Annotated in this window: 40 protein-coding genes and 1 pseudogene (1 of these 41 only partly in view); 17 read left to right on the top strand and 24 right to left on the bottom strand. The window is 64.1% G+C overall.

Annotated elements, in window-relative coordinates; genetic code table 11:
* The 4 genes from H145_RS0107415 to H145_RS0107400 all read left to right on the top strand — a co-directional run.
* Positions 1-1,482, top strand: partial view of a S9 family peptidase gene (locus tag H145_RS0107415; RefSeq protein WP_033426018.1) — the 3' portion only. It extends 579 nt beyond the left edge of the window; 1,482 of the gene's 2,061 nt are visible here — the last part of the coding sequence; the start codon falls outside the window, past its left edge; its stop codon occupies positions 1,480-1,482.
* A gap of 75 nt (positions 1,483-1,557) precedes the next feature.
* Complete coding sequence (locus H145_RS0107410) at positions 1,558-1,800, top strand: DUF433 domain-containing protein (protein WP_019947511.1); 243 nt, start codon at positions 1,558-1,560, stop codon at positions 1,798-1,800.
* Between the two features lie 11 nt (positions 1,801-1,811).
* Positions 1,812-2,156, top strand: a complete 345-nt coding sequence (locus H145_RS0107405; RefSeq protein ID WP_019947510.1) for a DUF5615 family PIN-like protein — start codon at positions 1,812-1,814, stop codon at positions 2,154-2,156.
* A gap of 30 nt (positions 2,157-2,186) precedes the next feature.
* Entirely contained in the window at positions 2,187-3,683 is a 1,497-nt protein-coding gene (locus tag H145_RS0107400) for a M28 family peptidase (protein ID WP_019947509.1), read from the top strand.
* A 26-nt stretch (positions 3,684-3,709) separates the two neighbouring features.
* Here the strand turns inward: H145_RS0107400 and H145_RS0107395 are convergent, their stop codons facing one another.
* The gene (locus H145_RS0107395) at positions 3,710-5,869 is read right to left on the bottom strand and encodes an FUSC family protein (protein ID WP_019947508.1); all 2,160 of its coding nucleotides are present in this window, start codon (positions 5,867-5,869) and stop codon (positions 3,710-3,712) included.
* A gap of 161 nt (positions 5,870-6,030) precedes the next feature.
* On the opposite strand from H145_RS0107395, the gene H145_RS22645 reads away from it, so the two are divergent.
* Together H145_RS22645 and H145_RS0107385 are read left to right on the top strand one after the other, a co-directional pair.
* Positions 6,031-8,658, top strand: coding sequence for a PAS domain-containing protein (locus H145_RS22645; protein WP_019947507.1), 2,628 nt, complete (start codon positions 6,031-6,033; stop codon positions 8,656-8,658).
* A gap of 73 nt (positions 8,659-8,731) precedes the next feature.
* A complete protein-coding gene (locus tag H145_RS0107385) occupies positions 8,732-9,139 on the top strand; it encodes a response regulator (protein ID WP_019947506.1) in 408 nt (135 codons plus the stop codon).
* Positions 9,140-9,159: 20 nt separating this feature from the next.
* On the opposite strand, the gene H145_RS0107380 is transcribed toward H145_RS0107385, so the two are convergent.
* Positions 9,160-11,130, bottom strand: coding sequence for a MutS-related protein (locus H145_RS0107380; RefSeq protein ID WP_157541332.1), 1,971 nt, complete (start codon positions 11,128-11,130; stop codon positions 9,160-9,162).
* Between the two features lie 138 nt (positions 11,131-11,268).
* Between H145_RS0107380 and H145_RS0107375 the strand changes: the two genes are divergently transcribed.
* Positions 11,269-12,066, top strand: coding sequence for an energy transducer TonB (locus H145_RS0107375; protein WP_019947504.1), 798 nt, complete (start codon positions 11,269-11,271; stop codon positions 12,064-12,066).
* A gap of 103 nt (positions 12,067-12,169) precedes the next feature.
* Complete coding sequence (locus tag H145_RS22640) at positions 12,170-13,729, top strand: DNA integrity scanning protein DisA nucleotide-binding domain protein (protein WP_169513170.1); 1,560 nt, start codon at positions 12,170-12,172, stop codon at positions 13,727-13,729.
* A gap of 115 nt (positions 13,730-13,844) precedes the next feature.
* Here the strand turns inward: H145_RS22640 and H145_RS0107365 are convergent, their stop codons facing one another.
* The 16 genes from H145_RS0107365 to secA form a co-directional block, all read right to left on the bottom strand.
* Positions 13,845-14,357 (bottom strand): PaaI family thioesterase, encoded by a 513-nt coding sequence (locus H145_RS0107365; protein ID WP_019947502.1) that lies wholly within the window; start codon positions 14,355-14,357, stop codon positions 13,845-13,847.
* Between the two features lie 177 nt (positions 14,358-14,534).
* The gene (locus tag H145_RS0107360) at positions 14,535-15,080 is read right to left on the bottom strand and encodes a PPC domain-containing DNA-binding protein (protein ID WP_019947501.1); all 546 of its coding nucleotides are present in this window, start codon (positions 15,078-15,080) and stop codon (positions 14,535-14,537) included.
* Between the two features lie 164 nt (positions 15,081-15,244).
* On the bottom strand, positions 15,245-17,218 hold the full coding sequence (locus H145_RS0107355; protein WP_019947500.1) for a DUF3857 domain-containing protein: 1,974 nt from the start codon (positions 17,216-17,218) through the stop codon (positions 15,245-15,247).
* A 44-nt stretch (positions 17,219-17,262) separates the two neighbouring features.
* Positions 17,263-19,224, bottom strand: a complete 1,962-nt coding sequence (locus tag H145_RS0107350) for a DUF3857 domain-containing protein (RefSeq protein WP_019947499.1) — start codon at positions 19,222-19,224, stop codon at positions 17,263-17,265.
* On the bottom strand, positions 19,211-22,540 hold the full coding sequence (locus H145_RS0107345) for a toxin-antitoxin system YwqK family antitoxin (protein WP_157541328.1): 3,330 nt from the start codon (positions 22,538-22,540) through the stop codon (positions 19,211-19,213). Before H145_RS0107345 ends, H145_RS0107350 begins: the two co-directional genes overlap by 14 nt.
* Positions 22,541-22,731: 191 nt before the next feature.
* Positions 22,732-24,018 carry a DUF4097 family beta strand repeat-containing protein gene (locus tag H145_RS0107340; RefSeq protein ID WP_157541326.1) on the bottom strand — a complete coding sequence of 429 codons (1,287 nt, stop codon included), beginning with the start codon at positions 24,016-24,018 and terminating at the stop codon, positions 22,732-22,734.
* 3 nt (positions 24,019-24,021) lie between these two features.
* On the bottom strand, positions 24,022-24,789 hold the full coding sequence (locus H145_RS0107335; RefSeq protein WP_019947496.1) for a hypothetical protein: 768 nt from the start codon (positions 24,787-24,789) through the stop codon (positions 24,022-24,024).
* Between the two features lie 173 nt (positions 24,790-24,962).
* Complete coding sequence (locus tag H145_RS0107330) at positions 24,963-25,523, bottom strand: RNA polymerase sigma factor (RefSeq protein ID WP_019947495.1); 561 nt, start codon at positions 25,521-25,523, stop codon at positions 24,963-24,965.
* A 405-nt stretch (positions 25,524-25,928) separates the two neighbouring features.
* Complete coding sequence (amaB, locus tag H145_RS0107325) at positions 25,929-27,527, bottom strand: L-piperidine-6-carboxylate dehydrogenase (RefSeq protein WP_019947494.1); 1,599 nt, start codon at positions 27,525-27,527, stop codon at positions 25,929-25,931.
* Between the two features lie 215 nt (positions 27,528-27,742).
* On the bottom strand, positions 27,743-29,254 hold the full coding sequence (locus H145_RS0107320) for a Do family serine endopeptidase (protein ID WP_026351324.1): 1,512 nt from the start codon (positions 29,252-29,254) through the stop codon (positions 27,743-27,745).
* A gap of 265 nt (positions 29,255-29,519) precedes the next feature.
* Positions 29,520-29,954, bottom strand: a complete 435-nt coding sequence (locus H145_RS0107315) for an Hsp20/alpha crystallin family protein (protein WP_019947492.1) — start codon at positions 29,952-29,954, stop codon at positions 29,520-29,522.
* 198 nt (positions 29,955-30,152) lie between these two features.
* Positions 30,153-30,983, bottom strand: a complete 831-nt coding sequence (locus H145_RS0107310; protein ID WP_019947491.1) for a hypothetical protein — start codon at positions 30,981-30,983, stop codon at positions 30,153-30,155.
* A 92-nt stretch (positions 30,984-31,075) separates the two neighbouring features.
* Positions 31,076-32,272, bottom strand: a complete 1,197-nt coding sequence (locus H145_RS0107305; protein ID WP_019947490.1) for a M20 metallopeptidase family protein — start codon at positions 32,270-32,272, stop codon at positions 31,076-31,078.
* Positions 32,273-32,442: 170 nt separating this feature from the next.
* The gene (locus H145_RS20360; RefSeq protein ID WP_157541324.1) at positions 32,443-32,988 is read right to left on the bottom strand and encodes a sporulation protein; all 546 of its coding nucleotides are present in this window, start codon (positions 32,986-32,988) and stop codon (positions 32,443-32,445) included.
* On the bottom strand, positions 32,954-33,661 hold the full coding sequence (gene deoC / locus H145_RS0107295) for a deoxyribose-phosphate aldolase (RefSeq protein ID WP_019947488.1): 708 nt from the start codon (positions 33,659-33,661) through the stop codon (positions 32,954-32,956). The genes H145_RS20360 and deoC overlap by 35 nt, the downstream gene beginning before the upstream one ends.
* 191 nt (positions 33,662-33,852) lie before the next feature.
* Entirely contained in the window at positions 33,853-37,257 is a 3,405-nt protein-coding gene (gene secA / locus H145_RS0107290) for a preprotein translocase subunit SecA (RefSeq protein ID WP_019947487.1), read from the bottom strand.
* Between the two features lie 347 nt (positions 37,258-37,604).
* Between secA and H145_RS0107285 the strand changes: the two genes are divergently transcribed.
* The 7 genes from H145_RS0107285 (at position 37,605) to H145_RS0107255 (ending at position 49,985) form a co-directional block, all read left to right on the top strand.
* Positions 37,605-38,180 (top strand): RNA polymerase sigma-70 factor, encoded by a 576-nt coding sequence (locus H145_RS0107285; RefSeq protein ID WP_019947486.1) that lies wholly within the window; start codon positions 37,605-37,607, stop codon positions 38,178-38,180.
* Between the two features lie 332 nt (positions 38,181-38,512).
* Positions 38,513-39,790, top strand: a complete 1,278-nt coding sequence (locus tag H145_RS20355; protein WP_019947485.1) for a FecR family protein — start codon at positions 38,513-38,515, stop codon at positions 39,788-39,790.
* 158 nt (positions 39,791-39,948) lie between these two features.
* A complete protein-coding gene (locus H145_RS0107275; RefSeq protein ID WP_019947484.1) occupies positions 39,949-43,581 on the top strand; it encodes a SusC/RagA family TonB-linked outer membrane protein in 3,633 nt (1,210 codons plus the stop codon).
* Positions 43,582-43,593: 12 nt separating this feature from the next.
* A complete protein-coding gene (locus H145_RS0107270) occupies positions 43,594-44,919 on the top strand; it encodes a RagB/SusD family nutrient uptake outer membrane protein (protein WP_083937708.1) in 1,326 nt (441 codons plus the stop codon).
* 143 nt (positions 44,920-45,062) lie between these two features.
* Positions 45,063-46,253, top strand: a complete 1,191-nt coding sequence (locus H145_RS22635) for a TlpA disulfide reductase family protein (protein ID WP_019947482.1) — start codon at positions 45,063-45,065, stop codon at positions 46,251-46,253.
* A 243-nt stretch (positions 46,254-46,496) separates the two neighbouring features.
* Positions 46,497-48,755 carry a protein-disulfide reductase DsbD family protein gene (locus tag H145_RS0107260; protein ID WP_019947481.1) on the top strand — a complete coding sequence of 753 codons (2,259 nt, stop codon included), beginning with the start codon at positions 46,497-46,499 and terminating at the stop codon, positions 48,753-48,755.
* 144 nt (positions 48,756-48,899) lie between these two features.
* Complete coding sequence (locus tag H145_RS0107255; protein WP_019947480.1) at positions 48,900-49,985, top strand: PLP-dependent cysteine synthase family protein; 1,086 nt, start codon at positions 48,900-48,902, stop codon at positions 49,983-49,985.
* 186 nt (positions 49,986-50,171) lie between these two features.
* Here the strand turns inward: H145_RS0107255 and glf are convergent, their stop codons facing one another.
* From glf to dapF, 6 genes and pseudogenes are all read right to left on the bottom strand, one after another.
* Positions 50,172-51,350: a UDP-galactopyranose mutase gene (gene glf / locus H145_RS0107250; protein WP_019947479.1), complete on the bottom strand. Its 1,179-nt coding sequence runs from the start codon at positions 51,348-51,350 to the stop codon at positions 50,172-50,174.
* A gap of 175 nt (positions 51,351-51,525) precedes the next feature.
* Positions 51,526-52,671 (bottom strand): glycosyltransferase family 1 protein, encoded by a 1,146-nt coding sequence (locus H145_RS0107245; protein WP_019947478.1) that lies wholly within the window; start codon positions 52,669-52,671, stop codon positions 51,526-51,528.
* Between the two features lie 264 nt (positions 52,672-52,935).
* Positions 52,936-53,451: a GNAT family N-acetyltransferase gene (locus H145_RS0107240; RefSeq protein ID WP_019947477.1), complete on the bottom strand. Its 516-nt coding sequence runs from the start codon at positions 53,449-53,451 to the stop codon at positions 52,936-52,938.
* Positions 53,452-53,482: 31 nt separating this feature from the next.
* Entirely contained in the window at positions 53,483-53,698 is a 216-nt protein-coding gene (locus tag H145_RS25105; RefSeq protein ID WP_407927215.1) for a TOBE domain-containing protein, read from the bottom strand.
* A gap of 321 nt (positions 53,699-54,019) precedes the next feature.
* Positions 54,020-54,490: pseudogene (locus H145_RS25100) on the bottom strand (ATP-binding cassette domain-containing protein); the annotation flags it as partial.
* 128 nt (positions 54,491-54,618) lie between these two features.
* The gene (gene dapF / locus H145_RS0107230; RefSeq protein ID WP_019947475.1) at positions 54,619-55,413 is read right to left on the bottom strand and encodes a diaminopimelate epimerase; all 795 of its coding nucleotides are present in this window, start codon (positions 55,411-55,413) and stop codon (positions 54,619-54,621) included.
* A 164-nt stretch (positions 55,414-55,577) separates the two neighbouring features.
* On the opposite strand from dapF, the gene H145_RS0107225 reads away from it, so the two are divergent.
* Positions 55,578-56,462, top strand: a complete 885-nt coding sequence (locus H145_RS0107225; RefSeq protein ID WP_019947474.1) for a class I SAM-dependent methyltransferase — start codon at positions 55,578-55,580, stop codon at positions 56,460-56,462.
* Positions 56,463-56,612: 150 nt separating this feature from the next.
* A complete protein-coding gene (locus H145_RS0107220; protein ID WP_019947473.1) occupies positions 56,613-57,548 on the top strand; it encodes a Ppx/GppA phosphatase family protein in 936 nt (311 codons plus the stop codon).
* Positions 57,549-57,671: the final 123 nt, after the last annotated feature.

Raw genomic sequence — 57,671 nt, 5'->3', positions numbered from 1 at the left:
GCCGACGGTAAACCCGTGGGCAATGGCGGTAAGGACGTGCTGGCCGGCGAGAAATTCGACGCGCCGTTGCAGCCCTTCGGCGGCTCTGAGCAGCTGGCGTTTTCGCCCGATGGCTACTCCCTGGCCTACACCTCGCGCAAGCTCACGGGCAAGGCCGAGGCCGAAAGCACCAATTCCGACATCTACCTCTACGACATCCGCATGGGCCAGACCCGGAACCTGAGCGAGGGCCTGGGCGGCTACGACACCGAGCCGGTTTTCTCGCCCGATGGCTCGCAGGTGGCCTGGCTAAGCATGGCCACGCCCGGCTTCGAGTCGGACCGCAACGGCATCGTGGTATATGATTTCAAAACCAAAAAGCGCCAGGACGTAACGGCCGGCTCGGAGCAGGCGGCCAGCAACATCCGCTGGAGCCCCGATGGCAAAACCATCTACTTCGCCAGCGCGTTGGCCGGCACCCAGCAGCTGTTTTCGGTGCCCGCGAAAGGCGGCAAGCTCAAGCAGCTGACCAAAGGCGCGTTCAACTACAACGGCTTCGAGCTGGCAGGCAAGGATGCGGTTATCGTGAACAAAACCACCCAGGCCAGCCCCGCCGACCTCGTGCGCGTAGACCTGAAATCGGGCCGCGAAACGCCGCTGACCAACATCAACCAAACCGAGCTGGCGGGCGTGAAAACCGGCCGGCTGGAGTCGCGGATGGTGACCACGACCGACGGCAAGCAGATGCAGGTGTACGTGACCTTCCCGCCCGATTTCGACCCGGCCAAGAAGTACCCGACCCTGCTGTATTGCCAGGGCGGCCCCCAGAGCCCGATTTCGCAGAGCTTCTCCTTCCGCTGGAATTTCCAGCTGATGGCGGCCCAGGGCTACATTGTAGTGGCGCCCAACCGGCGCGGCCTGCCCGGCTTCGGCACCGAGTGGAACAACAGCATCTCGGGCGACTGGGGCGGCCAGCCCATCCGCGACTACCTCTCGGCCATCGACGCCGTGAGCCAGGAGCCCTACGTAGATAAGGACCGGCGCGGGTGCGTGGGCGCCAGCTACGGCGGCTACTCGGTGTACCAGCTGGCCGGCAAGCACGAGGGCCGCTTCAAGACGTTTATTGCCCACGCCGGCCTCTACAACCTCACCAGCTGGTACCCGACCACCGAAGAAATGTTCTTCGCCAAGCACGACATCGGCGGCGCGCCCTGGGAAACGCCGCTCAACAAGAGCTACACCGAGTTCAACCCCCAGCAGTTCGCCCAGAACTGGGATACGCCCATCCTCGTCATCCACGGCGCCAAGGACTTCCGGGTGCCCGAGGACCAGGGTATGGAGGCGTTCGGCACGGCCCAGCTGCGCGGCATCCCGAGCCGCTTTTTGTACTTCCCCAACGAGGGCCACTGGATTCAGAAGCCCCAGAACGCGGTGCTCTGGAACCGGGTATTTTTTGAGTGGCTGGGCCGCACGCTGAAGCCCGAGGGCCCGGCGCAGCGGTAGTTTTTCCCACCGGGCCTTGGCGTGAAAAACCACGCCAAGGCCCGATGTAAACTGATAAACGCGTAATTCACACTTATGCAAACTCTCGATTCCCTTCGTGCCCGGGTTACTATCAACCCCGCCGTGCTGGCTGGCAAGCCCACTATCAGAGGGCTGCGGATTTCGGTGCAGCAAATACTGCGGGCCCTGGCGGCCGGGCAGACCCCAACCGACCTGATGCATGAGTACCCGGAACTGGAACCCGACGATTTTCAGAGCGTGCTACTGTACGCCGCCGATGTAGTGGGCGAGCAGCGGGTGTATCGCCTCAGCGCTTAACCGTGCGGTTTGTGGTTGATGCCGGCGTAGGTGCCAGCGTAGAGCAGCTGCTACGCAACCTGGCGCATTTTGTGGTGGCCATCCGGGATATTGACACGCATCTGCCCGATACCGAAGTGCTGGCCCTGGCACATCGGCACGAGGCCATTGTCGTGACTATGGACAAGGATTTCGGCGAGTTGGTTTTCCGCGGAGCTACCCTGCACCATGGAGTGCTGCTGCTGCGCCTCGAAGAAGCCACCGGGCCGGAGCGAGCCAATATCGTGCGCCTGATTCTGGAGCAGCACGGGGCTGAGCTGCCGGGCCGCTTCTCAGTTTTTCAGCACGACCGACTGCGAATCAGCGGTTCACAGTAATCTATCCGCTCAATTTTCATTTGCTTACCGATGATGCCACGCCTACCCGCCCTGCTACTCGCCGGCCTGCTGCTGGCCGCCACTGCTGCCCCGGCCCAGCAGCGGCGCTCGTCCCCAGCCAACCCGGTTAAGAACGCCGAATCGGCCATTAAGCAAACCGACCTAAAGCGCGACCTGTTTGCGCTGGGCGGCGACAAATACCGGGGCCGGGAGGCGGGCACGCTCGACGAGTTGCGGGCCTCCAGCTGGCTGGCCGAGCAGATGCGCGCCATCGGCATGCAGCCGGCCGGCGACGACGGCACGTTTTTCCAGTGGTTCAACCTGCGGCGCACCCGCCTCACGCCCGCCAGCACCCTCAGCATCGGGGGGCGGGCGTTGCGGCCGGGGCACGATGCCGTGGTGGTAGCGCCCGTAGATGCCCAGCTGAAGGCCAGGCTGGTGTTTGTGGGCACGGGCACGCCGGCCGAGGTAGCTAAGGCCAAAATCAAGGGCAAAGCGGTGGCCGTGCAGCTTTCGGGCGAGCCCACCGACGGCATCAGCTACCGGCGCTACCTGTTTGGCAAGCTGCGCGAGCAGGCCGCCGAGCTGGCCCGGGCCGGCGCAGTAGCCGTGGTATTCGTGTCGGACGACAAGGCGCAAGCGATTTACGAGCACTGGAGCCACATTTTTGAGCGCGGCCGCTACGGCTTGCCCGCCGACGAATCGTTGAAGCTGGTGGCCGGGCAGGTGCCGGTGGTGTGGCTGCCGATGACGGAGGCCGCGGCCCTCAGCAAGTCGGGCCAGGAATTTACGGCCGATTTGCGGGCCGAAACGTTCCTGTATCCGTCGGTGAACATCGTGGCCAAACAGCCCGGCACCGACGCCCAGCTCAAGAACCAATACGTGCTCTTCAGCACCCACCAGGACCACGACGGCGTGCGCGCCCCGGTAGCGGGCGACTCGATTTACAACGGCGCCGACGACAACGCCACTGGCTGCGCGGCCCTGCTGGCCGTGATGCGGGCCTTCAGGCAGCAGCCGGCTAAGCGCTCGGCCCTGTTCGTGTACCACGGGGCCGAAGAGCGCGGACTGCTGGGCTCGCGCTACTTTTCCAACAAGCCCACCGTGCCCGCGGCCAGCATTGTGGCCGTGCTCAACGCCGAAATGATGGGCCGCAACGCCCCCGACTCGGCCGCGCTGCTGGGTTCCACCCCGCCCCACCTGAACTCCTCGGAGCTCGTAAAAATGGCGCTCAATGCCAATCAGGCCGGCCCCAAGTTCAAGCTTGACACCGAGTGGGACAAGGCCACCCACCCCGAAGGCTGGTACTTCCGCTCCGACCACCTGCCCTACGCCCGCCTGGGCATACCGGCCGTTATGTTCACCTCGCTGCTGCACCCCGACTATCACACGCCCCGCGACGAGCCCGCCACCATCGATTACGCTAAACTGCTGCGCATGACGCAGTGGCTGTACCTGACCGGCTGGGCCGTAGCCAACCGCCCGGCCCCGCCGGCCCGCGAGCCGGGCTTCAGGCTGGAGCGGTAAGCCCCCTTCTTCACAGAGTCACCAACTTATCCCGCCACCGTTTCGGCCAGCCGGTTGATGTCGCCGCTGAGTTTGTGGATGAACTCCAGCTGCTCGCCGAGCTGGCCGTCGTCGGGGCCGGCAGTGGGCGTGGCGGCAGGTGGCAGCTCGTCGGGCGCGGGCGGCTCCGCTTCGGGTTCGCCGAGGCGCAGCAGGCCACGCCCGAGCTGCTGCTGGGCCTGGCGCAGCGCTTTCAGCCCCGCCGCCGACACGCCGGGGCGCAGCTCGCCGGCCACCAGCGCCGAGGTAATAGCCGCCACGTTGGCCGCCAGCACATGGTTGAGCACCACCAGCTCATGCACCTCCGAGGGGTGGCGCTGCTTGGTGCGGGGCTCCGAAAGCATCCGCTGGAAGGCCGCGCCCAGGTTGGCCGAGCTCACGTACACCTCCTTGCGGGCCAGCTTGTAGTCGAGCAGGGCCACGGGCGAGCCCAGCAGTGCCTGCTGCAGCGTGCGCAGGTAGCGCAGGTTGGCCTGCAGCACCGGCCGCAGGTAGCCCTGCAGCTGGTCCGATTCCCAGCGCGGAAACAGCAGGTAGCCCACGGCAAAGGCAATGCCGCAGCCCAGCGCCGTATCGAAAATGCGCTCCTGCACCACCCGCACGTAGCCGTGGCCCAGCAAGCTGAACAGGATGAGCACGAACGGCGTCATGAACACAACCGTAATCAGGTAGTTGAGGCGGGCGAAGCTGAACGACACCACCATAAACCCCACCATCAGGGCCAGCAGCAGCAGCCGGTCGGAAATCAGCCAGAGCATCACGGCCCCGAGCACCCCGCCGATGAGCGTGCCCAGGATCCGCTGCTGGTTGCGCTGCTTGGTGAGGCTGAAGGCCGGCTTGAGCATGTAGGTGATGGTCATCAGAACCCAGTAGCCGTGGTGGCCGGCCAGCATTTCGGTGATGAGAAAGCCAATCAGTGAGGCCACCAGCATGCGCAGCGCGTGCCGGAAAATGCCCGAGCGCATGGTGAGCTGGCCCGTGAGATGGCGCCACGTGAACTGCTGATGAGCCACAAACCGGTCGAGCTCCTGCCCGGTGGTGCCGTTGGCTTGCAGCGTGAGCAGGGGCGCGGTGGCCTCGGCGAAGTAGCCCTGCATGTCCTGGAGGCGGCCCACGAGGTTGCGCAGATTCACGAGCACCTTGCGCAGCGGCAGCACCGAGCCGGGCTGGGCGGGGTCGGCTTCGCGGGCATCGAGGCGGGCCTTGAGCTGGTTGAGGCCGGCCAGCAGGTCGGGGTTAGCGGCGCGGTAGGCGTAGTTGCCCTGGATGGCAAAGCCCACGTGCTCCAGCTCGGCCGCCAGCGCGTCAATTTCCATCGCAAACGCATCGAGCACGCCGCTGGCGCCAAAGCGGCGGTGCAGCTCGGCGTAGTCGTAGCTGGTAATGGTAATCTGCTCGTAGAGGTCGACCAGGTCGACGAACGTGAGCACCAGCCGGCGCCCGTTTTCCGACGACTCGCTGACCAGCTGGCGGGTTTTGAACAGCAGCTCGCGCAGGCTGTCCTGCTTTTCGCTCACGCGCACCTGCTGGGCCACCAGGCGGCGGTAGGCATCCTCCAGATTGGTGCCGCGGCGGTAGAATTCGGCCTTCAGGCGCAGAAAATCAGCCACGGCCAGCACGGCATCGCCCAGGCCCTGCTGCGCCTCGCGGTAGGGCCGCAGCCGGTTGAGGGCCAGCGCCAAAGCCAGGTACCAGAGCCCGCCCGCCACCACCAGGGCCGCATACGACAGCACGAGGTCGGGCGGCAGGGGCTTGTCAAGCATGAGAATCATGACCAGCAACCCCGCCGTGCCCACGGCCCCGGCCCGGTTGCCGTACACCAGCAGCATGGTAAACCAGAAGCTGGCCGCCACCACCAGCGCCCCCAGCAGCCACGGATACGGGTGCAGAAACCCGGCCAGCAGCGCCATCAGGCCCGTTAAGACCACCGCCGCGAGGCCGCCGTTGCGCTTGTGCAGCGGCGGGCCGGGCGTGTCGGTCAGGCTCACGCACAGCGCCCCCACCGACATGGTAACGCCGGCTTGCAACTGGCCCAGCAGCCCCAGCACCAGGCCCGGCAGCAGCACGGCCAGGGTGGTGCGCAGGCCGTCGGAAAACTCCTGGCTCGAAAAAAAATAGCGCAGCTGGCGGGTGCGGCTAGCAGACATAGGCGGCGACAAGCGAGGTTCGGTGGGCGCGCGGCCTTTGGTGGCAGCCCGGTGGCCCAGGCGCAAGTTGCAACGCCCCGCCCGGATTCCGCCTCGGCAACCGCGGTAATGTGCCCGCCAGCGGGTATCTTCGGCCCCTCACTTTTTGTTCTGCTTGCTTTATGGCCGAAGAGAAGACTCCGACGCTGCCTGCCGATGCCCCAGCGGCCGATGAGCTGCTGCACACTCTGTTCGAAGTGTCGCAGACCGGTATTATACTCATGCGGCCGGTTTTCAACGGCGAGGGTAGCATCGTCAACTTCCTCTTCGACTACCTCAACTCGGCCGCCCAGCGGCTGCTCGGGCAGCCCGAGCAGCCCACCCTCAGCCTGCTTGGCAGCTACCCGCATGCGGGCCTGGCAACCGGTATTTTCACTTTTTACCGCGACGCCTTTTTGTCGGGCACCTGCTGCCAGGAGCACTTCAACTACCAGTACGACGGCATCGACGGCTACTTTCGGGTGGTGGCCCGCCGCCAGGGCCCGCTGCTGGTTGTCAGCATTGCCGACGATAACGACACTCCGCGCACCCACATGGAGGAGGCGCTGCGCCAGAGCCAGCGGGCCGAGCAGCAGGCCCGCGCCGCCGCCGAAACCGAGCGCAATCTGCTACAGGGGCTCATTGCCCAGGCCCCCGTGGCCATTGCGCTGTTTCAGGGCGACGACTGCGTGGTGAGTGCGGCCAATGACCTGATGTGTACCATCTGGGGGTATGCGCCGGCCGAGGTGCTGGGCCGGCCCCTGCTGGTGGCCGTGCCCGAGCTGCAGGGGCAGGGCTTTGATGAGCAGTTGCGCGAGGTAGCCCGCACGCAGGTACCGCTGGTGGGCCAGGAAACGCCCGCACTGCTGCGCCAGCCCGGCGGCCGCCTGGAAACCCATTATTTCAACTTCGTTTATCAGCCGCTCTACGGGCCCGAGGGCCAGGTGCTGGGTGTCGTCAATATTGCCACTGACGTGACGGAGCACGTGCTTGCCCGCCAAAAGGTACAGGACCTCAACCAGGAGCTGGCCACCATCAACGAGGAGCTGCTGGCCGCCAACGAGGAGTTCCAGAGCACCAACCTGCGCCTGCTCGACACGCAGCTGGAGTTGCAGTGCCTCAATGAGGAGTTGGAGGGCCGCGTGCAGCGGCGCACCGCCGAGGTAGAGCGGGCCCTGGCCGAAGCCGAGCACCAGCGCGGCCAGGCCCGCCTGCAGCAGGAGCTGCTGGCCCGCATTCTGGGGCAGGTGCCGGCCATTATCGTCACCTTCAGCGGCCCCGAGCATCGCTTCACTTTCTTCAACGAACACTTCCAGGCACTGGCGGGCGGGCGGGCCCGGCTGGGCGAAGCGGCCGCCGACCACCTGCCCGAAATGACCACCCAGGGCTTGCTGCCGCTACTGGATAACGTGTACGCCAGCGGCCAGCCGCTGCTGACCCGCGAAACGCCGGTTGAGCTGGAGCGCGAGCCGGGCCGGCCGCACTACTTCGATATCACGGCCCAGCCGCTGTTCGATGGCCGCGAGCAGGTGCGCGGCGTGCAGGTGTTTGCCATTGAGGTAACCGAGCGGGTGCTGGCCCGCCGCGAGCGGGAAGTCCGCCAGCGCGAGCTGCAAACCATTTTCGAGCAGGTGCCGGTGCCCATCGTAATTATGCGCGGCCTTGGGCTGCAGGTTGAACTGGCCAACCAAGCCATGTGCCAGCTGTGGGGCCGCACGCCGGAGCAGGTGCTCGACCGCCCCTTTTTCGAGGCCGTGCCATCCACCGTGGGGCAGGGCTTCGAGGAACTGCTGATGGGCGTAGTGCAAACCGGCGAAACGGTTTTTATCAACGAGCGGGCCGTCGACCTCGACCGGGCCCATACCGGGCTTCCTCCGCTGGGCTATTTCAACTTTGCTTTCCAGGCCCTGCGCAACGAAACCGGTGCCATCAGCGGCCTGGTGGCCATCGGCACCGAGGTAACCGACCAGGTGGTGGCCCGCCAGCAGGTGCAGCAGCTCAACGAGCAGCTGGCCGCCATCAACGAAGAAATGCAGGCCACCAACCAGCAGCTGGCCGACACCAACCACCGCCTCAGCCGCACCAATGCCGACCTCGACACGTTCGTGTATTCGGCCTCGCACGACTTAAAATCGCCCATTACCAACGTGGAGGGCCTGCTGCTGGCCCTGCGCGACCACCTGCCCGCCGAGGCCCGCGCCCAGGAGCCCGTGCCTCAGCTGCTGACGATGATGGAGGACGCCGTAGGCCGCTTCCAGCAAACCCTGGCCCACCTCACCGACGTGTCGCGGCTGCAGCAGAGCACTGTTGGCCAGCCGGCCGAAGCCGTCGACCTGCCCGCGCTGGTGGAGGCCGTGCGCCTCGACATGGCGCCCGAGCTGGCCGCCGCCGCCGCCACGCTGGAAACCGAGCTCGAAGGCTGCCCGACGGTGCAGTTTTCGGCCAAAAACCTGCGCTCGGTAGTGTATAATCTGCTCAGCAACGCCATCAAATACCGCACGCCCCAGCGCCCGCCGCACGTGCGCCTGCACTGCCGCCACGTGGGCCGGCACGTGGTGCTGGAAGTGCACGACAACGGCCTGGGCCTGAGCGAAACCCAGCGTCTGGAGCTGTTTCAGCTGTTTCGGCGGCTGCACAACCACGTGCCCGGCTCGGGCGTGGGCCTCTACATGGTGAAGAAAATCGTGGAAAACGCCGGCGGCCGCATCGAGGTAAGCAGCGAGCTGAATGTGGGCACCACCTTCACCGTATATTTACCCGCCACCGAGTAGCTTCGTTGTCAGTTCATTTGCCAGCTCAACGCGCTTGCCGTCTGACAATCAGCAATTAAAAACCAAAGAAGATATGCAAAAGCTACCGAGTGTTCTGCTGATTGACGACGACCAGACCAACAACTTCCTCAACGAGCTGCTGATTAAAAAGCTCGACGTAACTGAGCGCGTACTGGTGGCCGAAAGCGGCAATGCGGCCCTCGACCTGCTGGCCCGCAACGCGCCCGACGCGCCCGCGCTCATTTTGCTCGATGTGAATATGCCCGGCATGAGCGGCATCCAGTTTCTGGAGGCCTACCGGCAGCTGCCCGCCGAGCAGCGCGGGGCCACCATCGTCGTGATGCTCACCACCACCATGGACGCCCGCGACCTGGGCCGCCTCGACGAGCTTTCCATTGCCGGCCTGGTCAGCAAGCCGCTCACCAAAGAAAAAGTTGATAACCTGCTGCAGCTCCATTTCCAGCGGCAGTTGGGCAGCTAGAAACTCAGGGTTCAGCGTCCTCAGTCCTCCCCCACCGCAATGCCCATCAGGCGCATGAGCTGGCTGGCGTTGAAGGAGCGGCAGACGCCGGGCGTGAGGTGGTAATCGAAGCGCAGGGTGCCGTCGGGGTTGAGGTAGGAGTTGAAGCTGACGTTGCGTACGTGCGCGGGCAGGTCGGTTTCGAGGGCGGCCAGCTCCAGATCGTGGGTGCTGATGAGGCCGCTGGCCGCCCGCTCGCGCAGCTGAAACACCAAGGCCCGCGCCCCGCGGTGCCGGTCGGCCGAGTTGGTGCCCTTCAGAATCTCATCAAGCAGATAGAACACCGGGATAGTACTTTGCACTTCGTTTTGAGCGCTTAGGCCGCTGGCCGAAGCCGTGGCTGGCGCGGTGGCCGATGACACGGATTGCGGGTCCGTCTGCTTTACTTCGGTCATATCCAGCAGCAGGCGCAGGCGCTTGAGCTCGGCGTAGAACGAGGACGTGCTTTCGGCCAGGTTGTCGTGGCTGCGCATGGCGGTGAACACCTGGGCGGGGCCGCAGCGGAACGTGCCGGCCGCCACTACCGCGCCGGCCTGGGCCAGCACCAGATTCAGGCCCACGGTGCGCAGAAACGTGCTTTTGCCGGCCATGTTCGAGCCCGTTACAATAACGGTTTGCCCCAGGCCGGCCATGCCGAAGCCGTTGCGCACGCCCTCGCCGCCGAACAGCAGCGGGTGGGCCAGGCCGGTGGCTTCCACGGTGAGGGCCGGGGCCGACAAATCGGGCGCGGCAAAAGTGGGGTTGGCGGCCCGGAAGGCGCCCAGGCTTACCAGCGCGTCCAGCTCGGCCGCCGCTTCGAGCAGCGGCTCCAGCCCCCCGCTGATACGACGCTTCCAGCGTTCCAGCTGCCAGATGCCCCACAGGTCCCACAGCAACAGCGTGTTCAGCGCGCCCGCCACGGCCGGGTTCTGGCGGGCCGAAAACCAGCCGGCAATGCCCGCCAGCCGTTTCAGCAGCCGGGCCGCGGCGGTGTTGCCGGTGTCGTGCAGGGTGCGGTGCAGCCGCTGCAGCGCCGGACTCTGCCAGGTGCCGCCCTCGAAGTGTTCCAGCTGGTCGTGGGCGGCCCGCAGTGCGTCGCGCATGGTGGTGGCGTGCTCGTAGTAGCGGGCCCGCACCTGCCCGAAAGCGCCATTGAGCGCCACTGCGGGCAGCAACAGCAGCAGCCACTGGGCGCCGTAGCCGCCGAGCATCAGCCCCACGCCCGCCAGACTCAGCAGCGGCACCAGCCCCAGCAGCGGCAGCACCCAGCCGCGGCCCACGAAAAAATCGGGCTCACGCAGCCAGCCGGCAAACTGGCGCGGGTCGGTTTCCTGGCGTGGGTAGTGCCGGGCGCGGGCCTGCCACTCCTGCTGCCACTGCACTTCGGGGGCCAGCTCGGCGGCGGCCTGCTGCCGCTCCAGCACGGTTTCGGGCGCCGCCGGGGCCAGCAGCCAGCCCGCCAGCCAGTCTTGCCCCAGCCGCGAGGTGCTGCGGTTGAGCAGCTGAAACAGCGAATGGTCGCCGAACACGTCGAGGTCGGCGGCATAAGGGTGCTGGGCATCGAGGTAGCGGCGGCCGGGGTCGAAGCCGGCCAGCTTGCCGGCCAGCCGGGCCAGCTCATCCTGGTTGAGCTGGGCCAGCAGCCGGTGATGCTCGCGGCGGTAGCCCACGGCATCGTGCCAGCGCACCAGCCCGATGAACACCAGGTAGGCCCCCAGGCCCAGCCCCAGCGCGGCGGCCGTCTGGCCCGCGCTCAGCAGCGCCCAGATGCCGGCCGCGGCGGCCAGAAACACGGCCAGCCGCACCAGCGCCACCGTCCGGTGCCGCCCGGCAAAGTGCGCCTCCCGGGCCGTGTGCTGGGTCAGGTTTTCCTGGAAGAGGTCGGCGGGGTCAATAGTCAGCTGTCGGAAATCGGACACGTCGGGGCAAATGGGGTGGCGGGCTGATGAGATATTGAGCAAAGATACTGTCATCCTGAGCGGAGCGAAGGATGACAGGTGGCTTCTTACTCTTTCCCTTAAAACCACCGTTCCCACCCAAAATGCCGAACTTGAAGGGCGGCGGGTACGGTTGTTGTACCGGGCGCCCGCTTTCCGTCCTGCCTTACTTCTATGAAAAAGTCTGCTCATTCGCTTTTCCTGGTCGCCGTGCTGAGCGCCGCCGCCCTTGCGCCGGCCGCCGCCCAGCAGAAGCTCAAGTACCCCAAAGCCCCGGCTGCCAACGCCATTTACGACGCCGTGGAGCAGCCCGCCCTGCCCGCCGGTGGCGTGGAAGCCTTCGCCCGATACCTCTCCGACAACCAGCAATACCCCACGGCCGCCTTGCAGGCCGGCGCCCAGGGCACGGTAGTGGTGAAGTTCGTGGTCGAGAAAACCGGCTCGCTTTCCGACGTGGCCGTGGCCCAGCCCGGCAACGCCCTGCTCGATGCCGAAGCCGTGCGCCTCATTAAAGCCGCCCCGCGCTGGACGCCCGCCCGCCACCGCGGCGGCGTGGTGCGCCAAAGCCAGCAGGTGCCCATCACATTCCAGATTCCGGGCGAAGCAGCGGCGGCTCCGGCGGTTACTCCGGCTTCAGCTGGCGCGGCGGCCGGCGGCACCACCCAGGTAGTTACTGCCGACCGCCCGGCCCGGCCGGTGGGCGGCACCGAGGCCTTTTTCGAGTGGATTCAGACCAACCAGAAATACCCAGCCCTGGCCCTGCAGCGCAAAGTGGATGGCAAGGTGATGATGGAGTTCGTGATAGAAAAAGACGGCTCGCTCAACGATGTCAAGGTAATCAAGCGGCTGGGCTCGGGGCTGGATGAGGAGGCCATCCGGCTGCTGAAGGCGGCGCCCAAGTGGGAGCCGGCCCTCTATAAAGGCCAGCCGGTAAAGCAAAAGATGGTGTTGCCGGTTGTATTCTCGTTATAAGCCCAACCGTTGTCGGGTAGCTGCCCATAAGGGGTCGTCACTTCCCTGATAACTGCTCCCGAATACCTACTCCTGCCTCCTTCCCTGCTCCATGTTATCCCCTTTGCCCCTGCTTTCTGCCCCGCCCGTTGCCTTTGGTACGCCTTTGCCGCTGCCCAGCAGCTTCTCCATCTGGCCCTACCAGGCGCGGTTTAGGCAGGCGGCCCAGAAGGTGGCTACCGGCCTCTTCGATGCCCTCGACGAAGACCTCGACCCCTATGTGTACCTGCTGGCGTTGCCAATGGATGCCGTGGGTCTGGACGACGGGGAGCTGCCGGCGGCTGCCGAGTTTGAGCCCGCCGACGGCACGCTGTCCGCCCACCACTTTGCGCGGGTGCTGGAACGGGGCCACGCGCTGCAGCTGGCCCACAACTGGCAGCTGACCGACCCCGACATCGAAAGCGAGGATATGCAGCGCCGCAAGCAGTTCGGCCGGGGTGTGCGGCTGGCGGTGCAGGAAGTGCTCGACGAGCTCGATGCCACCGCCAAGCGCCTGTCCTTCGCCGGCTGGCCCGCCCAAATTGGTCGGTTTGCTGTGATGCCGGTGCTGCGGCTCAACCGCAAGGTGTACAACAGCTACCCTTCGCTGCAGCCCAACCGCTTCTACACCGACGGCCGCCAGCTGCCCCACTCGCTGATTCAGGCGGCCATTCTGCGCTTCAACGAAGACTGCATCAAGTCGCTGACCGAGCCGGAGCCGGGTTCGGGCCTGCTCATCCGCCCGCGCGACACCGACGAGATTATCCGCTCGGCGGGCAAGCTGTTCATGGACACGCCGGCCCAGGACATGGGCATGAACCCGGTGGCTACCAAGCTGTTTGCCACCTGCAACACCATCTCGTCGTTGCGCTACGAAGGGGCCGAAGGCGTGGGCAAGCTGCTGCTGGCCCGCCGCGGCCACCCCAACCTGACCGAGGTGTTTGCCCTCACCTGCCCCACCCCGCTCACCGACTACCGGGCCGTACGCAAGCTGCTCGAAATGACCACCGCCGACGTGAGTTTGCTGGCCGACGGCGAAAACGTGTACGCCCTGGGCCGGCAGGTGGGTCAGTACGATGCCGCCCGCGAAGATTTGTTCGTCATCAGCTTCATTACGCACTACGCCTGGGAGTTTCAGCACGGCGGGCAGGTGCTGATGCGCGCCCACTACGGCCACCCCAGCCTGCCCCGCGCCCGCCTCAACCGCACCAAGTTCCGCCGCGACCTGCGCCGCACGTTCCAGCTGGTGGAGGCCGCCAAAATCGAAAAGCTCTGGGATGTGGTGCTCGAAGCCAGCCGCCAGAAGCACGGCACGCTGCTCGTCATCACCACCGAGGCGCTGGCCGAAGCCGACCGCCTGAAAATGCAATGCACGCTCATCGAGCCCGTGCCGCTCACCCCGCTCATCACCCGCCTCGTCACGGCCATCGACGGGGCTGTGCTCCTCGACCCGGAAGGCTACTGCTACTCCATCGGCGTGATTCTGGACGGCAAGGCCACCGGCCGCGGCACCAGCACCCGCGGCGCCCGCTACAACTCGGCCATCCGCTACGTCGAAAGCAGCCCTTACCCCTGCCTGGCCATCGTCGTGAGCGAAGACGGCCTGATGGACGTCATTACGAAGGAGAGTTTGCGCGAGGAATAGCGGTAAGTGATGCTGTCATCCTGAGCTTGCGAAGGACCTTATCACGCTAGAACGCCATTGTTAAGGCAGTTTTTGCGTGATAAGGTCCTTCGCAAGCTCAGGATGACAGACGGGTTCACCCCTTCGCCCGAAACGACCACGTAACCCGGAAAACGGCTACCGGGTCACCGGCTTCATCGACGCCGGTGCTGGTGGCCACTACCGTGCGGCCTTCGCCGGTGGCGCGGCTTTCGGCAATGGCCTGGCCGATGGCGGCGCCATCGGGACAGGTGAAGCGGATGAGGCCCACGGCTTTCTTGGTGAAATCGGCCTCCAGGCCCACCACCAGCATCGATACCGGCGCGCCGCTTTGCACGTGCATCATAGCCAGCAGGCCGCTGGCCATTTCGGCCGCCATGCTCAGGCAGGCAAAGTAGATGCTTTTAAACGGATTCTGGGTCAGATACTTGTAGGGCACCGTGATGGTGCACTGCTCCGGCCGCACTTCAGCCACGCGCAGACCGGCCAGGTAGGCCATCGGCAGCCTGCGCAGCATGAACAGCTTCAGCTTCAGCGGATTGCTGATGTCGCGCCGGAATTTTTCGAGGCGGGCAGAATCGGGCGCGGCGGGCGTGGTGGGGTTGGGCATGACGATAGGGTTTTCTACAAGAAACGGAATTTAGTCGGCATGCCGACTAAATTCCTTGACGGGCGTTTCAAGCAGACCGGTATGTGGCCCGGGGTTTAATCGGCAGGCCACGCGTACCGGGCAACGCTGTCGAGCTACGGACTGAAATTCGGGCCACCCGCAATCAACGTCGATGTGCTACTTTTTCCGCGCGGCCGGCCGCTTTCTGGTCGCCTTATCCGGCGCCGCGGGCCGCACTACCAGCTCCTGGTAGCCGAAAGTAGCATCGGTTTCGCGCCGAAATTCCAGGGCCGGCAGCTCGCCGATAACCAGTTCGGCGGTGGTGTAAATGCTATTGCCATCAAGCAAATGCCCGCCCAGCGTGCGGCCCGTCGAGTCGGCCACCGACAGGTGCAGGTGGCTGCCGTTTACCGAAAGCGTACCAACCAACGATACGATTTCAAAATGCCCCTGATACACGCTGGGCCCCTCCTGGTTGGCCAGCCGGAGCGTGGCAGTGGTCAGGCTACCGACGCCCGTGAGCACGCAGGCGGCTTGCAGATTGTGCGCCTGCGCGAAAGCCAGCAACTCGCGCCGCAAATCCTGCCCCGGCCGCAGCCGCAGAGCGTAGGTGCGCAGCGGCGACGAGGTGGCGGGAGCATCGGTAGCGGGCATAGCAGGGGCGGTTTGGGCAGCGGCCGAAGCAGCGAAAAGCAGCAGGGCCGCGAGTAGCAGACGGGGCATAAGTGAAGAAGGTTTCAAGCAGAAAACAGCCGCAAAGCTTTTATAACACGAGCCGCAGCACGACTGTAGCGCGAAGCTCCAGCTTCGCGTTTCCTTGAACGACACCGTAACAAAGTCAGCAGCGATGCACGAAACCGGAGATTCGCGCTAAAGTTGTGCTACAGCTACTTCTTCTCCAGCACCAGCACCACCTTGTTGAAGTTAGCCGCCGCATTCACCACTTCGCGGAAAGCCTGGAAATCGGCTTTGGGCCAGTAAATCTGGCGGTAGTACTCGCCGATGGTAACCGTGACCTGCTGGCCCTGCTGCACGTAGCCGGATTTGAACAGGAACTCGGGGCCGGCGGCGGTGGGGCCGGCCTGCACGTCCATGTTCAAATCGGCGAGGTTGCGCACCTGGTAACCGGCGGGCAGCGTGAAGGTAATGGTGCGGTTGTAGCGGCGGTTGAACTCGTTTTCCACGTCGTACTGGCGCTCCTCACTCTGGTACAGCTCCGACTGCGGCCCGAGCAGCGTCCCGATTTTGAACAGGTATTTGGGTCCGGCCCGGTCAAGCAGCGCCACCGACTCCAGCGTAGCATCCACGATAAACGGCTTCTCCAGCGGGTTCAGGCCACTTTCGCCGTTCGTCACGCTTATCTTCTGGAACACGCCATCGGGCACGTTGCTCTTGACGATGCTTTCGAGCACCTCCTGCCGCTTATCGTCGGGCACGAAGGCCAGGAAGGGCTGGATGGGCTGCGCCGAATAGCCGCCCAGCGTCTGGCGAATAGTAACCGTGCTCTTGTCGAGGTTGGGCGCAAACTGCACGTCGATGGTTAGGTCGTTCGGGCTCTGGTCGGCGGTGGTCGTCGGGATGTCGCCGATGGTGCCCACGGCGGTTTCGGTGGCGCCCAGCTGCACGCGGCGCACAAACAGGCCTTTATTGGCCGTCCACTCGGCCGGAATCAGGGGCAGGCGGTAGTCGGCGCGGCCGGGAGCCAGCCACTGCCTGGTGGCGGGCAGGAAGAAAACCGGGTGGTCGATGTAGTTCCAGGTGTCAAAGGCCTCGTCGAAGGGCGTGTCGGTGCGGTCGGAGGTCATCACCAGTTCATTGGCGATGTTGAGCCGGCTCATCAGGGCCGCAAACAGCCGGGCCGAGCCCATTTCGGAGGCGGCGCGAGCGACTAGTACGTCGGTCAGCTTGTCGGGGCCGCCTTCGGTTCCCAGCTGGAAGTTGGCTTTTAGGTAGTTTTCCAGGGCCGGCAGCGGCTGGTTGGCGGGCAGTTTCGCCTGTTTTAGCAGCTTGTCCACGGCCTTCAGCTCATCCTTGTTCCACTGATAAATCTGCTCGTAGAGGTAGCGGCTGGCATCGGCCCACGTAAAGGCCCGCTGCCGGCCCTGGCTGGCATTGTAGGCCAGCTTGTACTCCAGGCGCTGGCGCCGGGCCGCCACGTTGGCAAAGCCCTCCTCGCGCAACGCCGGCACATCGCGCAACGACAGGCCAATGATGCGCTTGCCGTCCTGCACGGTGTCGGGCAGCAGGCCGCCGGGGTAGCGGTACATTTCGTAGGTCAGGTTCTCGGGTGTGATGAGCTCGATGCGCATTTCGCGCACCGGCACCTCGCTTTGCAGGTTAATGCGGCCGAAATACTGCGCCGGCCGCTCGCGGGTGAACAGGTACTCGATTTCGCTGCCCTTCTCCACGCCTTCCACCGCAAACACCTTGTAGCCGCGGCCGCCGTCCTCGTCCTTGAGCTCCTTCATGTTGCTCTCGGCCACATCCACAATCACGCCCCGGGGGCTGATGGTGCGGGCCTTGAGCTGCACGATGCGGCCGTTTTCCTGCACCGGCAGGTAAATTTTGTTGAACCGCTCAATGCCGTCGGAAGAGTTCACGCGCACAATCCGGTGGTCGACGGAGTACAGCCGCATTTCCTGCCGGCCATCGAGGGCCAGTTCCTCGCTGCGGAAGTCGCGCAGCATCACGGCGGGCTGCTGGGCTTCGGTGGCGGTAAGCGTGGCGGGTTTGCGCCGGGCCTGCCAATCGTAGCGGGCGTGGGTAAGGGTGGCAGGCAGGGCCTGGGCGCGCAGCAGCGCGGGCAACAGCACCAGCAGCAGCGCCAGCAGGCGGCTCGCGGGGGTAGTAATAGTCTTCACGGAGAGATAAGAGGAACTGATGCGCAAGGATTGCAAACCAGCCATCAGGCCTTTTTGCGCTTGAGGATGATGGCGTCGCGGTAGGCGGCGTTGAGCTGGTCGACCACGGTATTCCACTGGTTGAATTGGGCGGGTTCGAGCAGCAGGTAATCCACGTAGATTTCCTTCTGCTGAATGATTTTGTTGCCCTGCCGCGAGTAGCGAATGCTAAAGCCCAGCATATCGGCGCGGCCCTCGGCGTTGGGCGGCAGGTAGCTTACCTCGTAGCCCTCGGGCACCTCGAACTCGGTGCGGAACAGGTTGGTCTGGTGGAAGTCGTTCACGCGGGCCAGGGTGCGCTTGGCGGGGTCGAGGCGGTCGGCGCTGTAGCGCTGGTCGAGGTTGAGGTTGACGTACACCTCATCGTCGAGCCGCTGCACGTAATCCTGCAGGCGGTAGTCGTAGTCCACGGTCAGGGCCTGGTCGCGGGCGTCGAGGTGGTGCACGGCGTACTGGTCGACGAAGAACTTGTTGTTGCCGCGCTCCAGCAGGCCTTTCACCACCTTGGCTTCTTCGGCGGGGTTGAGCCCGTCGAGGGCGTAGCTCTGGTTTACTTTGGCGTAGCCACTCAGCGCCAGCTGGCCGCGGCCGCGCAGCCCGGCCGTGCCATCGAGCACCACCACCGAGCTATCGACGGTGCGGCTGCGCTGGCGGGCCATCACGGGCACGGGCACCACCCGGCTGTGCTCCCCATCGAGGGCCAGCAGCGCATCCTTGCCCTGAATCATGGACGAGGGCATGCCGTAGGGCGTGTATTTGCTGGTGGCGTCGAGGAACACGTACTGGCCGGGGTGGGGCTCGTAGGTGGTTATCATGTGGTTATCGACGCCGGGCGTGGCCAGCTCGGCGTAGCGGTAGGGCAGGTCGCGGGTGCCAATCCAGGTGCGGTACGATTTCACGCCGGCCAGCCGCAGCATCTCGTGGAGCAGGTTGGCCATGTCCTTGCAGTCGCCGTAGCGGTTGGCGTACACCCGGCCGGCATCGTGCGGAATAAAGCCGCGCAGGCCGTTTTCGAACGCAATGTAGCGCACGTGGTCCTGCACCCAGTAGTAGATGCGGGCCACCTTTTCGGGCTCGGTGCGGGCGCCGGCCGTGAGCGAGTCCACTACTTGCCGCAGGGCCGGGCTTTCCTGCTTGTCGAGGTTTTTCACGAAGCCCGCGTACAGATTGTACAGCTCGGGCACGCCACCCAGCAGCCGGCGCGGCTGCCCGTTCACCTGCGCTTCCTCCACGAAATACACCAGATGGGGCAGGTAGTAGAGCATTTCGGGCCCGTCGGCTTCGCTTGGGGCCGCCGGCAGGTTGTCGGCCACCCAGCGGTGGATGACGTTGGCGCCCTTTTCCTGACGGGTGTAGGTGACTTTGCCCGCCGGAATGTTGAATTGCTTGCTGTTGAGGCGCACCGTGCGCGGCGCCGTGATTACCAGCTCGGCGTGCAGCATGGGTACGTGGCTGGCAAACAGGAAGGGCAGCAGAAAGCGGGCGTCGGAGTGGCGCACGGTGTAGTCGAGCACGGTGCGCACGCCGGGGGCCACGGCCGGGTAGCCGAATTTCACCACCCGCGTATCATCGAAAAAGATGCCCGGCCGGATGTCGAACTTATCCTTGAACTCGCTCACCTTGATGGCCTTGTAACCGTTGCCGGCGGGCAGCAGCGTGCGGGCCTCGATGCGCTGGAGGCGGTTGAAGTGGGAGCTGGACACCTGGTCGGGCGCGTACGGGGCCGACTGCGGCCCCAGGTGCAGCATGTCGTAGGAGTGGCGGGCCAGCACCTGCACCGAGTCGCCCTTCACCTCCACCGTCAGCTCCTGGCGGTAGTCGAGGTATACGGCCTTTTCGGTGGGGAACTGCTGCCGGAGCCGGGCAAACTGTGCCCCCGCGTTCTGGGCCAGAGCCGGTACGTTCAGCACCAGCAACCACAGCGCCCAGCAAGCGAAAGCCGAACGACGAATTTTAGCGGCTTCCATAGAGGTGGGCATTCCAGTAGTGGTCGGTGCGCAGGGCTTTGCCCTGGGCGTCGTAGTACACGGTAGGGCCGGCCTTTTCGCCGCAACGGAAGGTTTCCTCGCGCTCCAGGGTGCCATCGGGCCGGAAGTAGCGGGCGCGGCCGTGCAGCTCGCTGAAGCGGTAGGGTTCTTCTTCCTGCACTTTGCCGTTGGGATAGTAGGTAACGATGGTACCGTGCAGCTGGCCGTCGGCGTTGTTTTCGAGGCGGCGGTACACCTGGCCCGAGCTGTAGTAGTAGGTGCGCGGGCCGGTCAGCTGGCCTTTCTGGTAGGTTTCGGTGGCGGCGGGCTTGCCGTTGGCGAACCTGGTGCCGATGGCCGCGGCCGCGGGCTGCAGGGCGCTGCCGGCGGGCGCATTGGCGCCGCGGAAGCCGAGCAATTCGCCGTTTTCGTACACCTTCTCCAGCAGCAGCTCGCCGCTCATGTTGTACACGCGCAGCGAGCCGTTGAGCTCGTTGCCGGCGTACTGGGCCACGCGCTCGGGCTGGCCGTTCTCGAAGAACGCCTGCAGCTCTCCCTCAAGCACGCCGGCCCGGTAGCTGGTCCTGACGTTTACTTTGCCCGACGGATAATAGCGGATCCACTCGCCATCAGGCTGGCCGCTGCGGTACTGGCCCTGCTCAATCAGCTGGCCCGTGAGGGGGTGGTAGCGCCGGAATGCGCCCTCGCGCTTGCCCTGGTAGTAGGTGGTGCTGATTTCGGTTTTGCCGTTGGGCAGCAGCCACTTTTCGTCGCCCTGGTACTCGTAGCACTGCCAGCCGCTGGCAATGCGGGGCTGGCCGCCGGGGTAGCGCAGCGTCAGGGCCTTGGTGTCGGGCTCGATGCTGAGGCGGTCGATTACCCGGCCAGTCGAGTCGAACGACACCACGCTGCGGAGCCGGTCGTACTGCAGCCAGCGTTCCTGCGTGAGCTGGCCGCCGGGCGTGTAGTAGCGCGTGTAGCCCTGCAGGTCCTCCCCATCCAGGTTGTATTCCTGGCTGAGCTGGCCCGTGGGATAGTACTCCAGCCAGGTACCGCGCTGCTCCCCGCCCTGGTAGAAGCCGGTGCGCTGGAGCTGGCCGTGGTCGAAAAACAGCTCGTAAAGTCCCTCCAGCGCGCCGCCCTGGTAGTTGGTGCGCTGCTGCAGCCGGCCGGTGCTGGTGTACAGCTCCTCGGCGCCCTCCTGCCGGCCCTGCTGGTAGCGGCGCACTATGCTCAGGCTGCCGTCGCGCCGGAACCAGCGCCACTCGCCGTTTCGCTGGCCATCGAGGTAGGCGCCGGTTACCGACACTTTACCATTGGGGTGCAGCCCCTTAAAGCTGGTCGAGCCCTTGGCGGCCACTTTGGTCTGGCTCAGTTGCTTGCCGGCCGTATCGAAGTACGCCACCCGGGCCACCCGGCCCTGCACATAATCGGTTTCCGCAGCGAGGCGGCCCTGAGCATCGTAATCTTTGTAAGTACCCTGCAGCTCGCCGGTGGCGGGGTCGAAGGTCTGGTCTTCACTGATTTTGCCGGAAGCATAAAACGTCTGCCAGGGGCCCACCTGCCGGCCTTTGTCGTAGCGGCCTGTGCTGGCCGGCTGGCCGTTGGCATGGAAATCCTGGTAGTCGCCGTGCAGCTCGCCCTGCTCGTAGCCGCCCTTGCGCTCCAGCTTCCCGGTGGTGTAAAACACCTCAAACGGCCCCTGCCGCTGGCCGGCCACGTAGTTGAATTTGGTTTCTACCGTGCCATCGGGGTAGTAGTTTATCGAGGTGCCTTCGAGCTTATCGGAGCGGTAGCCGGAGCGGCGCTGCAGCTTGCCATCGGGGTAGTAGTACAGCGCTTCGCCGTTGATGTCGCCGTTTTCGTAGGGGTCGACTTCGCGCAGCGCGCCGCAGTAGTGGTACAGGTTGGCCTTGCCCACAATGGTGCCGGCCTTATAGGTGCCCTCCACCATGCGCGCCCCGTTGTTGAAATACTCCAGGTAGCGGCCGTCGAGCTTGCCGTCGGCGTTGTAGTTGAGCTCCTTCTGCAGGCGACTGTTGGCGTAGTACTCGCGCCAGGGCCCCACCATGTTGTTGGCCGCGTAGTTGCCTTCCTCCGTGATGCAGCCCGCGCCGTCCACCGTCTGCCAGGGGCCGCGGCGGTTGGTTAACGTGCCGTTCTGGTTGTCGGCCTCCCCCACAGCTATCAGGTCGCCATCCGAAAACCAGCCCGGCCGGTAGGTGCCGGCGGGCTGGCCGGCCACCTGCTGCCGGTCGCGCAGGCTCAGCAGGGCCAAAGCCACATCCTTGCTCATGCGCTCAATTTTCTTCTTATTGGAATCCACCCACTTGGCGGCCCGCTTGTCGTCGGCCGAGTACAGAATGAGGTAGGTGAAGGCCGTCAGGTTGTCGTCGCGGCGCAGGGCCTGCACCAGCGGCCCGTAGGCGCGCAGCCAGAGGTCGGTTTCGGCCGGGCCGGCGGCCGGAAATTTCTCCACCAGCAGCTGAGCCTGCTTCACAATGTTGGCGTCGAACTTCACCTTCGAGGTGTATTCCTTGCGCATAGCCACGCGCGAATTCAGCAGCAAATCCAGCTCCTGAAATGCCTGGTTGGGCACGAACGGCTTTTCGCGGTCCTTTTCCGGCACTTCCATCGCGCCGGCCGCAATACTCTCGGCCAGCGACAACACTGCGTTGCTGTTTTCCTGGTCGGGGGCCAGGGCCAGCTGCGTCAGCAGGCTGATGAGGGCGCGGGCGGTCTGGCCCTGCTCCAGCGCCAGCCAGGCCAGCTGGTAGTGGGTGGGCCCGTGCAGCGGGTTCAGCTCCAGGCTGCGCTGCCAGTTCAGCAGCGCCTCGGGCCGCCGCTTCAGCAGGTCGTAGCTTACTCCCTGGTTGAAATACAGCGGCTGGCTGTAAGGGAAGCGCCGCAGCCCGTCGGCGTAAGCCTGAAAAGTGGCGGCTTCGTTTTTGAGGTTTTCCTCGGCATCGGCCAGCACCAGATACGGCTGGGCACTGTGCTGGCGCAGCTCGATGGCCCGGCGGCTGGTGGCGGCGGCCTCGGCAAACTGCTTGTTGCGCAGGTAAGCCAGCGACAAATCGCCCAGCATACTCACGTAGGCCGAGTCGGAGGAAGGCAGCCGCAGATATTCGCGGATGGCACCGGCAAAATCGCCCTGATCAAAGAGCGGGTTCGCCGCCTCCACAACACTGGCAAAAGTTGGCAGAGTGCTAACGGGGCGCGCCGCGCTGGTGGTGGGGGTTGCCTGCTGGGCCAGGGCCATACCGGCGCTGCCGGTCCAGAGCCCCAGACACAGGCCGTACGTAGAAATGCGCATCAAGTACACTATATAGAACACCTCACGAACGCCGCCGCCCTCGCGGCGCGCTCTTGATAGTTCCACAAGTATACCGGATTCAGCCGGCTTGTAAAAGGCAAACGCCCACCCGTAATCCTATTTATTTCAAGTCTCACGCAAGCCGCCCGCCAGCGGGCGCTGCCGGCCGGTTAGCGGACCTGAGCCGGCCTTTATTTATTGAAGCTCACGTTGCCGTAGCGCACCCGCACGTTCACGTTGCCGGAATTGCGGGCCGAAGCGGTACCGAATGTGCCCTGCGTATCGCTGGAAGTGGGGCTGTTTTCTTCCGAGGCCACTTTCACCAGACGTTTATCCACCAGCAACTGGCCGTGCTCGGTGGTTACGTCGAAGCCGAAGGCGGCCTCGTCAGGGAAGTTGAGCAGGATGGTGCTGTAGCCGCCATCGACGGTAATCTGCCGGAAGTTGGGGCCGGTGTTGCGCACCTCGAAGCTGGGGCTGTACTGCACCTTCATATCCAGCGCGCTGTTGAGCTTATCCACGCTGAAGCGGGCGTAGCCCGAGCTGCCGCGCAGGTTCTGCACCGTGCCCAGGGCCACGTCGCCGTACTTGCTGTGCACGGTCAGGTCGCGCACCAGCACAATATCAATATCCGAATAGTTGCTGTTCAACTCCACGCTGCCGCCCTCGGTGAGGCGCACTTTGGCGTAGGAGGCCTCGATGCTGGCCCGGCGGGCGTAGGGCACGGCGGCGCGGGCATTGGTCAGCCGCAGGCTGTTGCGCGGGCCTTCGAGGCGGGCCGTGCGCAGGTGTCCGTACTCCACGGCCAGTTCGGTGGCCCCAGTCAGGTCGCCGGTCAGGCTGATTTCGCCGAAGGCATTGTGCAGCGCCAGCGGGTTGTTGGCCGGCACCCACACGGTGTAGTTCACTTCGTAGAGCTTCACCTGGCTGCGGCACTCGCGGGGCAGCTCGCCAAAGCGCGACCGGGCCGAGATACCGCCCGTAGCCGGGTCGCGGCCCACCAGCTGCACGGCAATCATGGCCTGCAGCTCCTCGGCCTTGGCGTCGGTTTCGGCCCTCGTGATGATGGTAACGTCGGTGCGGATTTCGGGGCGGCTCCACACGTTTACCTGCACCTTGCCGTAGCGCGTGTCGAGGGTGTAGAGCGTGGTGGGGCTGGTGGGGAAGGTACGGCTGAGCTTGCGCACCTTTTCCACGGCCGGCGCGGCGGCCCCATCGTTCTGGGCCGGCCCTTGCTCGGGGGTGCCCGGCGTGGGGTCCTGGTCGGCCGGCGCGGTCTGGGCCCCGCTCATGCGGGGCGCCGCCGGCCCCCACTGCCCGGGCAGCGGCGCGGCCGCCGGCTCGCAGAAATGCGCGTCGGCGGGGCCGGCCGGGGCCAGCACCTGGGCCCGGGTGGTGCCCAGGGCCAGGCTCAGCAGAGCCACCAACGCCAGCCGGAATTGGCTGGCGTGGGCGCTATTTATCCGAAACCGAAGCATGCGTTAGGGTAAGCGGCGGCTGTCGGCCACCATGTAGGGTTGGGTGTGGTACTCGCGGATCTGCTCGCGGGTGCGCAGCTGCTGGCCCAGCAAGTCGAGCCGGATTTGCATGTTACGATTCATGGCCTCCAGCACCATTTCGGGCTCAGGGTTCTGGTAAAGCTCGGTTTTGAGCTGCTGATACGCAGCGTCGAGCGAGGCCAGCTCCTGCTGCCAGTCGGCCTGCGGCGCATCCAGCCCCGTTTCCTCATCTACCTGGTACAGCTCCTGCTGACGCTCGGTTAGCTGCGAGGCATAGTACGTTTCGAGGCGCTGCACGGCGCTGGCCAGCCGCTGCTCGGGGCCCATCGAAGCCGCCGAGGCCAGCTCGGGCACCGTGTACGGCGGCAGCTCAGGCGTTGCCGGGGGTAGCGCGGCGGTATCGGCCGAGCGCGTCCAGGGGCCGGACTGAGGCTGTTGCTGCCAGGCCCAGGTGCCCAGCAGCAGCAACGCCGCCACGGCGGCGGCAATGCCGTAGGGCCGGGCCGAGCGCACGGCAGCAGCGGTAGTTTCGGGGGCAGTTCCGGCTACCGGGCCGGCGGCCGGAGTTGCCGATGGGAACAGGGGCAGCACCCGGGCGGGCGCCGTTTCGGGGTGCGGGTCGGGGGCGGCAGAGGCCGCGTCCAAGTCCTGGGCAATGGCTTCCCACAGGTCCGGGCGCGGCTCAAACGCGTCGAAATCGGCGCGATGGTGGTCCACGAAGGTTTCCAGTCCGGGGTGAATGCTTTTCATGACAAAGGTGGTAACGGGGCTGCGCGGCGGGTCGGGCGGGGGGTGGGCCAGCGCCGCGCGGCTAGTTGGATGGGCTAAAGGAGAACGGTGGGAAAATGCTTAGGTGAGGGATACAACAGGCAAATGGCAGCCGCGGAATAAGCGTTCAACTCTTTCGGTTTGCTGCGCGCCGGCTACAGTCCGTGCTGGCGGGCCAGTTCGAGCAGCTTCTTACGGGCGCGGCTGTATTGAGATTTGGAAGTGGATTCGCTGATGTTGAGAATGCCGGCAATTTCGGCGTGGTCGTAGCCTTCGAGCAGATACAGCGTGAGTACCACGCGGTAGCCGTCGGGCAGTTCCTGCACGCAGCGGCGCACCACATCGGCCCGCCAGCTGGTTATTTCCGGGTCGGGGCCTTGGTCGGGGGCCTCGGCGGCGCCGTCGTGCTGCTCGCCCAGCGGCACCAGGCTCAGGCGCCGGTTGCGCAGGCAGTTGATGCTTTTGTTGATGACGATGCGCTTAAGCCAGGAGCCGAACGAGGAGTCACCCTTGTAGCTGTGCAGCTCGCGGAAGGCGCTCAGAAACGCTTCCTGCAACACATCCTCGGCCTCGGCATAGTCGCCGGTGATGCGCAGCGAGGCGTTGAACATGGCCTTGGAGTAGCGCTTGTAGATTTCGGCCTGGGCGCGCCGGTCGCCTAAGCGGCACCGCTCGACCAGCGGCGCGGTGATGTCGGTGTAAGCAAAAGCCTCCATAGGATGTGGCAGTAGCGGGACGGATAAAGGGGGAACGGTAAATATCCCACTTTCCGGGCAAACCGGCCCCGGGCCGGCGGGTAAGCAGCACAAAGACCACCGCCCCGGCCGGTAGTTGCACCCCGCAGCTAAGACACCCGCTAAGTGCAGTTTGTTCAGCATCCTGACGGATGGGCCGTCAGATTTTCCGAATATAGGACTTACGCAAAAGGGGGCCGTAGGCTTGTAGCGCGAAGCTTCCGCTTCGCGTAACGTTGAACATAATCACCTAGCAGTCAGCAAGGATACGCGAAGCGGAAGCTTCGCGCTACAATCGTTCTGCGTAAGTCCTAGAATAAATACAACGCCAAACGGCCCGCCCGGTAAAACCGAGCGGGCCGTTTATGCAATCTCAAAACGCAACAGTTACACGTCGAACTTGATGCCCTGGGCTAGCGGCAGCGTGGTGCTGTAGTTGATGGTGTTGGTCTGGCGGCGCATATACACTTTCCAGGCGTCGGAGCCGGACTCGCGGCCGCCGCCGGTTTCCTTCTCGCCCCCGAAGGCACCGCCGATTTCGGCCCCGCTCGTGCCGATGTTCACGTTGGCAATACCGCAGTCGGAGCCCGCCTGGCTGAGGAAGGCCTCCGCTTCGCGCATATTCAGCGTGAAGATGCTCGACGACAGCCCCTGGCGCACGCCGTTCTGCAGGTCGATGGCGTTGGTCACGTCGCCGCTGTACTTGATCAGGTACAGAATGGGCGCGAAGGTTTCGTCCTGCACCGTGGCGTATTCGTTCTTCGCTTCCACGATGGCCGGTGTCACGTAGGTGCCGGTTTCGTAACCTTCGCCTTCAAGAATTTCGCCGCCGATAAGCAGCTTCCCGCCTTCGGCTTGCACCGCTTTCAGGGCCTTCTGGAAGCCGTCCACCGAATCCTTGTCAATCAGCGGGCCGACCAGGGTGCCTTCCTGCAGCGGGTGGCCGATGGGCAGCGAGGGGTAGATTTTGAGCAGGCGCGCCTTCACGTCGTCGTAAATCGAGTCGTGGATGATAAGGCGGCGCGTGCTGGTGCAACGCTGCCCGCAGGTGCCCACGGCCCCGAACACGATGCCCGGCATGGCAATGCTCAGGTCGGCGTGCTCGGTGAGGATGATGGCGTTGTTGCCGCCCAGTTCCAGCAACGACTTGCCTAGGCGGGCGCCCACGGCCTCCCCTACCTTCTTGCCCATGCGGGTGCTGCCGGTGGCCGACACCAGCGGCACGCGTCCATCAGCCGCCATTTTGGCCCCGATTTCCGCGTCGCCGATAATCAGGTTGAAGATGCCCTCGGGCAGCTCGTTCTCTTCGAGCACGCTCTTGATGATGTGCTGCACGGCTACGCCGGTGAGCGGGGTTTTCTCGGAAGGCTTCCAGATGCAGGTGTCGCCGCAGACGGCGGCCAGCATGGCGTTCCAGCTCCACACGGCCACCGGAAAGTTGAAGGCCGAGATGATGCCCACCACGCCCAGCGGGTGGTACTGCTCGTACATGCGGTGGGCGGGGCGCTCCGAGTGCATGGTCAGGCCGTGCAGCTGGCGCGAGAGGCCCACGGCGAAGTCGCAGATGTCAATCATTTCCTGCACCTCGCCAAGGCCTTCCTGCAGGATTTTGCCCATCTCGTAGCTCACCAGCTTACCCAGGTCGTCCTTGTGGTCGCGGAGCTTGTTGCCAATCTGGCGCACGATTTCGCCGCGCTTGGGCGCCGGCACCAGCCGCCAGGTTTTAAAGGCCTCCTGGGCCTTAGTTACTACGTGCTCGTAGTCGGCAGCCATGGCCATGGCCACGGTGCCGATTACCTTACCGTCGGCGGGCGAGTGGATGGTGCGCGTGTTCTGGCCGTCGGTTTTGCCCCACTCCAGGCCGGTGCTCCAGGCGGCGTTGTGGTCCTGTACGCCCAGGTCGCGCAGCACCCGCCGGATGCCGTGGTGGTCGTGGTCCTGAACGTCGGTGCCGGTGGCAACAGCTTCTTCGAGTGCTTGCTTCATGGGGTGCGGAATATGAATGAGGTGGGATTACCAGAGAACGAGGCAGCCGCGGCGGCCTCTTACAAAGCTAACAAAAGCTTTCGTGGTGAGTTTTTGGCGCTCGGCATCAGGGCCAAGCCAGCACAAAAAACCCTGCCGCAGCAGCCGCCACGGCAGGGTTTTGTAATTTTAAAGCTACAATCCGTGTCTCAGGTTTCACTCGGAATCCAAACGAATTACTGGCCTTGTCCGATAGGATAGTAGGCCTTGCGGCCGTCAGGGTACACGCCTTCTACCAGCGCACCGTCGGTTTCCTTAGCGGCTTCGAGCAGGCGCTGCACGTCCTGGGGTTTTTCCACGCGGTTTTTATCGATGCGCGTGATGATGAAGCCATCGGCAATGCCGGTTTCGCGGAAATTGGATTCGCGGATGCCGCTGATTTTGGCTCCGCCTTCAATGCCGAGCTTGCCCTGCTCCTGGCGCGTTACCGGGCTCAGGCTAGCACCCTCGTACTTGATGGTGGTGGCAGCCACTTCTCGAATTACATCGGTGGTGCCGGTGGCATTGCGTAGGGTGGCTGTGGCCGTGCGGTCGTTGCCGTCGCGCAGGTAGCTCACCTTGATTTTGTCGCCGGGGCGGAAACGGGCCACCTGCTCCTGCAGCTGCGAAGCGGTGTTCACTTTCGCGCCGTTAATGGACGTAATAATATCACCTTCGCGAATACCTGCTTCAGCGGCAGATTTGCCTATGGTGGTAGCCACCACGTACACGCCGTTCAGGGTTTTAAGCTTCTTTTCGGCCGCCAGCGAGGCGTCGAGTTCCCGGATCTGCACACCCAGCAGAGCGCGCTGCACCACTTTGTACTTCAGCAGGTCGTCAATCACCTTGCTCACAATGGAGCTCGGCACGGCAAACGAGTAGCCCACGAACGAGCCGGTTTGCGAGGCAATGGCCGAGTTGATGCCAATCAGGTCGCCGTTGAGGTTGACCAGCGCGCCGCCCGAGTTGCCGGGGTTCACCACGGCATCCGTCTGCAAAAACGACTCGATGCCCATGCCGTCTTCGCGACGCAGGATGTTGATGTTGCGGCCTTTAGCCGAGATGATACCGGCCGTTACGGTCGAGTTCAGGTTGAAGGGGTTGCCCACGGCCAGCACCCACTCGCCCACTTTCACATCGTCGGAGTTGCCGTAGCGGATGAAGGGCAGGTTGTCGGCCTTCACCTTGAGCAGGGCCAGGTCGGTGTTGGGGTCTTTGCCCACCAGCTCGGCCTCGAACTTGCGCTTATCGTCCATCACCACCTCAATTTTGCTGGCTTTGTCGATGACGTGGTTGTTGGTGACGATGTAGCCGTTGGCGGCAATGATAACGCCCGAACCCGAGCCCTGCTGCGGGCCCTGCTGACGGCCCCGGCCACGGTACTGGTCGAAATCGTCGCCGAAAAACTGGCGCAGGAAGGGGTCCATGCGCATGGCGGCGTCGTTCTGGCCGGTCTGGGGCGAGTATTCGGTCATCACGTGCACCACGGCCGGCGTCACGGTGGCGGCGGCGGCCGTGAAGTTCAGGCCGTCGGGGATGGAGTAGGTGCTGCTTTTCAGGGCGCTGGTGTAGCGCACGTTGGGGTCGGCGGCCAGGGCCTGGGGCGAGTTGTCGCGCTCGGGCTCCAGCATTTTATAGCCGCCCACGGCCACGCCTCCGCCCAGAATGGCGGAGCCCAGCAGGCCGAGCATCAGTTGTTTTGCTTGCATGGGTATTGAAACTTGAAGGTAAATAGCGAGAGTTGAATTTACGATGAAAAGGCGAACCGGTCAATAAACAACCGTGCGGTCGGGCTTTTCGGTGCTTATCTAACGCCAGATGCCCGGCGAATGGTGTCCGGTTGCACGGGCGTTCAGGGTTTAAAACAGCCCGTTGGTAGATTGTTTTAAGCGAGCGGCACGCGCTGAGCGAGTTAGCCGGCGGCGGCCAACAAAAAAAGGGCGCTCAACCGGAGCGCCCTTTTTCAGGTAGCGGTTAGCGAACCTCGATTTGCAGCTTGCTCACCTTCTTGCTGTCGAAGGGCAGCAGCAGGTGCAGAATACCGTTGGTCAGCTCGGCGCTGATGGCCGTGACGTCGATGGTATCGGGCAGGCGGAAGGTGCGCGAGAACGTGCCGTAGCCCGACTCGACGCGGCGGAATTTCGGGGCTTCCTCGGTGGTTTCCGGAGCCTTCCGCTCGCCGCTCACGGTGAGGCGGCCTTCCTGAAAGTCAATTTTCACGTCTTCCTTGGCCACGCCGGGCAGCACGAGCTGCAGCTGGAATCCTTCGGGACCCTCCAGCACGTCGGCGGCGGGGTTGAACGATTCGGTGGGCTGGATCTGGGCCGGCAGCGTGTCGCGCAGCATCTCGCTGAGCGCCGAGTTGAAGGAAGGACGAGCCGGGCGGTTGTTATAAAGCAGCGTTGCCATAATGGTACAGAAAGTAAGGTTGAGATTGAAAAGCCGGTTTATCACCCGGCGACACCTCTACTTTATAAAATCTGTACCAATCGAAATTCAATGCCACATTGACATTATCATGAGCAAAACGTCAACTTCACCGAAGCCAATCGGCCTTATCGAGCTTCAAACCGCATTCAGCCAGTGTCAATATGACACCATACTGCGTTAGTGTTGCGTGGGAAGCGGCTGGCGGTCGGCGGTGAGGGCGCTCTGACCCAGCGTCACGCGCAGGTCGAGGCCCACGGTGGGCGTCAGCAGGTTGACTTTGCCGCCCGAAACCGGGTTGCCGTTCTTGTCGAACTGCTGCAGGGCATTGAGGTACTGGGTTTGTGAGGCCACCCAGGGCGTAAAGTCGAACCGGGGAGAAAGGCGCACGCCCACTTCGCCCCGCAGGTTGCCGAAATCCACAAACCGCTCCTTGGCCTGGTTTTCATCGCGCTGGAAACGCAGGTAAGTCAGGGCCTCGTAGGCCACGCGGGGCCGCAGCTTCACGGTAGCGCCCACCGCAAACTCGCGGTCGAGGCCTAGGCGCAGGCGGGCGTGGGCGCGGCTCTTGCTGTCGAGCGTGTTGCCGGTGCGGGCGGCGTACTCCACGGCCAGGCGCTGGGAGAAGTTCAGCGGGCCTAACGGGGCACGGTGCCGCAGCAGTAGCCCGGGAATGATGTTGCCGGCCAATCCCAGGTACTCGCCGTTGCCATTACTTTCATTTCTTTCGGGCACCGCCCGCAGGGTAGCGCCCCAGCTCCAGCTCGGGTTCCAGAAGTGTTCGTAGCCCAGCCGCAGCTGCCCGTTGCTATAAGCGCCGCCGCCGTTCCTGGCCTGCCGCGCCCAGCTGACACCCAGCAGCAGATAGTCGTTGTCGCTGAGGGCCAGTTCGGCCTGCATCTCGGGCAACACCAGCCAGTTGCCGGTATAGCGGGTCTGGGCGGCGGCGGGTCGGGCGGCCAGTACCAGCAGCGAAGTAGCTGCAACAGCAGAAAACAGATGGATGCGCATACGTAAGGAACAGCTATACAAAGGCCCGAGGCCGATACTTCACTAGTGTTGAAAAAGCTGAAACACTTTCAGCCCAATGAAATCACAACCGGCTATTTCTCCGCCAGCTCACGCAGCGTCAGCCAGGCCATCAGACCGGGGCCCACTTCCAGCGCGTGCGGGTCAATGTCGAAGGCGGGCGTGTGGACCGAGGACGTGAGGCGGCCGCTGCCGTCGGCGGCGGCGGTGCCGAGGCGGTAGAAGCAGGCGCTGGCCGCCTGGCTGAAGTAGGCGAAATCCTCGGCGGCCATCCACTGGTCGAGCTCCACCACGTTCTCGGGGCCCAGGTACTCGATGGCGGCCTGCTCGGTGCGGGCCGTGAGGGCGGGCTCGTTTTCGAGGTAGGGGTAGCCGCGGCGGATTTCCAGTTCGCAGCTGGCGCCCATGCTTTCGGCCAGCCCTTCGCAGAGGCGGCGCAGGTGCTGGTGGGCCTCGTTGCGCCACTCCTCGTTCAGCGTCCGGAACGTGCCTTCGAGGTACACCTCGTTGGGAATAACGTTGGTGGCGCCCTGGGCCAGCACTTTGCCGAAGCTCAGCACCGAGGGCAGCTTGGGATTGGCGCGGCGGCTCACAATCTGTTGGGCTGCCACGATGATGTGGGCCGCTACCAGCACCGGGTCCACGTTCTGCTCGGGCATAGCGCCGTGGCCACCCTTGCCGCGCACGGTCAGGTACAGCTCGTCGGTACTGGCCATGTAGCGGCCGGCGCGCAGGCCCACCTTGCCGGCCGGCAGCATCGGAAACACGTGCTGGCCCAGCACGCTGGCCGGCGTCGGGTTTTCCAGCACGCCTTCCTGAATCATCAGCGAAGCGCCGCCGGGCAGCCGCTCCTCACCGGGCTGGAACATCAGCTTCACGCTGCCCTCGAACTCGTCTTTCAACTCTACCAGAATCCGGGCCGCACCCAGCAGCGAGGCCGTGTGCACGTCGTGGCCGCAGGCATGCATCACGCCGGGGTTCTGCGACTTGTAGGGCACCTCGTTCTGTTCCGTAATGGGCAGCGCGTCCATATCGGCCCGTAGCGCCACCGTGCGGCTAGTGGGGTTGCGCCCCTCAATAAGGGCCACCACGCCGGTGTTGGCAATGGTCTGGGTTTGCAGCCCCAGCTTCTGCAGCTGCTCCGTTACGAATGCCACCGTTTCGTGCTCCTCAAACGACAGCTCGGGGTGCATGTGCAGGTGCTGGCGCAATGCCACGGTGTCGGCCGCCGTTTCGGCCGCCAGCTGCTTTACGCGGGAGAGAAGGTCCATTTTTATTGAGCTATTAGCTTTTAGCTGCAAGCTACAAGCGGTAAGAACGTCATTCAGAGCGAAGCGAAGAATCTCGCTCGTGTGACGTTACAACGGTTGTCGTTCAACGGGCTCCAAGCGAGATTCTTCGCTTCGCTCTGAATGACGTTCTTACCGCTTGTAGCTTGCGGCTAAAAGCTTTTGTTAATATTCACCTGCATGGACTCCAGCTCGGCGCGGGGGGCCAGGGGGCGCAGGCGCAACAGGGCCTGGGCGGCTTCGAGGCGGGTGAGGTAGTCGCCGATTTGTAGGCGGAAAATGGGGTTCTTGTAGGTCAGGTAGTCGGTTTCCTCGGGGTAGCGGCTGATGATGGCCCGGCGCACGCTCATGGCCTTGTCCTTTTCCAGGCCCACGTAAGCCAGCACCCGGTAGCCCTGGGCGTATTTCACGTTGCGGTTGGTGAACGACAAATCGCGCAGGCGCTGCTCAATCTGAGCGTTTACCTGGTTGGTGGGCGGCACCGGCCGGGCACGGGGCGCGGGCACCGCGGCCGTGGCCTTCGGCGCCGGAAACACCGGCCGGAACTGGCTCAGGTCTTCGGCCGGCAGCTGCGTGCCGCGGCGGGTGGTGTCGGCCGAGGGGGCCGCCGGGCCGGAAGCAGCGCAGGCGCCCAACGACAGCAGGCCGGAGAGCAGCAGCACGTTACGAAGCAGCGGAAGAGGCGTGGTCGGAGTCATAAGCAGCGGTTGGGGAGGCAGCGGCGGGTTCGGCCAGCAAAGCTACGCCATCGGAGGCACCAATCCGGTCGGCGCCGGCGGCCACCAGGGCCAGGGCGGCCGCGCGGGTGCGGATGCCGCCGGAGGCTTTCAGGCGGATATGGGTGGGCAGCGAGGCGCGCATCAGCTCGATATCGGCCACCGAGGCGCCGCGGCTGGCAAAGCCGGTGCTGGTTTTCACGAAGTTGGCCCCGGCCTCGGCGCACAGCCGGCAGGCCGTCACAATTTCAGCCTCCGTGAGCAAAGCGGTTTCGATAATCACCTTCAGCAAGGCCCCGCGCAGCCGGCACAGCTCGGCCAGCTGCCCGATTTCGTCCTCCACTTCCTCGTGCCGCCCCGCTTTCAGCGCCCCGATGTTGAGTACCATATCCAGCTCGGTGGCCCCATCGTTCAGGGCCAGATGGCCCTCGAAGAACTTCACCTTGGCCAGCGAATAGCCCAGCGGAAACCCGATAACAGTGCACACGGCCACGCCCGAACCTTGCAGCGCCTCGGCGGCCTGGCGCACGTAGCAGGGCGGCACGCACACGGTGGCAAAGCCGTGGGTGGCCGCCTCGGCGCACAGCCGCGCAATCTGCTCGGGCGTGGTGTCAGGCTTCAGCAGCGTGTGGTCGATGTAGGGCGCGAGGTTCATAAGCAGATGTATATTAAGGGCTTGAATAATAGAGAAGGGGGCCGCTTGGCTATAATGGAGAGGCTGTCATCCTGACGAAGGAAGGACCTATACGGAAGCTAACATCAAATGATATTACCTTCTGTACAGGTCCTTCCTTCGTCAGGATGACTGGTGGTTGGTGAAGTCAACCGCCCATCCAAAACTCTTGCTTAGTCAATCAGCACGGCCCGGTCGTTCAGCAGGTCGTCTTCTACCTGCTTGAACTTCACGTCGCGCACGATGCGGCCGTCCATGTACTGCACGCTCACTTTTTCGTTGCGGTTGGCCACTTTCTGCGACTTTACGGGCTGCTGCTTTTCCAACACCTGGGGCATGGCGCCGTCCTGCTCCAGGTCCTCGGGGCCGGCGCCGAGCGAGACGGAGGAAGTTTCTTTCTCCATCGTGAGCTTGGGCTGGGGCGGGGCCACGGGCAGCTCGTCTTCGGTGAAGTACTCGTACTCCTCCTCGCCGCCCCGGCCGGCCTGCATGGGCACATCGGCGCGGAACAGGAACTGGATGGTGTCCTCGTTCACCTTGCCAATCATCTGTTTGAACAGCTCGAAGCTCTCGAACTTGTACACCAAAAGCGGGTCTTTCTGCTCGTACACCGCATTCTGCACTACCTGCTTGAGGTCGTCCATGGCGCGCAGGTGCTTGGTCCAGGCTTCGTCGATAACCGACAGCACGACTACCTTCTCCATCCCCCGAATCACCTCCTGGCCCTGAGTGGCCTGGGCGCGACGCAGGTTGGCTACCGCCTGCACCTGCTTGCGGCCGTCGGTGAACGGCACGGCAATATTTTCGTAGGGCGCATTCTGGCTCAGCAAATCGTTGATGAGCGGCATGGCGTTGGTGCCGATGAACTCGTTTTTGCTGTGGTAGTAGCCCAGGGCCTCGTCGTAGAGCTTCTGGGTGAGCTGGCCGGCGGTCATGCCCGTGAGCTGCTGGGCCGTCAGGTGGGTGTCGTAGCCGAAGATGCGGATGATGGCCAGCTTGAAGTCCTCGAAGTCGTTGCTGCCTTTGTGGCCCACCACGATGTCTTCGCAGACGTCGTAAATCATGTTCCAGATATCCAGCTCCAGCCGCTCGCCGTGCAGGGCGTTGCGGCGGCGCTTGTACACCACTTCGCGCTGGGCGTTCATCACGTCGTCGTACTCGAGCAGGCGCTTGCGGATGCCGAAGTTGTTTTCCTCTACTTTCTTCTGGGCGCGCTCAATCGAGCTGGTAATCATCGAGTGCTGAATCACTTCGCCTTCCTCCAGGCCCATGCGGTCCATAAGTTTGGCAATGCGGTCGGAGCCGAACAAACGCATCAGGTTGTCTTCCAGGCTCACGAAGAACTGGCTGGAACCCGGGTCGCCCTGGCGGCCGGCACGGCCCCGCAGCTGGCGGTCAACGCGGCGGCTTTCATGGCGCTCGGTGCCGATGATGGCCAAGCCGCCCGACTCTTTGCTGGTTTCGCGCAGCTTGATGTCGGTGCCGCGGCCGGCCATGTTGGTGGCGATGGTGACGGTGCCGGGGTAGCCCGCGCCAGCCACAATTTCGGCCTCACGCTGGTTCTGCTTGGCGTTAAGCACCTGATGCGGAATGCCTTTGAACTTGAGCATGCGGCTCACCAGCTCCGAAATTTCCACGCTTGTGGTACCCACCAGCACCGGGCGGCCGGCCTGCACCAGCTCCTGGATTTCGTCGGCCACGGCGTTGTACTTCTCGCGTACCGTTTTGTACACCTTGTCGTGCTCGTCCTTGCGGGCAATGCCGCGGTTGGTCGGAATCACCACCACGTCGAGCTTGTAGATTTCCCAGAATTCGCCGGCCTCGGTTTCGGCCGTACCCGTCATGCCGCCCAGCTTGTGGTACATGCGGAAGTAGTTCTGCAGCGTCACGGTGGCGTAGGTCTGGGTCAGCTCCTCAACGCGCACGTTTTCCTTGGCCTCCAGGGCCTGGTGCAGGCCGTCGGAGTAGCGGCGGCCTTCCATCACGCGGCCGGTCTGCTCGTCCACAATCTTCACTTTGCCGTCCTCGGTGAGGATGTACTGGTCGTCGCGCTCGAACAGCGTGTAAGCTTTCAGCAACTGGTTGATGGTGTGCACGCGCTCCGACTGCTGCTGGAACCGGTCCATCAGCGCCTCCTTGGCGTGCAGCTTCTCCTCGCTGCTCAGCGTGGCGTTCTTCTCGATGTCGGCCAGCTCCGAGCCAATGTCGGGCATGATGAACAGGCGCGGGTCTTCGCCCTCGCCGGTAATCAGGTCGAGGCCCTTTTCGGTCAGTTCAATCTGGTTGTTCTTCTCGTCGATGGTGAAATACAGCGGCGAATCGGCCTGCGGCATCTGGCGCGAGTTGTCCTGCAAATAGTGGTTTTCCACTTTTTGCAGCGCGGCGCGCATGCCGGTTTCGCTCAGGAACTTGATGAGCGGCTTGCTCTTGGGCAGGCCCCGGTAGGCCCGGAACAGCGCCAGGCCGCCCTCGCCTTCTTTGGGGCCAAAATCGCCCTCCTTGATGGCCTTGCGGGCCTCCACGAGGTAATTCTGCACCAGCTTTTTCTGGGCTTCCACCACCTTCTGAATCCGGGGCTTGAGTTGATGGAACTCGTGCACGTCGCCGCGCGGGATGGGGCCCGAGATGATGAGCGGGGTCCGGGCGTCGTCAATCAGCACCGAGTCCACTTCGTCAATCATGGCGTAGTGGTGCTTGCGCTGCACCAGCTCCTGCGGGTCGCGGGCCATGTTGTCGCGCAGGTAGTCGAAGCCGAACTCGTTGTTGGTGCCGTAGGTAATGTCGGCCAAATAGGCTTTGCGGCGGGCGTCGGTGTTGGGCTGGTGCTTGTCGATGCAGTCCACCGTGATACCGTGGAACTCGAACAGCGGTGCGTTCCACTCCGAGTCGCGCTTGGCCAGGTAGTCGTTCACCGTAACCAGGTGCACGCCGCGCTTGGCCAGCGCGTTCAGGAACGAAGGCAGCGTCGAAACCAACGTTTTGCCTTCGCCGGTGGCCATTTCCGAAATCTTGCCCTGGTGCAGCACCACGCCGCCAATCAGCTGCACATCGTAGTGCACCATGTCCCAGGTAACCTCGGCGCCGGCGGCCAGCCACTTGTTGCTCCAGATGGCTTTGTCGCCCTCAATCGTCACGTTGGGCTTGCGGCTGGCGTACTCGCGGTCGTAGTCGGTAGCCGTTACCACGAGCTGCTTGTTTTCGGCGTAGCGGCGGGCGGTTTCCTTGGTGATGGCGAACGACTGGGGCAGCACTTCCAGCAGCACCACTTCCAGCTCCTTGTTGCGCTGCTTTTCGAGGGCGTCAATCTGGTCGAACAGCTCCTCCTTTTGGATGGCGTCGAGGCCGTCGGCGTTTACGCGCTCGTGCAGGCCGGCCAGCTGGTCGTCGGTCGTTTTCAGGTGGGCGTTGATGCGGGCGCGGACCTCGTCGGTGCGGGCGCGGAGCTCGTCGTCGCTGATGGGTGCCAGTTTGGCATATTCGGCGTTGATGAGCGCCACGTACGGGACAATCTCCTTCAGGTCCTTGTCGGCTTTGGACCCGAATAATTTGGCGACGGTCTTCCCTAAAAAATCAAGCATGTTGCGGTTACCTTAATTGAAACGCCGGGGCGCAGGTCAAATTTACGGCGTTTTTCGGGAATCACCCCGGCTATTTGCAAGCCGCCGTGCCGCTCCGCCCCCCTGGCGCGACGAGGCCCGTCCATCAAAGATTGTGCGCATTCAGCCCGGGCCGCCGGCTTGTCAGGGCGAGGCCAGGAAAGTAGCCGGCAGCGCGCAGGCTCCGCTTGGCGCATCGCCGGCCAAAATCCGTTTGGCCGGCAGCGGCGGGGCCCGAAACCGAAGCTCCGGGCTATGCCCTCGCTCCCGGCCTTTGTTTATCTTTAGCACTGCACTATTGCCCGCGCGGGCAACCCGCCCCTACTCCTATGGGACCCAACCCGGCCCAACCAGACCAAGACGATCCGGCCGCTTTGCCGCTGGAACAGCTTTTCCGGCGCTACTACGCGCGGTTGGTGTACTTCTCGTTCCAGCTCACCGGCCACCGCGAGGCGGCCGAAGACATTGCCCAGGAGGCCTTTATTACCTACTGGAACCAGCGCGAACAGGTGGCGGCCGCGGGCGTGCAGGCCTACTTATATAGTACGGTGCGCAACGCCAGCCTCAACGCCGTGCGCCACCGCAAAGTGGTACAGCTGCACCAGAGCCAGACCCAGGCCGCCCCGCCCCCACCCGCCGCCGAGCCCGACGTGGTGCGCCAGCTCATCAAGGCCGAAGTGGTAGCTGAAATCTACGAGGCGCTGGAGACGCTGCCCGACGGCTGCCGAACCATTGTGCGCCTGGGCTACCTCGAAAACAAGAAAAACCACGAAATAGCCGCCGAGCTGGGCGTGTCCATCAACACCGTGAAAACCCAGAAGCAGCGCGGCCTGCAGCTGCTCCGCCTGCGCCTGCGCCCCGAAACCCTGCTGGCTCTGCTGCTACTGGCCCGGACGGCAGGGTAGCGCGACAGAACGCGATGGAACGATGTAGAGACGCATAGTTGCGTCTCATCACTGAACGGCAGCGCTTGCCGATGGCTCTTGGATACTGTTTGAGTTAGCAGAACAGGCTGTAGAGACGCGACCCCTCGCGTCTCGGCATTGAACGACGACGCCTGCATTGACAACATCAGCAACGTCAAGACGCGAGGGGTCGCGTCTCTACAGCATGTTCAGCATAGCATCCGAACGCGCTCCGCTACGCCCTGCCTGAAAAAAAGTTTGGCTTTTTTTCACCCCGCTTTCACCCGTTTTGCCGGCTCAGGTTTCTTAAGGAGGAATACCCCTCCTTCCCCATGAAACCAACCCAACAAGCCCTCGACGAAGCCCGGACGCTCGGCCGCTACCTGCGCGGCGAGCTGACGGCCGCCGAGGCCCAGGCCTTCGGGCAGTGGCTGGCCGCCGACCCGCGCAACGCCGCCCTGCTCGACTCGGTGCAGGATGCCGATGCCGTACGCGCCGAGCTGGCCTTTTTTGCCGCCCTCGACCCTGACGCCGCCTGGCAGCACGTGGCCCGCCAGACCGGCCAGCCCACCGTGCGCCCCCTGCTGCCCCTGCCCGCCGCCGACGAGGTTCCGGGAGAAGCCGACAACCCGTTCACGACCGACGAGGCCGCGCCCGCCTGGTGGCAGCGCACGGCCTGGCGCATAGCCGCTGCCGCCGCGCTGCTGCTGGGTTTGGGCACCGCGACCTACGAAATCACGCATCAGCCCGCGGCGCCCACAGTGGCAGTAGCCACGGCGCCGGCAGCGCCCGGCATCGGGGAGCCGGCCAGTGCCCGCGCCCAGCTCAAGCTGGCCGATGGGCAGGTGCTCAACCTGGACGAGTTGCGCAACGGCCGCGTCTGGACCGGCGACGGAATCCGGGTGTCGCAGCGGGGCGGCGTGGTGCATTACGAGTCGGTGGGCACCCCTTCGGACGGTGCGGCCGTGGCCTACCACACGCTGGCGGCCCCGCGCGGCGGCCGCTACCAGCTGGTGCTGCCCGACGGCAGCCGGGTGTGGCTGAACGCGGCCTCGTCGCTGCGCTTCCCCACGGCTTTCGTGGGCAACCAGCGCCGGGTGGAGCTGACGGGGCAGGCCTATTTTGAGGTGGCGCCCAACAAGCGGCAGCCGTTTCGGGTGCAGGCCGGCGGCACTACGGTGCAGGTGCTGGGCACGCACTTCGACGTGATGGCCTACCCCGACGAGCCGGGCGTGCGCACCACCCTGCTCGAAGGCTCGGTGAACATTGAGCGGCACGGGCGCACGGCGCGGCTGCAGCCGGGCCAGCAGGCCACCTGCGCGCTGGGCAGCACCGGCATCGTCGTCGGCCCGGCCGATATCGAGGCGGCCGTGGCCTGGAAGCAGGACTTGTTCGCCTTCCGGGGCCACTCGCTGCCCGAGGTGATGCGCCAGCTCGGCCGCTGGTACAACGTGGACGTGCAGTACGCCCAGCAGCTGCCCGAAAGCCACTACAGCGGCCTGATTTCGCGCCGCAGCACCCTGCCCAAGGTGCTGGAGATGCTGACGCTGACCGGCGACGTGCGCTTCGAGCAAAGCGGCCGCACGGTGCGTGTCGAACCAAAAAAATAAAAGGTGGGCAACTGTGAAGCACGGGCGGAATGAGTTTCAGGCCCCGTACCCTACTGTCACCCCATCTGCCACATTCTGCACATTTCCCACATTTCCCACATTTCCCACATTCCGCACATTCCCTTCACATTCCTCACTTCAACTGCTTCCCCTCGCTTATGAAGTTCCCTCTACGCTACTTGGCGCCCGCCACCACCGGCAGCCCGGGCCGGGCTGGTCGGGTGGCCCGCACCACGGTGCTGTTTTCGCTGGCCGCCTGTTTGCAGGTGCACGCGCTGGCTTATTCGCAGAACATCAACCTGGAAGTGCGCAACGCGCCGCTGTCGCAGGTGTTCAAGGAAATCAACCGCCAGAGCCGCTACCTCTTCATTTATAATGAGGAGCTGCTGCGCAAGGCCCGGCCCGTCACGGTGTCGGCCAAGCAGCAGCCGCTGGAGCAGGTGCTGGCCGCGTGCTTCGCCGACCAGCCGCTGACCTACGTCATCACCGACAACACGATTGTGGTGAAGCCCCGCGAGCAGGCCGCCGCCCCGACAACCTCGGTGCAGCAGGGCCAGCAAACCATCAGCGGCGTAGTGAGCAGCACCAGCGACCAGAAGCCGCTGGAGGGCGCTACGGTAGCCGTGAAGGGCACCACCCGGGGCAGCACCACCGATGCCAGCGGCCGGTTTACGGTGCAGGCCGAGGCGGGCGAAATCCTGGTGTTCAGCTACATCGGCTACATCACCCAGGAAATTCAGGTGGTGGCGGGCCGCACCACGCTCAATATTCCGCTGCAGCCCACCAGCAACCAGATGGACGAGGTGCAGGTGGTGGCTACCGGCTACCAGGAGATTGAAAAGGAGCGCCTCACGGGCTCGGTGGCCTCGCTGAACCGCGAGCAGTACGACCAGCGGGTGGCCGTAACGGGCAACTTTTTGGAGAGCCTGGAGGGCAAGGTGCCCGGCCTGCTGTATAACAGCCAGACCGGCGAGCTGGCCATCCGGGGCGTGTCGACGTTTGATGCCGTGCGCCAGCCGCTGATTGTACTCAACGGCTTCCCCACCGAAATCGACATCCGCAGCATCAACCCCAACGATATTGTGTCGGTGAACGTGCTGAAGGACGCCGCGGCGGCCTCGATTTACGGCACCCGCGCCTCGAACGGCGTGATTGTGATTGAAACCAAGAGCGGCAAATCGGGCGCGCCGGTGTTCAGCTTGCGCGCCACCTACGGCGTGCAGCCGCGCTCCGACTTCGGCTACCTCAACTACGCCAGCGCCGCCGACTACTCCAACCTGCAGCGCGACTACCTGCTCTCGACCGACGCTACGCGGGCGGGGCTGCGGGCCGGCGTGGGCACGTCGCCGGTGCAGGACGCGGTGTTCGATTTCAAGGAGGGCAAGATTGACCGGGGCGTGCTCGACCAGCGGGTGGCCCAGATTGGCGCCTACGACAACCTGAAGGAGTACGAGCGGCTGTTTTACCGGGCCCGCCAGGCCCGGCAGGTGGATTTCGACATGAGCGGCGGCGGCGAGAAGAACACCTACCTCATCGGCCTCAACTACTTGGGCGAGGACGACCAGCAGGTGCGCACCGGCAACGAGCGGATTCTGCTGAACCTGGCCAGCACCCACCGCTTCACGAACCGCCTGAGCTTCGAGTTCCGGGGGCGCTACGCCAACACCACCACCAAAAGCCCTTTCCAATCGGCCAGCGGCCTTTCGGGCGAGTACCTGAACAACTTTTTGCCTTATGAGCGGCTGGTGGATGAGAACGGCCGGGCCCTGCCCGTGGCGCTGGGGCCGGGCCTCAACCCCAACACGGGCATCAACAACGACTTCAACGAGCAAAACCTGGCCCTGGGCCTCTACGACGGCCGCTACTTCCCCTACCAGGAACTGACGGCCAGCACCAGCAAGCTTAATTCGACCACGCTGCGCCTGCAGGGGCGGCTGCGGGCCGACCTGACCAACTGGCTGAACCTGGATTTGGGCGGCGTGTACGAAGACCAGCCCAGCACCCAGTCGCGGCTGCTGACCGAGGACGCGCTGGTGGTGCGGCGGCTGCTCAACTACAAGGCCGGCAAAGACCCGGTAACCGGCGTGCCGGTGTTTTCGGACCTGCCCCGCGGCTCGTTTCTGACCCGCGTGAACGGGCAGACCAAGAGCTACACGCTGCGCGGCCACCTGAACGTGGACCGCAGCAGCGACGACCTCAAGCACACCATCACCGGCCTGGCGGGCATGGAGGTGCGCAAAATCACGAACTCCGACTTCACCAACACCTTTTTCGGCTATGACGGGCAGACGCTGATTGCCAAGCCCATCAACCAGGTGAACCTGACCTCGTACCGGGCGCCGGTGTTTAAAACGCTGCCCACCGCAAGCCCGGCCACGTTCCCGTTCAGCAGCTACTTCAACGAGCGCTACAACGACCAGCGCTTCGTGTCGTTCTACGGCAACGCGGCCTATACCTACTTCGACCGCTACACGCTCACCGGCAGCATCCGGCTCGATAAGTCGAACCTGTTCGGCACCGACCCCGAGTACCGCAACAACCCGTTTTACTCGGTGGGCGCCAACTGGCGGCTCAAGCAGGAAAGCTTCCTGCGAGAAACCGAGTGGGTGGATGAGTTGAAGCTGCGCCTGGCCTACGGCCTGAACGGCAACGTGCCCACCAGCAACAGCGGCCGGTTTCTGGTGCTTACGTCGGACCTCAACTACTACCTCGACCCGGTGCAGCAGTACTACGACGTGCTGGCGCCCCGCAACCAGTCGATTCGCTGGGAGAAGACCAAGAACTACAACGCCGGCCTCGACTACGCGCTGTTCGGCGGCCGCCTGTACGGGGCGGTGGATTACTACCTGAAGAACTCGGACGACATTTTCGGGCAGTACGCCGCCGACCCCACGCTGGGCTTCAACGAGTACCGCGCCAACACGGCCGCCATCCGCAACCGGGGCCTGGAATTCAGTGTGAACAGCCTGAACCTGCGGGCCCAGGACTTCTCGTGGCGTACCCAGCTGACGGCTTCGTTCAACAAAAACGAGGTAACGAAGGTGAAAACCGTGACCGGCGACCCCGATGGCGCCCCGCTGATTTCGGTGCTCAGCCTGCAGCAGGGCTACCCGGTGAATGCGCTGTTTGCCTACCGCTACGCCGGCCTGAACGCGCTGGGCCAGCCCGAAATTTTTGGGCAGGACGGCACCCGGCGCCTGCTGACGCTGTCGGGCACCGGCTCGGAAAGCATCACGCTGGCCGACCTGGAGTACAAGGGCAGCACCACGCCGCGCTACGTGCTGGGCCTGAACAACCAGCTGAGCTACAAGAATTTCGACCTGTACTTCCTGTTCATGTACTACGGCGGCTACGTGATGCGCGTGGAGGCCCCCGACCCGCTACAGGTGCAGGGCCTGAGCGGCGCCGGCCGCGTGCAGCAGGGCGCTACTGACTACTGGCAGCAGCCCGGCGACGAGCTGACGACCCGCGTGCCCGGCTTCTCGCCCGGCCTCGGCGAGCCCGGCTACTTCGACGACTACACCCGCTCGGCCTACGGTTTCGCCGGCGACTTCGTGCGCAAAGCCGACAATATCCGCCTGCGCGACATCGTGCTGAGCTACAACCTCAAGTCAGCCTTCTTTACCAACCTGGGCCTGGAGCGCACTCAGCTGCGGGGCCAGGTGCAGAACGCGTTCAACTACACGTTCAGCGGCAACGACATCGACCCCGACGCCATCGACCGGCGCGACGGTACCCGCCTGCTGCGGCCCAAGCCCTTCTACAGCCTGTCGCTCTACGCCAACTTCTAAGCCCGCCCGACAATGAAAAACCTTCGTTTACTGGCCGCATTGCCCCTGGCGGCCCTGGCCCTGACGGGCTGCGAGAAGTACCTCGACGTGAAGCCCAAGGGCCTGGTGATACCTCAGCAGGTAGCTGACTACGAGCTGATTCTCAACTCGCCGGTCCTGAACCAGACCTTCCCGCTGGCCATGCTCTATATGAGCGACGACGTGCAGGAGCCCAGCCTGACCAAGCAGGCCGGCACGAGCCTGGCCAACGCCTACTTCTGGAACTCCAACCTCGATGTGGAGCAGGAATCGAGCCCGCTGGTGTGGGGCCCGGCCTACCGGTCCATTTACAACGCCAACGTCATCATCAGCCAAGTGCTTGATGCCACCGACGGCACGGCCCAGAAGCGCCAGCAGGTGCTGGGCGAGGCCCTGGTGATGCGCGCCGACCTGTATTTCAACCTGCTCACGGTGTTTGCCAAGGCCTACAACCCGGCCACCGCCGCCACCGACCCCGGCGTGCCCTTCGTAACGGGCATCGACGTGACGGACGCCACGCCCCCGCGCATGCCGGTGCAAACAATGCTCGACACGCTGCGCCAGAACCTGCTGCGCGCCGCCGCCGTGCTGCCGCCCACCAACGTGAATCGGGCCCGCGTAACCAAGTACGTGGCCTACGGGATGCTGGCGCGCATCAGCCTGTACATGCAGGACTACGCCGGGGCCAAAACCTACGCCGAAAACGCCCTGCAAGCTCCCCACCAGCTCAACGACTACAACGAATTCAATATCCCCGTCGACTCGGAGGATCCCGAAATTCTGTGGCTGCGGCAGGCCGATGATATTGGCGGCCTTTTCTTCCTGAACTACTCGCCCGACCTGCTGGCCCTCTACGAGCCCGACGACTTGCGGCCTCAGCTGCTTTCGTTGGATATCGGTTCGGGCTTCGTGTACGGGCGGTTTGACTACGGCATTCACGGCATTAGCTTCGCCGAAATGCTGCTGATTCGGGCCGAGGCACTGGCCCGCGCCGGGCAGGCCGCCCAGGCGCTGGCCGTGCTGGAGGAGCTGCGCGAGAAACGCATCGACGCCTTTAGCTACGAGCCGCTGGAAGTGGGCACCGGCCCCGAGGCCCTGGCCACCGTGCTGCTGGAGCGCCGCCGCGAGCTGCCCTTCCGCGGCACCCGCTGGCAGGACATGAAGCGCCTCGATGCGCAGGGCCGCATGCCCGCCGTGCAGCGCCTCGGCCCCGAAGGCCAGGTGCTGGAAACGCTGCCGCCCCGCAGCCCACGCTACACCTTCGAAATTCCGGCGCGGGTGCTGCGCTTCAACCCCGGCATGGTGCGCAACCACCCGTAGCAACCTAGCCACTTGTCATCCTGAGCCCAGCGAAGGACCTATACAGAAGGCATCATCTAACATTAGCATTGCTGTATAGGTCCTTCGCCAGCTCAGGATGACAGGCGGTTTCCCGTCCATTCCTACTCATTCTTTTCCCTGACATGAAAAACCTGCTTTTCCTTTCTTCCCTCCTGCTGGCCTCGTGCTCGGCCGTGGCCCAGAACCAGTACACCATTGATGGCCGGGTGGCCAATGCCCCCGACGGGCTGAAGGTGTATCTGCAGGACACGCACTGGCCCGACCCGCACATGGTCGACAGCACCGTTATCCAAAACGGCCGCTTTATGTTCAAGGGCAAGCTGGCCGGCCCCGATTTGCACCGCATTATTATCGACAAAACGCCGAAGGGGGAGAAGTCTTCCCAGCGCAACTGGCTGATGTCGAGCTTCTACCTGGAGAATTCGCCCATCAGCTACGCCGGCAACCTCGACAGCCTGCCCACTTTCTACTTCAAGCGCGACCGGGTGGTGGCCCAGCCCCGCATTACCGGCTCGGCCACCGAAAACCAGGCTGCGACCCTGCGCGAGTCGCTGGCCCCGCTGGGCAAGCAGCTGGCCGCCGTGAATAAGCAGTATACCGACGAGTTCCACATCCCCGCGATGGAGGGCAAGTTTAACACCCCGGTGGGCATCAAGCTAGCCAAGCAGGAGTGGGCGCTCAACGACCAGCTGCGCGAGCGGAAAATGGCGTTCATCAAGGCCAACCCCCAGTCGGTGGTGGCCTACGACCAGGCCAACTACTTCCTGAGCGGCATGTTCGTGGATATGACCGTGAAGCAGATTGAGGAGCTGCAGGCCGCCGTGGCGAAGGGCTGGGCCGGCACGCCGCGCCTGGCCGCCTTCAACGAGAAGGCCGAGAAGGCTAAGCTGACCGCCATCGGCACCAAGTACCAAGATTTCACCCTGACCACGCCCGAGGGCAAGCAGGTGAAGCTGTCGAGCTACGTGCCCAAGGACAAGTACACGCTGCTGGAGTTCTGGGCTTCGTGGTGCGGCCCCTGCCGGGCCGAAATTCCGCACCTGCGCAACGTGTACGAAACCAAGGGCAAGAACTTCCAGATTGTGAGCATCTCGTTTGATGAAAAGGATGCCGACTGGCGCAAGGCCATGAAGGAGGAAGGCATGGTGTGGCCCCAGCTGGTGGACACCCGGGGTTTCGAGGGCGACATTGCCAAAGCTTACGGCATCCTGGGCATCCCCTTCAGCCTGATGCTCGACAAACAAGGCCGCATCATGCGCGTGGAAATGCGCGGCGCCTACCTCGACGCCACGCTCCAGGACCTGAAAATCTGAGCCGTTGGGCCTTTCTAAAGCTAGGGGCTAGTGCTAGCTCCCCTCCTTGGAAAGGAGGGGTTGGGGGTGGTTGACTAGCGTTGAACATCAATTAGAAGCTAGTTTTAGTCATCGTTCTTTCATCATCAACCACCCCCAGCCCCTCCTTTCCAAGGAGGGGAGCTAGCGCTAGCCTCTAACTTTATAGTCATTCGTTCCTAATGCCTGGGCCATCTGCTCGCCCTACCACCCTCCTTCCCTCGCATGAAAAAACTGTTTTTGCTGCTCTGCCTGCTCCTCACCGCCGGACTGGCCGCCCAGGCCCAGATTCTGCGGCCGGTGAAGTGGAGCTTCGGGGCCAAGCCAACCGGCGGGGCCAACGCCACGCTCAGCTTCACGGCCAACATCGACCCCAACTGGCATATTTACTCGCTGAATGTGAAGCCGGGCGGGCCGGTGGCTACTTCGTTCGAGTTTGAGAAGGGCGCGGGCTATGTGCTGACTGGCAAGCCCAAGGAAGCCACCAAGCCGCACACAGCCTACGAGGAAATGTTCGGCATGGAAATCTCCTCGTTCGAGGAGCAGGCCACCTTCACCCAGGCCGTGCGCCTGACGGCCCCCACGGCCACCATCAAGGGCACGCTCACCTACATGGTCTGCGACGACCAGCGCTGCCTGCCGCCCGAGGACGTACCGTTCAGCATCACCGTGTCGGTGCCGGCCAGCGCCCTGACGGAGACGCCCGTTGCGGCCGCCGAGCCCAAAGCGGCCGAGCCCAAAACCACCGCCGCGGCCCCTGTTACGGCCACGCCGGCCAAGACCACGCCAGCCAAAACCACGCCGGCCGCTTCGGCGGCGGCCACTACCAGCACCACGCCAGCCACTGCAACCCCAGCCGTTACCGCGCCGGCTGAGTCCGCAGTGACAACGGTAGCGCCCGATGCTACCACCGTCCCGGCTGCCGCCGATACCGCCGCTGCAACGGGGGCGTCGGAGGTGGCCGGTGCTACGGTGGCGCCGGCGGCCGATGCTACGTTAACAGCCGGGGCGCCGGTAGCGGAGGAGGCGCCTTCGTCGTTGTGGGCGATTTTCCTGGCGGGTTTCGTGGGCGGACTGGCGGCGCTGCTGATGCCCTGCATCTTCCCGCTGCTGCCCTTCACGGTCAGCTACTTCACCAAGCAGGACCATTCGCGGAGCAAATCCGTGGGCCGGGCCGCCATCTACGGGCTCAGCATCATCGTCATTTACGTGGCCCTGGGGCTCTTGATTACGGTGCTGTTCGGTGCCGACGCACTGAACGAGCTGGCCACCAACGGCATCTTCAACTTCCTGTTTTTTGCCTTGCTGCTCGTGTTTGCCGCCTCGTTCCTGGGCGCTTTCGAGCTGACGCTGCCCAGCTCCTGGGTGAACAAGGCCGATGCCCGCGCCGACCAGGGCGGGCTGACGGGCCTGTTTTTTATGGCCGCCACGCTGGCGCTGGTGTCGTTTTCGTGCACCGGCCCCATCATCGGCACGCTGCTGGTGCAGGCTGCCACTACCGGGCAGTACCTGGGGCCGGCCATCGGCATGCTGGGCTTCTCGCTGGCGCTGGCGTTGCCCTTCACGCTGTTTGCTTTGTTCCCGGCCTGGCTGAAGGCGCTGCCTAAATCGGGCGGCTGGCTGAACTCGGTGAAGGTGGTGCTGGGCTTTCTGGAGTTGGCCCTGGCCCTCAAGTTCCTCTCCAATGTCGATTTGGCCTACCATTGGGAGTGGTTCGACCGCGAGGTATTCCTGGCGCTGTGGATTATCATTTTCGGCCTGCTGGGCTTTTATCTGCTGGGCAAGCTGCCGCTGGCCCATGATGGCAGCGCGCCGGCCGGTGGCCTGTCGGTAACGCGGCTGCTGCTGGCCGTGCTCACGCTCTCGTTCACCATGTACCTGGTGCCGGGTTTGTGGGGCGCGCCGCTCAAGGCCGTGGCCGCCTTCCTGCCGCCCCAGCATACCCAGGATTTCGACCTCTACACGCCCTCGCTCGGCGGCGGCCCGGTTTCGGCCGGCCCCGCCACGCCACGCCCAACCCACAAGTACGCCGACCTGTTTCATGCCCCGCTGGGCCTCGATGCCTACTTCGATTACGACGAAGCCCGCGCCGCTGCCCAGGCCGCCGGCAAGCCGCTGCTGATTGACTTCACCGGCCACGCCTGCGTGAACTGCCGCAAAATGGAAGCCACCGTGTGGCCCGACCCGCGCGTGCTCCAGCGCCTGCGCCAGGATTACGTGCTGGTGCAGCTGTACGTGGACGACAAAACGGAGCTGCCCGTGGCTGAGCACACCACGTCGGCGTTCAGCGGCAAGCCCATCCGCACTATTGCCAACAAGTGGAGCGACTTCCAGGCCAGCCGCTACCAGGCCAACTCGCAGCCCTACTACGTGCTGCTCGACCCGGCCACCGAAAAGGTGCTCACCCCGCCCCAGGGCGCCAACTACGACGCCGACAACTTCGTGAACTTCCTCGACAGCGGCCTGCAGGCCTTCGGCAAGTAGAGTACGATTACCTGTCATCCTGAGCGAAGCGAAGGACCTGCAAAGAAGGTAATGTCTTTTGATGCTAGCTTCTGTATAGGTCCTTCGCTCCGCTCAGGATGACAGGTGTTTTCCAAAGACCATCACGACCTACCTGAAAATTCTATGTCAACACAACTAACTGCCCCCGCCGAGCTGGCGCCCGAGCTGCAGGCTACTTTTCAGCAGCTGTGGCTGCTGGTGGGCAACACGCCCATGCTGGCGCTGCGCTACCGCTTCGAGGGCCGCGAAGGCACCATCTATGTAAAGTGCGAGCACTACAACCTGACGGGCAGCCTCAAAGACCGCATGGCGCTGTACGTGCTCCAGGAGGCCTACCGCACCGGCCGTCTGCGCCCGCACGATGTGCTGGTGGAGGCCACCAGCGGCAACACCGGCATTGCCTTTGCCGCGCTGGGCCGGGCGCTGGGCCACCAGGTGCGCATCCTCATCCCCGACTGGCTGAGCCAGGAGCGCATCGGCATCATCCGCAGCTTGGGGGCCGATATTACGCTGGTCAGCAAGGCCGAGGGTGGGTTTCTGGGCAGCATAAAGCTGGCCGAGGAAATGGCCGCCCAGGATGATGCCGTGTTCCTGCCCCAGCAGTTCGAGAACCGCGCCAACGCCGAAGCCCACGCCCGCACCACCGGCCCCGAAATCTGGCACCAGCTGGCCTCGCTGGGCCTGCGGCCCGATGCCTTCGTGGCCGGCGTGGGCACCGGCGGCACCGTGATGGGCACCGGCCAGTACCTGCGCGAGCAGAACCCCAACATCCGCGTGCACCCGCTGGAGCCGGCCGAGTCGCCCACCCTCACCACGGGCTACAAAGTGGGCTCGCACCGCATCCAGGGCATTTCCGACGAGTTTATTCCGGCCCTGGTGCAGCTTTCCGAACTCGATGCCGTGGTGCAGGCCCACGACGGCGACGCCATCCTGATGGCCCAGCAGCTTTCCACCGCGCTGGGGTTGGCAGTGGGCATTTCGTCGGGCGCCAACGTCATCGGCGCCATCCGGCTGCACCAGGAGCTGGGCCCCGGTTCGGTGGTGGTGACGCTGCTCTGCGACAGCAACAAAAAGTACCTCAGCACCGACCTGCTCCGCAACGAGCCCGTGCGCCCCGGTTACCTCACTCCGCAAGTCGAGCTGCTGAGCTACCAGCCCATCGGCCGCCTCCCGCACGAGCAGTATCTGGCGGGCATCGGTGGTTGTTAAGCGTCAAGCCACAAGCTGCAAGCTACAAGCTGACCGCCTGTCATCCTGAGCACAGCGAAGGACCTTATTACGCTGAAACGAGCCGTTTTCACGATTCAGCTTCAGCGTGATAAGGTCCTTCGCTGTGTTCAGGATGACAGGCGGTTAGCTTGCCGCTTGTGGCTTGCCGCTTGCAGCTTAACAACCCTACGGCTTCGACGGGCTGCGGGCTACCAGCTTTTCAACCAGCTCGGTGGAGCCGGAAATGGCGGGCTTGCGGGGGGCTTCCTCGGCCGATTTCTCGGTGAGTTTCTTGTAGAGCGTGAGGGCCTGAGCTACTACCTGGTCCATGTTATAGTACTTGTAGGTAGCCAGGCGGCCCACGAAATGCACGTTCGGGGTTTCGTCAGCCAGCTTCTTGTACTTGTTGTAGAGCTCGGCGTTTTCGAGGCGCGGCACGGGGTAGTAAGGGTCGCCCTCGGCCTTGGGGTACTCGTACACGATGGCCGTTTTGGGGTGCTGCTGGCCGGTGAGGGCCTTGAACTCAGTGATGCGCGTGTAGAGGTTGTCGTTGGGGTAGTTGACGACCGGCGCGGCCAGGTAGTTCTCGGTGTTCAGCGTTTCGTGCTTGAATTCGAGCGAGCGGTAAGGCAGCTTGCCGTACTTGAAATCGAAGAACTCATCGACCGGACCCGTGAAAATCATTTCCTTGAAGGGAATGAAATCCATGATGTCGTGGTAGTCGGTGTTGAGCATCACCTTGATGTTCGGATGGTCGAGCAGCCGCTCGAACATGCGCGTGTAGCCGTGCAGCGGCATGGCCTGGTAGGTGTCGGTGAAGTAGCGGTCGTCGCGGTTGGTGCGGGTGGGCACGCGGCTGGTCACCGATTTGTCGAGCTCGGAGGGGTCCATGCCCCACTGCTTGCGGGTGTAGTTGCGGAAGAACTTCTCGTACAGCTCGCGGCCCACTTTGCTCACCACCACATCTTCCGACGTCTTGATAACCGGCACCTTTTCGGCCACCGACTCGAAGAACTCCTCCACCTCGAAGCTGTTCAGCTTCAGGCCATAGAGCTTGTTGATGGTATCGAGGTTGATGGGCATGGGCACCATCTGGCCATCGACCGAGGCCAGTACCCGGTGCTCGTAGGGGCGCCAGTCGGTGAAGTTCGACAGGTACTCGAATACGTCCTTGGAATTGGTGTGGAAGATGTGCGGGCCGTATTTGTGCACCAGAATACCGTCCTCGTTGTAGTGGTCGTAGGCATTGCCCGCAATGTGGTTGCGCTTATCAACGACCAGCACTTTTTTGTTGGAGCGGGTAGCCAGCCGCTCGGCCAGCACGCTGCCGGCAAAACCGGCCCCTACTATCAGATAATCAAACATAAAGCGATATTTGGAGGTGGTTTGGGGAGCCCGAAAGGGATGTTTCGTAAGCTCAGATTGGAAGTAGTGGAACGGTGGGGCTGCGCCCGGCCCTATGAACAAACCAACCTGGCTTTTGATGCAATTTTTAGTGAATTCAGCTAAAAATATTGGCCGAATCTGCCGGACTACATTGCTACTGCGCGCTGATTCTGGCCTGCATCAGGTCCACCATCTGTTGCCAGGTCTGGTCCCAGCTGATGGTAGCCAGATACTCATCGGTGCGCTGGCGCCAGTCGGCGTCCTGCGTCTGGGTGAGGGCGGTTTCGATGGCCTGGCCAAACTCGTCGGCGGTAGCGGCAATCTGCACCAGGTTCAGCTCGCCGTAGGGCCGCACCACGTCGCGGATGGGCGTGCTGACGACCGGTCGGCCGGCGGCCAGGTACTCGGGCGTTTTGGTAGGCGAAATGAACTTGGTGCTTTCGTTGTCGGCAAACAGCAGCGTGGCCACGTCCCAGCCCGCCAGGTACGTGGGCAGCTCCTGGTAATCCTTGCCGCCGAGGTAGTGGATGTTGGCCGAATCGGGCAGCGTGGCGGGGTCGATTTTGACCACCGGCCCGATAATGACAAACTCCCACTCGGGGTGGGCCGTGGCCAACTGGCCCAGCAGCTCAATATCCAGCCGCTCATCCACTACCCCGAAAAAGCCGATGCGCGGGTGCGCAATGCCGGCCTGGTCGGCGGGCTCGGACAACGCATGCCGGGCCTGGCCGAAGTGGGCTTTGTCGATGCTGCTGGGGAACGGGTGCGCATCGGCGTGCTGCTGGCGCTTGGCCTCGTAGAGCGTGTGGCCGCCCGTAAACACGAGGTCGGCCTTGCGGAACAGCTCCTGCTCCCGCTCGCGCAGTTCGGGCGGCGCAAACTTGAAATTGGCCAGCTCGTCCATGCAGTCGTACACCGTCAGGGCCGGCGCAAAGCCCCCCGACTTGCCCAGCGCCATGGGCGTGTAGTACCAGAACAGGTAGTTGGTGATGCGCTGCTCCTGGAAATACTGCTGGAGCAGCGCCTGCTGCACCATATCGGCTGCGGGGGCACTGTGGCGGAGGCAGTCGGGCAGGTGGGCCACCACTACCTTCAGGCCCTGCTGGCGCTCCTTTATTTCCAGGTGCGGTGCTACGTGGTTGTCGTTGTGATAAAAAGCATCCTCCACATAAAAAACCCGGCCCTGCTGGGCGAAGCGCGACATCAGGTGCTGGGGGCGCTGCCACACAAAGTCCCAGTGCAGGTGCGCAAAGCACACCACATCGGGCAGCGAGTAAGCGGCAGGCTGGTCAGCTTTCATGGCGGAGGCGGAGCGCGCGGGCGCTTCCGCCGGTGGGGCAGATGACATAAAGAACAGGTAAGTAGTTGGATGAAGTCGGGCAACCACACAGGTCTTTCGGCCGCGCTTCCTTCGCCTATACGCCCGCCTTTTCAAAAGGATATTGTCGAGTCGCTACTATTTTAACTGGCCGCTGGGGCTAAGCAAATTAGCTTACTGTCGAGCTAAACCTTTCGCCCCGGCTGTCAGTTTTGCAGCTTTCCTTCAGCCCCGAGGCGCCGCCGGCTACAGTAGGCACTGCATTTCCACGGCGTCCTGCCAGCCCTCGGCGGTGCGCAGCCACTCGCGCCGCACACCTACCCGCGTAAAGCCGGCCGAGGCAAACAGGCTCAGGCTGGCCTCATTATCGGCCCCGATGGTGCAATACAACTGGTGCAGGCGCAACACCTGCCGGGCGTAGGGCCGCAGCAGCGTCAGCGCGGCCTGGGCGTAGCCGCGCCGCTGGTGGCCAGCCAGCACCGTAATGCCCACACCGGCCCGCTGGTGCAAAGGCTCGAAGCCGAATAAATCCAGCGTGCCCACCGCCGCCCCGCCGGCCGAATCTTCGAGCACCAGCCGTAGCTGCCGCACCTCAAAAAAATCGGCCGCCGCGCTGTCCAGGTACTGCCGCAGCACGTGCCGCGACACGGGCGCCAACGTATCCGACACGCCCCACACGGCCGGGTCGTTTTCCAGCTGGTACAGAAACTCCAGGTCGTCGGCCTCCAAAGGGCGCAGGCGGATGAGGTCGGATTGCAGCATCTTTTAGTGCGTAGTTGATTGTGCGTTGTGCTTAGCTGCTTACAAACGAAACCGGCGCACCTTCCGCCAGCTGCACAACCACCGCCTCGCCCACCGCTACCGAGGCGGCTGGCAAACGAACCCGCAACAGGGTGGCGGCCAGCTGGATTTCGGCCTCATAATAACTGCCCATGAAACGCACGTCCTGCACAATGCCGGCCGTGCCGGAGCTGCTGGCGGGGGCCAGATGTAGGCTTTCAGGACGCACTAGGGCAGCCAACCTCGGCAGTTTCCGGCGCGGGGCGGCAGCGGCCAGCAGGGCGCGCAGGTCGGGGCCTTCGAGGCGGTTGTAGTCGCCGAACAGGGCGGCGGCGTACTCGCTGACGGGCTGGCGGTACACCTGCTCGGGCGGGCCCTGCTGCACCAGTCGGCCGCGTTCCAGCAACAGCAGTTCATCGGCCCAGGGCAGCGTGTCGAGCGGGTCGTGGGAGACGAGCAGGCAGGTGATGCTGAGCTGCTCGCCCACTTCGCGGATGACTTGCTGGAGCTGCTGCTTATGGAGTCGGTCGAGGTTGGAGAAGGGCTCGTCGAGCAGCAGCAGGCGCGGGGCCGACAGCAGCAGCCGCGCCAGTGCCACCCGCTGCTGCTCGCCGCCCGAAAGCTGGTCGGTGCGCCGGCTCATGAGGCCGCTGATGCGGCAGACCTCGTACACCGCCTGCGCCTCGGGCGCGGGCCGCTTACTGGCGTAGCGCAGCACCTGCTCCACCCGCAGCGACTTGGGCAAACTGGGCTTCTGCGACAGATACACGATGCCCGGATGGCCCGGCACCAGCACCTCCTGCGGCCCGCGCACGCGGCGGCCGGCAAAGTGCACCTCCCCCGCCGTGGGCTGCACCAACCCGGCAATCACCTGCAACAGCGTACTTTTGCCGGCTCCCGACTCGCCCGCCAGCGCCAGCTTGCGGCCGGCCGGCTGCGCGAAGCTGATGCCGCTGAGCACCGGCTGGCCGTGCTCTTCCAAGCTGATGTCGCGGACGGTGAGAAAGTCAGTTTCGGGCATAATGGGGAAGTATAAAAGAATGTCAGGCAGAGCGTAACATCTCGCGTGCTGACGTTGTCGAAGTAATTCAGCGTCAGTACGCGAGATGCTTCGCTACGCTCTGCCTGACGTTCTCTACCGTTCCTGGCTTATACTTTCCCCTCGAACACAAACGTAGCGGGGCCGCTGAGGTAGATGTTGGTGAACGAGCCATCGGGTTGCGCTTCGAAGGCTACCTGCAGCTCGCCGCCGGGCGTGCGCAGCTGCACGGGGCTGGCGGCGCCGTGGCGCGAGGCGGCCAGCGCCACGGCCGTTACGCCGGTGCCGCAGCTCAGGGTTTCGTCCTCCACGCCCCGCTCGTAGGTGCGCACCTGCCAGGGCTGGCCGGGGGCCACGGGTGCTTCCACAAAGTTGACGTTGGTGCCCTTCTCGCGGAACAGCGCGCCGTTGCGCAACGCCCGGCCTTCGGTGAATACGTCGAGCCCGGCCAGGCTGCCGGTTGGCTCGAAGCGGACGAGGTGGGGCGAACCGGTGTCGAGAAACACGCCGTACTCGTCGATTCCCTGCTGGCCGCGCACGTCCTGCATGCGCAAGTGCACGAGGCCGTCGGCGTCTATCCGGGCCTCGTGGGGGCCATCGGCGGCCAGGAAGCGGGTGTCGGTTTCGATGACGCCCAGCTGCCGGGCAAAGGCCACGGTGCAGCGCCCGCCGTTGCCGCACATCGAGCCCAAATGGCCGTCGGCGTTGAAATACACCATCTCGAAATCGTATTCCGGGTGCTGGCGCAGCAGAATCAGCCCGTCGGCCCCGATGCCGCGGCGCCGGTCGCAGAGGTGGCGCACCAGCTGGTGGTCGGCCACATCGAACCGCTTGGCGCGGTCGTCAACCATCACGAAGTCGTTGCCGGTGCCCTGGTATTTGGAGAAGTGCAGCGTGGTGCTCATGGGCGTAAAGGTACGGCGGAGAGACGGGTGAGTAAAAAGAACGTCATTCAGAGCGCAGCGAAGAATCTCGCGTGCTGACGTTGCCATAGTAACTCAACGTCAGCACGCGAGATTCTTCGCTGCGCTCTGAATGACGTTCTTTAACCCCCTACCTTTGCGCCAGCATGTATACTTTCCTTACCACGAGCCCCTGGGCCGATTACGAGCTGCTCGATGCGGGCAACTTCGAGAAGCTGGAGCGTTTCGGCCAGCACATTCTGGCCCGGCCCGAGCCGCAGGCCATCTGGGACCCGCACCTGCCGGCCTCGGAGTGGCAGCGGGCCAACGCCATTTTCACCCGCGAAAAAGGCAGTCAGGAGCGCGGCCAGTGGAAAATAAAGCCCGGCACACCCGAGCAGTGGCACATCAACTACGAGCGGCCCGACGGCCTGAAGCTGCGGTTCCGGCTGGGCATGTCGTCGTTTAAGCACGTAGGCCTGTTTCCGGAGCAGGACCCCAACTGGCAGTTCATCTACAACGAAACGCGCCGCCGCCAAGCGGCCCAGCCGCGGGTGCTCAACCTGTTTGCCTACACGGGTGCCGCCACGCTGGCCGCCCGCGCCGCCGGCGCCGACGTAACGCACCTCGATTCGGTGAAGCAGGTCAACTTCTGGGCCCGCGACAACATGGAGGCCTCGGGCCTCGATGGGGTGCGCTGGCTGGTGGAAGACGCCATGAAGTACGTGAAGCGCGAAGTGAAGCGCGGCAGCAAGTACCAGGGCCTCATCCTCGACCCGCCCGCCTACGGCCGCGGCCCCAACGGCGAAAAGTGGCAGCTCGAAGACGAACTCAACGAAATGCTTAAGCTCTGCCAGCAGCTGCTCGACCCCGAAGACCATTTCTTCCTCGTCAACCTCTACTCGCTCGGCTTCTCGGCCCTGATTCTCGACAACCTGGTCAGTGAAATCTTCCCCACGATGCGCGACAAGCGGGAAATCGGGGAGATTTACCTGCACGACGCCGGGGCCCGCAAGCTGCCGCTGGGCACCTTCTGCCGGTTCGCCACCTGAATTGGTTTCAGTGGAATAAACCGCACGTCATTCAGAGCGGAGCGAAGAATCTCGCGCGCTGACGTTGCCACAGTAACTCAACGTCAGCACGCGAGATTCTTCGCTCCGCTCTGAATGACGTACTGTTAGCCTACCAAAAAAACAACGATTATGCTGCACCGCCGCCTGGCCCTTATCGACATGGGCACCAACACGTTTCACCTGCTGATTGTGGAGCTGGCAGACGACGGCCGGACGGCGCCGCGCACGCTGTTGCGCACCAAAGTGGGCGTGCGGCTGGGCGAGGACGGCATCAGCGCGGGCCGCATTGCCGAGTCGGCCTACGAGCGGGCCCTGCACGCACTGCTCGGCTTCCGCGAGGAAATCGAGCTGCATCAGGTGAACGACGTGCGCGCCACGGCCACCAGCGCCATGCGCGTCACCGAAAACGGCCCCGCGCTGGTCAAGGATATCTTCGAGCAGACGGGTATTCGGGTGGAAGTTATTGGCGGCGACCGGGAGGCCGAGCTGATTTGCCAGGGCGTCCGGCAGGCCGTGCCGCTGGGGCCCGAGTGCCACCTCATCATGGATATTGGCGGCGGCTCAGTGGAATTCATCCTGGCCAACGACACCACCATTTTCTGGAAGCGCAGCTTCGAAATCGGGGCCCAGCGCCTACTCGACAAGTTTTTCCCGGAGCCCAGCGGCATCATGCCCGCCGAAGCCATTGTGGCCGAGCAGCAGTATCTGGCCGAAACCCTGGCCCCGCTGGCCGCCGCCCTGGCCGAGTTTCCGCCGGTTAGCCTGATTGGCGCTTCGGGTAGTTTCGACAGTCTGGCCGACATGCAACTGGGCCAGTTGCGCACCGAGGCCGAGCTGCCGCCAAGTACCGAACTGGCCCTGAGCAGCTTCCGGCACAGCTACAACCAGCTGCTCAGCCTCAACCACGAACAGCGAAAGGACCTGCCCGGCATCCTGCCCATGCGCGCCGATATGCTGGTAGTAGCGGCCATTCTGATTGACTATGTGCTGAACCTGACCGGCCTGACCCGCATCCGCACTTCCGCCTACGCCCTCAAGGAAGGCCTGCTGGCCGAAATGCTGTAGTTGAACGACTGTAGCGCGAAGCTTCCGCTTCGCGTGTCGTTGAACGGAATCGTTGGCAGTCAGCAACGATACGCGAAGCAGGAGCTTCGCGCTACAGCCGTTCTGCCATCTCGCGCTACGGCC

It is taken from the genome of Hymenobacter aerophilus DSM 13606, from assembly GCF_000382225.1.
Lineage (GTDB): Bacteria > Bacteroidota > Bacteroidia > Cytophagales > Hymenobacteraceae > Hymenobacter > Hymenobacter aerophilus.
This window is presented reverse-complemented; position numbering and strand designations above follow the sequence as displayed.

Bases quoted from the DNA above. Each gene is read 5' to 3' on its own strand.
- H145_RS0107410 (WP_019947511.1), top strand. From the start codon at position 1,558: ATGCAAACTCTCGATTCCCTTCGTGCCCGGGTTACTATCAACCCCGCC.
- H145_RS0107400 (WP_019947509.1), top strand. From the start codon at position 2,187: ATGATGCCACGCCTACCCGCCCTGCTACTCGCCGGCCTGCTGCTGGCC.
- H145_RS0107395 (WP_019947508.1), bottom strand. From the start codon at position 5,869: ATGTCTGCTAGCCGCACCCGCCAGCTGCGCTATTTTTTTTCGAGCCAG.
- H145_RS22645 (WP_019947507.1), top strand. From the start codon at position 6,031: ATGGCCGAAGAGAAGACTCCGACGCTGCCTGCCGATGCCCCAGCGGCC.
- H145_RS0107385 (WP_019947506.1), top strand. From the start codon at position 8,732: ATGCAAAAGCTACCGAGTGTTCTGCTGATTGACGACGACCAGACCAAC.
- H145_RS0107380 (WP_157541332.1), bottom strand. From the start codon at position 11,130: ATGACAGTATCTTTGCTCAATATCTCATCAGCCCGCCACCCCATTTGC.
- H145_RS0107375 (WP_019947504.1), top strand. From the start codon at position 11,269: ATGAAAAAGTCTGCTCATTCGCTTTTCCTGGTCGCCGTGCTGAGCGCC.
- H145_RS0107365 (WP_019947502.1), bottom strand. From the start codon at position 14,357: ATGCCCAACCCCACCACGCCCGCCGCGCCCGATTCTGCCCGCCTCGAA.
- H145_RS0107360 (WP_019947501.1), bottom strand. From the start codon at position 15,080: ATGCCCCGTCTGCTACTCGCGGCCCTGCTGCTTTTCGCTGCTTCGGCC.
- H145_RS0107350 (WP_019947499.1), bottom strand. From the start codon at position 19,224: ATGGAAGCCGCTAAAATTCGTCGTTCGGCTTTCGCTTGCTGGGCGCTG.
- H145_RS0107345 (WP_157541328.1), bottom strand. From the start codon at position 22,540: ATGCGCATTTCTACGTACGGCCTGTGTCTGGGGCTCTGGACCGGCAGC.
- H145_RS0107340 (WP_157541326.1), bottom strand. From the start codon at position 24,018: ATGCTTCGGTTTCGGATAAATAGCGCCCACGCCAGCCAATTCCGGCTG.
- H145_RS0107335 (WP_019947496.1), bottom strand. From the start codon at position 24,789: ATGAAAAGCATTCACCCCGGACTGGAAACCTTCGTGGACCACCATCGC.
- H145_RS0107330 (WP_019947495.1), bottom strand. From the start codon at position 25,523: ATGGAGGCTTTTGCTTACACCGACATCACCGCGCCGCTGGTCGAGCGG.
- amaB (WP_019947494.1), bottom strand. From the start codon at position 27,527: ATGAAGCAAGCACTCGAAGAAGCTGTTGCCACCGGCACCGACGTTCAG.
- H145_RS0107320 (WP_026351324.1), bottom strand. From the start codon at position 29,254: ATGCAAGCAAAACAACTGATGCTCGGCCTGCTGGGCTCCGCCATTCTG.
- H145_RS0107315 (WP_019947492.1), bottom strand. From the start codon at position 29,954: ATGGCAACGCTGCTTTATAACAACCGCCCGGCTCGTCCTTCCTTCAAC.
- H145_RS0107310 (WP_019947491.1), bottom strand. From the start codon at position 30,983: ATGCGCATCCATCTGTTTTCTGCTGTTGCAGCTACTTCGCTGCTGGTA.
- H145_RS0107305 (WP_019947490.1), bottom strand. From the start codon at position 32,272: ATGGACCTTCTCTCCCGCGTAAAGCAGCTGGCGGCCGAAACGGCGGCC.
- H145_RS20360 (WP_157541324.1), bottom strand. From the start codon at position 32,988: ATGACTCCGACCACGCCTCTTCCGCTGCTTCGTAACGTGCTGCTGCTC.
- deoC (WP_019947488.1), bottom strand. From the start codon at position 33,661: ATGAACCTCGCGCCCTACATCGACCACACGCTGCTGAAGCCTGACACC.
- secA (WP_019947487.1), bottom strand. From the start codon at position 37,257: ATGCTTGATTTTTTAGGGAAGACCGTCGCCAAATTATTCGGGTCCAAA.
- H145_RS0107285 (WP_019947486.1), top strand. From the start codon at position 37,605: ATGGGACCCAACCCGGCCCAACCAGACCAAGACGATCCGGCCGCTTTG.
- H145_RS20355 (WP_019947485.1), top strand. From the start codon at position 38,513: ATGAAACCAACCCAACAAGCCCTCGACGAAGCCCGGACGCTCGGCCGC.
- H145_RS0107275 (WP_019947484.1), top strand. From the start codon at position 39,949: ATGAAGTTCCCTCTACGCTACTTGGCGCCCGCCACCACCGGCAGCCCG.
- H145_RS0107270 (WP_083937708.1), top strand. From the start codon at position 43,594: ATGAAAAACCTTCGTTTACTGGCCGCATTGCCCCTGGCGGCCCTGGCC.
- H145_RS22635 (WP_019947482.1), top strand. From the start codon at position 45,063: ATGAAAAACCTGCTTTTCCTTTCTTCCCTCCTGCTGGCCTCGTGCTCG.
- H145_RS0107260 (WP_019947481.1), top strand. From the start codon at position 46,497: ATGAAAAAACTGTTTTTGCTGCTCTGCCTGCTCCTCACCGCCGGACTG.
- H145_RS0107255 (WP_019947480.1), top strand. From the start codon at position 48,900: ATGTCAACACAACTAACTGCCCCCGCCGAGCTGGCGCCCGAGCTGCAG.
- glf (WP_019947479.1), bottom strand. From the start codon at position 51,350: ATGTTTGATTATCTGATAGTAGGGGCCGGTTTTGCCGGCAGCGTGCTG.
- H145_RS0107245 (WP_019947478.1), bottom strand. From the start codon at position 52,671: ATGAAAGCTGACCAGCCTGCCGCTTACTCGCTGCCCGATGTGGTGTGC.
- H145_RS0107240 (WP_019947477.1), bottom strand. From the start codon at position 53,451: ATGCTGCAATCCGACCTCATCCGCCTGCGCCCTTTGGAGGCCGACGAC.
- dapF (WP_019947475.1), bottom strand. From the start codon at position 55,413: ATGAGCACCACGCTGCACTTCTCCAAATACCAGGGCACCGGCAACGAC.
- H145_RS0107225 (WP_019947474.1), top strand. From the start codon at position 55,578: ATGTATACTTTCCTTACCACGAGCCCCTGGGCCGATTACGAGCTGCTC.
- H145_RS0107220 (WP_019947473.1), top strand. From the start codon at position 56,613: ATGCTGCACCGCCGCCTGGCCCTTATCGACATGGGCACCAACACGTTT.